Raw genomic sequence first — 57,671 nt, 5'->3', positions numbered from 1 at the left:
TGAAGTACGCCGCCCGCTTCGGCGTCGGCACCAGCACCTCCATCGCCAGGAAATACGGGTTCTCCCTGACGAACCTCATGAGCACGGCGGGCCCCGACCGGTTCCTGCACACACTCGCCGCCGGCTACGACGCCGTGCGCCACGGCGAACTGAAGGTGCACTTCTACACGTTCGGCGGGCTCAAGGCGACCTCGGAGTGGGTCGCCCGGTTCAGGAAGGAAGGCTGACGTGACACTCACCCAGGAGGCCCCGGCACACCCCAAGCAGGGCAAGCCCGCGCACCACCAGGCCTCGCTGATCGTGCAGGGCGAGGACAGGACGGGCATCGTCGCGGCCGTCGCCTCGGTGCTCGGCGGTCACGGCGCCAACATCGTCTCCCTCGACCAGTACTCGGACAACCCGCAGGGCGGCGCGTTCTTCCAGCGCACCGTCTTCGGCCTCGACAACCTCCAGGCGGCCCTGCCCGAGATCGAGCACGACCTCGACACCCGACTCGTACGGGACTACGGGCTCACGTACACCCTGCGCGACCTCTCGGTCCCCAAACGGGTCGCGATCTTCGCCTCCAAGTCCGACCACTGCCTGCTCGACCTGCTGTGGCGCCACCGGCGCGGTCAACTCCCCGTCACCGTCGCCATGGTGATCTCGAACCACCCGGACACGGCGGAGGAGGTGCGCTCCTTCGGCATCCCCTTCTTCCACGTCCCGTCCATGGGCCCGGACAAGTCCGCCGCCGAGGCCGAACACCTGCGGCTGCTCAAGGACAACGTCGACTTCGTCGTGCTCGCCCGCTACATGCAGATCCTCTCCGGCGACTTCGTCGAGAACGTCGGCGTGCCGATCATCAACATCCACCACTCCTTCCTGCCCGCCTTCATCGGCGCCGGACCGTACGCCAAGGCGAAGGAGCGGGGCGTGAAGCTGGTGGGAGCCACGGCCCACTACGTCACCGAGAACCTCGACGAGGGCCCGATCATCGAGCAGGACGTCGTCCGCGTCACCCACGCCGACACGGCCGCCGATCTGATGCGGCGAGGCGCCGACGTGGAGCGGTCGGTGCTCTCCCGCGCGGTCCTCTGGCACGCCGAGGACCGCGTCATCCGCGACGGCAACCACACCATCGTCTTCGCCTGACGCGGACGGCATCGACCGCACATCCACCGACAGGAAACCGCCCGGTGTCATGACAACGAGAATCGGCGGAAGGAAGATCGCCCTGCAGATCCGGGCGAAGGTCGCCGAGGACATCGCCACAACCGCCGGCGCCTCCATTGGGCACTGGCGGGGCACGCGGCACAGCGGGAAGTCCCCGATGTGCTCTGCGAGTTGGCGGCCGACCCCGAGGTCACGGGAATCCTCCTGCAACTGCCCCTGCCCGCACATCTCGACGCCCACCTGCTCATCGACCGCTATCCCGGTGACCAAGGACGTCGACGGCCCGGGTGACGGCCGCCAGGTCAGAACGGACGCCTCATCGGGGTGTCCACGCTGTGCGGTTACTCGGCCAACGTCAGCGGCTGGATCTCCGTCCGCGTGATCGACGAGGGCGAACTGGCGTACGGCCAGCAGGTCGAGCCGGCCTGGGGCGAGCCCGACGGCGGCTCCGCCAACCCGACGGTGGAGAGGCACTCGCAGACCACCATCCGCGCCACCGTCATCCGCAGGCGCTTCGCTTCCCGCAATGGCCTTGTACCGGCGGTGCGTGAAGCTACACAACGCCGCCCTGGACAACTGCGGACAGCTCACCGATATGTCTTCGGCGGACTCGCCGTCCATGCTCGGTCGAGGGAATCGTCCCAAGTACCGTCCCGGTCGAAACTCGCGGCGCGGCAGCCACGGGACATGGGTGCCGCAGCGCTATGGCGCCAGGGAGCGTCCCCAATCCGGGCTATGGCGTGGCCGCAGTACCTGCAAGCCGTGTGTCCCATCAACTCGTCAGTCAGCCGCTCGAGTTGCGCGGTACGGTCCGCCACCTCCTCTTCGATGCCCCGCAGCACCTCCTCGGCACTGGAAACTCCCGCCGAACCGATGATGTCGCGCACGAGTGCCGCCGCCCCGATCGCGATGTCGGCCCGCCGTGCGGCGTCGACCAGGCTCTGCGCACCATCGCTGTCGGGCGACTTGCGCACCGTCCGTTCCGCCAGTTCAACCGACGGACGGCTCAACACCGCCGGCCGGTCATCGCCGGCCTCGTGCTCCGCAAGTCCGTCTCTCAGGCGTCTGCGGGCCACTTCGAAGGCCCATGCCTCGGTGGATGCCTTCTTGGCAACGTTGAAGTGAGTGCCGGTCGCCGAGTCCATCACTGTGTGAAACTCTTCCATCAGCGCTCCCCAGTGATAGCCACCGGCGAAGTCCTCCGGGCACCAGCCGTAGTGACGCACGAGTTCGTCACGGACTCGGTCGAAGTGGCGCAGGCTCTTCCGCACCGGTCCGCGCGCCTCGATATGGAGGCCGACGCGTTCCGCGTTCGCCAGCAGCTCCGGCTCCACACCCTCCCACTTCATATGGCCGTCGCGTTCACAGGCGTAGTCGACCCAGGACCAGAACGCCTCGGCGTCCGCGACATCGGGCGCCTCACGGTGGTGGCGCGGGCAGAGGAGGGCGAAGTTGCGCACATCGTTGGAACCGCCGAGCGACTCCGGGACGACATGGGCCCTCTCCACCGGCGCCTGCCAGCAGATCAGGCAGATCGGCTCATCGAGACCGAGGTAGTCGGCGATGGCCCGGACCGGGGGTCTGGACCGGCGCCGGTCGGGATGGCTGTCCCGGTTGCGTACGCGCAGCTCACGGTGGTCGTAGGCGTGTTCACGTTCGGGGTCTCGTATGTTCAGGACGTCAGGGATGTCCTCACGTTGCGGCTCGGGGTTCCTCACCTGGCTCAGCGGTGTGCTGATCTCCGTGAGATACGGGCTGAGGAATCCCAGCAGGAATTCGTGCATGATCTCCAGGGCATCGGCGTCGTAGCCGCCGTCGGCGTCGCGGTGCCCCTGGATATCGAAATAAACGTAGCGCGGGGCACCAGGGCTCGTCGCTGCGGCCTTTTTGAGGATCGAGAAAAGGCGGGTGGCGCACTTGGTGAAGTCCTCTTCGACCCGCATGTCGTGATACAGCGCGATGCCCTTCGGCTTCGCATCGGCTCCGGGCCGCCCAGGAGGGGTTGCGTGCTGCGTAGCCTCGGAGCGGGAGGACTGAGCCGTCATCGGCTTTTGTTGGTCATCGTTCATGGGCGCACGCTAGCCGTCGCCTCTGACAGTCGGCTCGGCCCGCACCGGAGGCGGAAATGCAGGAAACCCCTGATGAACAGGGGTCTCAGCTGGTGTCCGAGGGGGGACTTGAACCCCCACGCCCGATAAAGGGCACTAGCACCTCAAGCTAGCGCGTCTGCCATTCCGCCACCCGGACAAGGTGTCTGTCGCCTGGACGGAGGTGTACACCGCGGCGACACGCACAACGATACCAAGCTTTCGGAGTGCCCTTCACCTGCATATCCGTCGCGCGAGCGACGCTCCCGGAGCCTCGGTAGCGGCGACTTCCCGCTCTCACCAGGGGCGACTGGAGGGTTACGCCTGAGGAACCCCGTCACTCCGAGTTGCGGTCGCCGGCCACGAGTGCCTGTAGGGCCCGCACCAGATCGGCCGTGGCCTTCTCGTCCAGCGGGGCGAGGAAACGGCGTTCGGCAGCCCGGCGCGCCCGCTCTGCCTGGCGCAGGCGCTCCGTGCCCGTGGGCGTGAGTTCGACGATGTTCCTGCGACGGTCCTGCGGGCTGCGCCGCCGCTCCACCAGGCCTTGGCCCTCCAGGCCGTCGATGAGCGACACCATCGTGGTGCGGTCGACCCCGAGGCGGGCTGCCGCCTCGACCTGCGACAGCGGCTCGCCGGCGGAGAGGACGACCAGAACGGCCAGCTCGTGGCCGTCCACGCCGTAGGGCGCGAGAGCCTCGGCGGAGGTCCTGGCCAGTCCGGCCTGGGCGTGTTTGAGGAGGTAGCCGAGCCGGTCTTCGAGAGGTGTGGGCGCCTGGTCGGTAGCCATGGCTTCGACTGTATCGGGAACTGATCGTCAGTAGCGCTGATGATTTAGTATGCTGACGGTTATGACGACTGTGCGCTTCGGCATCAAGACCACACCCATGCACGTGTCCTACGAGGACATCCGCCGCGTCTGGCTGGAGGCCGACGACGTGCCGGAGATCGAGGACGCGTGGCTGTGGGATCACCTGCTGCCCGTGGCCGGGCCGAAGGACGGGCGCATATACGAGGGCTGGACCCTGCTCGCCGCGCTCGCGGCGCAGACCCGGCGGCTGCGTCTTGGGCTGCTGGTGACCAGCAACCGCATCCGTCCGCCCGCTGTTCTCGGCAAGATGGCGTCCACGGTGGACGTGGTCTCGGGTGGACGCCTTGTCCTGGGTCTCGGCGTCGGCGGCACGCATCAGCCGCCGGGCGCCGGCGGGATCGCCGGTGAGAATCCCGCGCTCGCCGAGTACGAGGCGTACGGCCTCACACTCGTCCCGCCGTCCGAGGGCATCGCGCGGCTGGCGGAGACCATCGAGATCCTGAAGCTGATGTGGACCCGGGACGTCTTCGACTTCGAGGGCCGCCACTACCGGCTGAAGGGCACCCGGAACGAGCCGGGGCCCGTGCAGCGGCCGGGTCCCCCGCTGCTGATCGGCGGCTGGGGCACCCGGCTGCTGCGGCTGGTCGCCGAGCACGCGGACGTGTGGAACGTCCCCGGACCGCCGCACAACGACGTCGGGTTCGTCGCCGAGCGCGCCCGCGTGCTCGACGCGCACTGCGCAGACCTCGGCCGCGACCCCGGGGACATCACGCGGTCGGTGCAGGTCCTGGTGTCGTACGACGATCCGGCCGCGACGCGCGCGACGGTCGGTGCGCTGGTCGACGCCGGGATGAACCACATCGTGCTCAGTCTGCCGCGCCCCTATCCGCGGGGCGTGGCGCGGTGGCTGGCCGACGAGGTGATCGCCGGGTGGCACTCCCAGGACGGGGGCTCCACCCTGGCGCCGGTCACGGCATGAGCCCCGGTCCTCGCTCGGGCGTCGCGCGCGTGCACCTCACGGCATGAGGTGGTAGTCCGGGAAGTTCCCGGGCAGCCGCTCCCCCACCGGGCCGTGCGTCACGGCGCGCACGAGGAGCTCGCCGCCGACGAACGCGCCGCGCCAGGACGCGCCGAATCCGCCGAACAGCTCCTCGCGGTCGCCCCGGGAGCGCGGCTTGCCGTGGCCCACCTTGAAGGCACGGATCTGCGGTGCCAGTCGGTCGAAGGTCGCCCGGTCGTCCGTGGACAGCGTGGCCACCAGCGCGCCGTTGGACGCGTTCATCGCGGCCAGCAGCTCCGCCTCCGTGTCGACCAGGACGATGGTGTCGACCGGGCCGAACGGCTCCGCGTGGTGCAGCGGGGAGGACGACGGCGGGTTGAGGAGGGTGACCGGGTGGACGTACGCCGCTGTGTCCTGGCCGGGCAGGAAGCGGGCGTCCGACAGCTTGCCGCGGTGCAGCGGGACGGCACCGCGGTCGACGGCCTCGGCGACCTGGTCGCGCAGCTCCTTGGCCTTGGCGGCGTTGATCACCGGACCGAAGTCCAGCTCCGGGTAGGGGTCGTCGCTCTTCTCGACGGCGAGCGGGTGGCCGACGCGCAGGGTGCGGACCGCCGGGAGGTAGGCGGCCAGGAACTCGTCGAACAGCTCACGCTGGACGACGAAGCGCGGATACGCCGTGCAGCGCTGCTTGCCGTAGTCGAAGAGCTTGGGGACGACCGCCGTGAGCGCGTCCCAGTCCGTGTAGTTCCAGATGCCCCAGGTGTTGAGTCCCTCCTGTTCCAGTACGTGTCGCTTGCCGAGGTCGGCGACGGCCGTGGCCACCGCTGCGCCGGTGTCGCGACCGCCGACGAAGGAGACACAGCCGATCTCGGGCGCGCGCACGAGCGCCTGGGACAGCTCGCCTCCGCTGCCGCTGACGAGGGTGACGGGAATCCCCTCGCGGGCGGCGAGCGCACAGGCCAGGGTCAGACAGGCGACACCGCCGTCGGTCGGGGTCTTGGCGATGACCGCGTTGCCTGCCAGTGCCTGTACCAGCAATGCGTGAACGAGCACGCTCATCGGGTAGTTCCAGCTCGCGATGTTGGACACCGGGCCGTCCAGGGAGGTCCGCCCGGCCAGCATGGGTTCGATGCCGTCGACGTACCAGCGCACACCGTCGATGGCCCGGTCGACGTCCGCCTGAGCGAGCCGCCAGGGCTTGCCGATCTCCCAGACGAGCAGGAGGGCGAGCAGTTCCCGGTGCTCGGTCAGGGCGTCGAGGGTGGCCGCGACGCGGGCGCGGCGCTCGTCCAGGGGGATGTGCCGCCAGGCGCGGTGCTGGTCGAGCGAGGCGCGTACCGCCTGGTGGGCGGTGGCCTGGTCCAGACGCGGCGGGCCGGCGATCGGACTGCCGTCGACGGGGCTGGTGGCGGGCAGTGCCCGGCCGTCCGCCCGCCAGGCGCAGTCCCAGAGGTTGAGGACGCGGTCGTCCTGGAAGGCCTCGGGGGCGGCGAAGAGGCAACGCTGCCAGGCGTCGGACCACGAGGTGCCCGATTTGAGGGTCAGGGGCTGGGTGTGGGTGTGGGTGGTCGAGGTGAGGGTGGGTGCCATTGGTTTTCTCCGCTCACGGTGCACAATCGGGGCGGGAGGGTTGCATGGCTCGTCGTGCGCGCGGCTCGCACGCCTCGCACGGTCGTGCGCCGACGTCGTACGGGGAAGGTAGTGACGCCCCCTGGTACGGGACAGTCACCCCACGTCAACTATGAGTGACGTCACGCTCCGCTTCCAGTCGGGCCAGCACCAGTCGGGCCGTCTCGGTCGGGGTGCTGCCGACCGTGACGCCGGCCCCTTCCAGCGCCTCCTTCTTGGCCTGCGCGGTGCCGGACGAGCCGGACACGATCGCGCCCGCGTGCCCCATCGTCTTGCCCTCGGGGGCGGTGAAACCGGCGATGTAGCCGACGACGGGTTTGGTGACGTGATCGCGGATGTACGCTGCCGCGCGTTCCTCCGCGTCGCCCCCGATCTCCCCGATGAGGACGACGAGGTCGGTGTCGGGGTCGTCCTGGAAGGCGGCGAGGCAGTCGATGTGGGTGGTGCCGACGACCGGGTCGCCGCCGATGCCGACACAGGTCGAGAAGCCGATGTCGCGGAGTTCGTACATGAGCTGGTAGGTGAGTGTCCCGGACTTGGACACGAGACCGATGCGGCCCGGTTTGGTGATGTCGGCCGGGATGATGCCCGCGTTGGACTGTCCGGGCGTGATCAGGCCGGGGCAGTTGGGGCCGATCACCCGGGTGCCCTTCCGCTTCGCGTACGTGGTGAAGGCGACGGAGTCGTGGACGGGGATGCCCTCGGTGATGACGACGGCGAGCCCGATGCCGGCGTCGGCGGCCTCGGTGACGGCGGCCTTGGCGAAGGCGGGCGGCACGAAGACGACGGTGACATCGGCGCCGGTCGCCTGCATACCGTCGACGACCGACCCGAAGACGGGGACCGCACGGTCGTCGAAGTCCACGGTGCGGCCCGCCTTGCGCGGGTTGACGCCGCCGACCACGTTCGTGCCGGCCGCGAGCATGCGCCGGGTGTGTTTCATGCCCTCGGCCCCGGTCATGCCCTGGACGAGGACCTTGCTTTCCTTGGTGAGGTAGATCGCCATGTCCCGTCTCCTCAGGCTGTGGTGGCGAGTTGGGCGGCACGGCGCGCGGCGCCGTCCATGGTGGTGGCCTGCTGGACCAGGGGGTGGGCGCGCTCGTCGAGGATGGCACGACCGCGGGCCGCGCTGTTGCCGTCGAGGCGTACGACGAGCGGCTTGGTCAACTGGACGGTGCCCAGGGCCTGGACGATGCCGTCGGCGACCGCGTCGCAGGCGGTGATCCCGCCGAAGACATTGACGAAGACGGACTTCACGGCCGGGTCGGAGAGGATGACCGCAAGACCGTCGGCCATGATCTGGGCCGACGCCCCGCCGCCGATGTCGAGGAAGTTGGCGGGCCGGGCGCCGCAGCCGGCGACCACGTCGAGGGTCGACATGACCAGACCGGCACCATTGCCGATGATGCCGACCTCGCCGTCGAGCTTGACGTAGTTGAGGCCCTTCGCGGCGGCTGCCGCTTCCAGCGGGTCGTCGTGCGCCACGGCCTGCGCGCCCCAACGCGTCTGCCGGAAGCGGGCGTTGTCGTCGAGGGTGATCTTGCCGTCGAGGGCGAGGATACGGCCCTGTGTCGTCCGGACGAGGGGGTTGACCTCGACGAGGACGGCGTCCTCGCGGACCAGCACCTCCCAGAGCCGTACGAGGACGTCGACGGTCTGCGGCGGCAGTCCGGCCGCCTCGGCGATCCGGCCCGCCTTCGCCGAGGTGACGCCCTCGTCCGGATCGATGTGTATACGGGCGACAGCATCCGGTCGGCCGGCGGCGACCTCCTCGATCTCCGTACCGCCCTCCGCGGAGGCGATGGCGAGGAAGCGGCCGGCCGCGCGGTCGAGTACGTAGGAGACGTAGAACTCCGTCTCGATGTCCACGGGTTGGGCCACCATCACCGTGCCGACCCTGTGCCCCTTGATGTCCATGCCGAGGATCTGGCGTGCCGTCAGCTCGGCGGCGGCCGGGTCGGCGGCGAGCTTGACTCCGCCCGCCTTGCCCCGGCCGCCGGTCTTGACCTGCGCCTTGACGACCACGCGCCCACCGAGCCTGCGGGCGATCTCACGGGCCTCCTTGGGTGAGTCCGTCACCTCGGCTCGCGGCACCAAGATGCCGTGTTCCTCGAAGAGTTCCCTTGCCTGGTGCTCGTACAGGTCCATTTCGGCTCCTGACTGGAAAGTGCCGCACGCCCCCTGGACACCACCCACTGGATGCGGGATAACAAGCTTCATACAGTATTCGTCGACTGTATGCAATGTACCGCGAGAGCGTTCCAACCCCCTACGAAGGGACAGGACTTCGCCATGCCCGACGACACCCAGGACCTGATTTCCGGTGGTCATCTCGTTGCCAAGGCGCTGAAGGCCGAGGGGGTCGACCGCATCTACACCCTGTGCGGCGGCCACATCATCGACATCTACGACGGCTGCGTAGACGAGGGCATCGAAGTCGTCGACGTACGCCATGAACAGGTCGCCGCCCACGCCGCCGACGGTTACGCGCGCATCACCGGCAAGCCCGGCTGCGCGGTGGTCACCGCGGGTCCCGGTACGACCGACGCCGTCACCGGTGTCGCCAACGCCTTCCGCGCGGAGTCCCCGATGCTGCTGATCGGCGGCCAAGGGGCCCTGACCCAGCACAAGATGGGGTCCCTTCAGGACCTGCCGCACGTCGACATGATGACGCCGATCACCAAGTTCGCGGCGGCCGTGCCGGACACGGCGCGGGCGGCGGACATGGTGTCGATGGCGTTCCGCGAGTGCTACCACGGCGCCCCCGGTCCCTCCTTCCTGGAGATCCCCCGCGATGTCCTCGACGCAAAGGTGCCGGCTGCGAAGGCGCGGGTGCCGAAGCCCGGCGCCTACCGCGCCTCGACCCGCTCGGCCGGCGACCCCGAGGCGATCGAGAAGCTCGCCGACCTGCTCGTCCACGCGGAGAAGCCGGCCATCCTGCTCGGCAGCCAGGTGTGGACGACCCGGGGCACCGAGGCCGCCATCGAGCTGGTACGCACGCTGAACATCCCCGCCTACATGAACGGCGCGGGGCGCGGCACGCTGCCGCCCGGCGACCCGCACCACTTCCAGCTGTCGCGCCGGTACGCCTTCTCCAACGCCGACGTCATCGTCATCGTCGGCACGCCCTTCGACTTCCGCATGGGCTACGGCAAGCGGCTCTCGCCGGACGCGACGGTCGTCCAGATCGACCTCGACTACCGCACCGTCGGCAAGAACCGCGACATCGACCTCGGGATCGTGGGAGACGCCGGGCTGGTGCTGACGTCGGTGACCGAGGCGGCCTCCGGTCGCCTCAACGGGGGCGCGTCGAAGCGCAAGGAGTGGCTCGACGAGCTGCGCGCGGCCGAGCAGACCGCCATCGAGAAGCGGCTGCCCAGCCTGAAGTCCGACGCCTCACCGATCCACCCCTACCGGCTGGTCAGCGAGATCAACGACTTCCTCACCGAGGACTCGATCTACATCGGCGACGGCGGCGACATCGTCACCTTCTCCGGACAGGTCGTGCAGCCCAAGTCGCCCGGGCACTGGATGGACCCGGGACCGCTCGGCACCCTCGGCGTCGGCGTCCCCTTCGTGCTCGCGGCAAAGCAGGCGCGGCCCGACAAGGAAGTGGTGGCCCTCTTCGGCGACGGCGCGTTCTCCCTCACCGGCTGGGACTTCGAGACCCTCGTCCGCTACGACCTCCCCTTCGTCGGCATCGTCGGCAACAACTCCTCCATGAACCAGATCCGTTACGGCCAGGCCGCCAAGTACGGCCTGGAGCGCGAACGGGTCGGCAACACCCTCGGCGACGTCCACTACGACAAGTTCGCCCAGATGCTGGGCGGTTACGGCGAGGAGGTCCGCGACCCCGCCGACATCGGCCCCGCGCTCAGGCGCGCCCGCGAGTCGGGCAAGCCGTCGCTGATCAACGTCTGGGTCGACCCGGACGCGTACGCCCCCGGAACCATGAACCAGACCATGTACAAGTGAGGTGACCTGGTGACGACCAAGGCTCTCGAAGGCATCCGCGTCCTGGACATGACGCACGTCCAGTCCGGGCCCTCCGCGACCCAGCTGCTCGCCTGGCTCGGCGCGGACGTCGTGAAACTGGAGGCACCGACCGGGGACATCACGCGCAAGCAGTTGCGCGATCTTCCGGACGTCGACTCCCTCTACTTCACGATGCTCAACTGCAACAAGCGGAGCATCACCCTCAACACCAAGACCGAGCGCGGCAAGGAGATCCTCACCGAGCTGATCCGGCGCTCGGACGTCATGGTCGAGAACTTCGGACCGGGCGCGGTCGACCGGATGGGCTTCACCTGGGACCGCATCCAGGAGATCAATCCGCGAATCGTCTATGCCTCCATCAAGGGGTTCGGGGACGGCCCGTACACCAACTTCAAGGCGTACGAGGTCGTCGCGCAGGCCATGGGCGGGTCGATGTCGACCACCGGTTTCGAGGACGGGCCGCCGCTGGCGACGGGGGCCCAGATCGGGGACTCGGGCACGGGCATCCACGCCGTGGCGGGGATTCTCGCGGCGCTGTACCAGCGGGAGAACACCGGGCGCGGTCAGCGGGTCAATGTGGCCATGCAGCACGCTGTGCTCAACCTCTGCCGGGTGAAGCTGCGCGACCAGCAGCGCCTGGCACACGGCCCGCTCGCTGAATATCCCAACGACGACTTCGGCGAAGAGGTTCCCCGCTCCGGAAACGCGTCCGGCGGCGGCCAGCCGGGCTGGGCGGTCAAGTGCGCGCCGGGCGGCCCGAACGACTACGTGTACGTCATCGTGCAGCCCGTCGGCTGGCAGCCGCTCAGCGAGCTCATCGGCCGGCCCGAACTGGCCGACGACCCGGAGTGGGCGACGCCCCAGGCCCGGCTGCCCAAGCTCAACAAGATGTTCCAGCTGATCGAGGAGTGGTCCTCGACGCTCCCCAAGTGGGAGGTGCTGGAGAAGCTCAACGCGCACAACATCCCGTGCGGGCCGATCCTGTCCACCAAGGAGATCATCGAGGACTCCTCGCTGGTGGCCAACGAGATGGTCGTCACGGTGCCGCATCCCGAGCGGGGCGACTTCGTGACCGTGGGCAGTCCGCTCAAGCTCTCCGACTCGCCCGTGGACGTGAGCAGTTCACCGTTGCTGGGCGAGCACAACGAAGAGGTCTACATCGGCGAGCTCGGCCTCGGCGACGGGGAACTGCGCCTGCTCAAGTCGAACGGAGTGATCTGACGTGATGGCCGAAGACCGGGTGCTGAGGGTGCGGTCGCTCCTCGACACCGTGCGGGCCGAGGGGCGCGCCGCGCTCACCGCGCCCGAGGGCAAGGTGATCGCCGACGCGTACGGGATCGCCGTACCCGGTGAGGAGCTGGCGACCGATGTCGACGAGGCGGTGGCGTACGCGGCGCGCTTCGGCGGGCCCGTCGTGATGAAGATCGTCTCCCCCGACATCCTGCACAAGACCGACGCCGGCGGTGTGATCGTCGGCGTGGAGGGCGCCGCCGACGTACGGGCCGCGTTCCACCAGATCATCGACAACGCGCGCGCGTACGACGCGAAGGCTCGAATCACGGGCGTCCAGGTGCAGGAACTGCTGCCCCAGGGGCAGGAGGTCATCGTCGGCGCGGTGACCGACCCGACGTTCGGCAAGATCGTGGCCTTCGGGCTCGGCGGGGTGCTGGTCGAGGTCCTCAAGGACGTCACCTTCCGGCTCGCGCCCGTGAGCGCCGACGAGGCGCTGTCCATGCTGGACTCGATCCGGTCGGCGGAGATCCTGCGGGGGGTGCGGGGCGCTGCGGCCGTGGACCGGTGGGCGATCGCCGAGCAGATCCGCCGGGTGTCCCAACTGGTCGCGGACTTCCCGGAGATCGCCGAGGTGGACCTCAACCCGGTGATCGCCACGCCGGAGGGCGCTGTCGCCGCCGACATACGGGTGATCCTCGCCGAGTCGCAGCCGCCACCCCGTCGACGGTATTCACGTGACGAGATCCTTACCTCCATGCGCCGTCTGATGGAGCCGAGCTCGGTCGCCGTGATCGGTGCCTCCAACGAGCAGGGCAAGATCGGCAATTCGGTGATGCGCAACCTCATCGACGGTGGCTTCGCCGGGGAGATCCATCCGGTGAACCCCAAGGCCGATGACATTCTGGGCCGCAAGGCGTACAAGAGTGTCACCGACGTTCCCGGCGAGGTGGATGTGGCGGTCTTCGCGATCCCCGCCAAGTTCGTGGCCTCGGCTCTGGAGGAGGTGGGACGCAGGAAGATCCCGAACGCCGTACTGATCCCCTCAGGCTTCGCGGAGACCGGCGAACACGCCCTCCAGGCGGAGATCGTGGAGATCGCCGAGCGGCACGGCGTCCGGCTGCTGGGGCCGAACATCTACGGCTACTACTCGACGTGGCAGGACCTGTGCGCCACGTTCTGCACGCCGTACGACGTCAAGGGCGGGGTCGCGCTGACCTCGCAGTCCGGTGGCATCGGGATGGCCATCCTGGGCTTCGCGCGGACCACGAAGACGGGCGTGTCGGCGATCGTCGGCCTCGGCAACAAGTCGGACCTGGACGAGGACGATCTGCTGACATGGTTCGGCGAGGACCCGCACACCGAGTGCATCGCGATGCACCTGGAGGACCTCAAGGACGGGCGCGCGTTCGTGGAGGCGGCCCGCAACACCGTCCCCAAGAAGCCCGTTGTCGTCCTCAAGGCGGGCCGTACGGCGGCGGGCGCGAAGGCCGCCGGCTCGCACACCGGAGCGCTGGCGGGCGACGACGCCGTGTACGACGACATCCTGCGGCAGGCCGGTGTCATCCGGGCGCCCGGGCTGAACGAAATGCTGGAGTACGCGCGCGCGTTGCCGGTGCTTCCTCCTCCACAGGGCGACAACGTCGTGATCATCACCGGGGCCGGCGGCAGCGGAGTCCTGCTGTCCGACGCGGTGACCGACAACGGCCTCACCCTGATGGAGATCCCGCCGGATCTCGACGAGGCCTTCCGGAAGTTCATCCCGCCCTTCGGGGCCGCGGGCAACCCGGTGGACATCACCGGGGGCGAGCCGCCCTCGACGTACGAGGCGACGATCCGGCTGGGGCTCGAAGACCCGCGTATCCACGCGCTCGTCCTCGGCTACTGGCACACCATCGTCACTCCCCCGATGGTCTTCGCCGAGCTCACCGCGCGCGTGGTGGCCGAATTCCGGGAGCGCGGGATACAGAAGCCGGTGGTGGCGTCGCTCGCGGGTGACGTGGAGGTCGAGGAGGCCTGCCAGTACCTCTACGAGCGAGGGGTCGTGGCCTACCCGTACACGACCGAGAAGCCGGTGGCCGTGCTCGGCGCGAAGTACCGCTGGGCGCGGGCGGCAGGACTGTTGGGGGGCGGTTCATGAGGTGAGTGAACGCGGGTCGGCCGACGGTGCGCGTCGGCCGGCCCGGGACCCGTGCGCACACGAAAGGCATTTGGACAGGGGGCGCTGGCCAGATCTTTCGACGCACAAGGGGTGCGACACACATGACAACCACCGACTTCTCGACATCCGTCCCCTACAGAGAGGTGACGGACCGCAACGGCCGCGTGTACCGGATCGGCGAGACCGACCGGGACATCATGGGCCGGCCACGATGGACCATGGTGCTCTTCCCGTGGATCGGCATGATGGGCATCAGCTCCTCGGAGTACGCGTTCACCTCCGCCGAGGACACCCTGCACCAGGCCCACCTGTGGGACAGCGGGCACATCTTCTGGCTGATGGGCGTCTGGGTGTTCTTCCAGGCCGCCGTCGCCTTCCCCGCCGGGCAACTGCGGGAGAGCGGGAAGCTCCCCGCGCGGTACGCGATGATGCTCGGCGCGTTCGGCACGATCTGCGGCTATGTCGCGCTGGCCTTCGCGCCGCACGTGATCGTCGCGTACATCGGATTCGGCATGTTCAGCGGCATCGGCGCCGGGCTGGTCTACGCGACCTGCGTGAACATGGTCGGCAAGTGGTATCCGGAGCGCAAGGGCGGCAAGACCGGCATGGTCAACGGCGGTTTCGCCTACGGCTCGGTGCCCTTCGTCTTCCTGTTCACGTCGTACATGGACCTGAGCAACTACGAGGTCGTCCTGGTGATGGTGGGGCTCGTCTGTTGCGCGGTCGTCGCGTTCGCGGGGTGGTTCTTCAAGGACCCGCCGAAGAACTGGTGGCCCGCGCACGTCGACCCGCTCCGGCAGACGGACGACCCGAAGATCCGCCGGGCGCTGGAGAAGAACCCGCCGGCGGTCAAGCAGTACACCCCCAAGGAGGCTGCCCGCACACCCGTCCTGTGGATGATGTGGTTCTGTCTGTTGTGCACGGCCGGCATCAACATCTTCGGCATCGCCTTCCAGGTGCCGTTCGGCAAGGACATGGGCTTCGCGGGCGGGATCGTGGCCACGGCGATGTCCCTGAAGGCCATCGTCAACGGCACCGGACGCGGCGTGATCGGCTGGATCTCCGACCGCTACGGCCGACGCAACACGCTGATCATCGTCTGCCTCGTGCTCGGCGCCGCACAGTTCGGTGTGCTGGTGTCCGGCCAGATGGGCAGCATGCCGTTCTTCCTGTTCTGCTCCATGGTCTCCGGCTTCGGCGGCGGCGCGATCTTCCCGCTGTTCGCGGCCATGACGGCGGACTACTTCGGCGAGAACAACAACGCCACCAACTACGGAATGGTCTACAGCTCGAAGCTGATCTCGGGGCTCGTCGGCTCCGGGATGGGCGCGGTCGTGGTCGGCGCGTGGGACTACGAAGGCGCGTTCGTCATAGCGGGCAGCGTAGGACTGGCCTCCGCGGTACTGGCGCTCTTCCTCAAGGCACCGGGCAGGCCGACGAAGGCCCGGCGCATCGTCCCCAACCCGCAACCGCTCGGTGAGGAGATGGCGTGACATGACGGCTGACCCCGTCGCGACGAACAACTCGAACAGCTCATCGACACACCCCGACGCCGCGAACCGTCCCTACCGTGAAGTGACCGACTCCCACGGCCGCGTCTACCGCGTGGGCGAGACCGACCGGGACATCCTCGGTCACTCCCGCAGGCTCATGGTGTATCTGCCGTGGATCGCCATGATGGCCATCAGCGTCTTCGAATACGCGTACGGCTCGGCGGAGGACACCCTGTCCCACGCCCACGGCTGGACGCAGAGCAACACCTTCTGGATCCTCAGCGTCTGGGTCTTCTTCCAGGCCGGCATCGCCTTCCCGGCGGGCTGGCTGCGGGAGAAGGGGCTCCTGACCGCCCGGGCGGCCATGTACGTCGGCTCCGGCATGTGCGTCGTCGGGTTCCTCGCGCTGTCGCACATGAGCAACGTATGGCTCGCGATCCTCGGGTTCGGCGTCGTCGGCGGTATCGGCGCCGGTCTGGTCTACGCGACCTGCATCAACATGGTCGGCAAGTGGTTCCCCGAGCGGCGGGGCGCGAAGACCGGCTTCGTCAACGGCGGATTCGCGTACGGATCGCTGCCGTTCATCTTCATCTTCAACTACGGCTTCGACACCGCGAACTACCACCGTGTGCTGGACCTCATCGGCTGCTACATCGTGATCGTGGTGTTCGGGTGCGCGTTCTTCTTCAAGGACCCGCCGAAGAACTGGTGGCCCTCCGACGTCGACCCGCTGACGTTCTCCGGCAGCCCGAAGAACGCCGCCGGACTCGCCAAGAACCCTCCGGCGGTACGGCAGTACACGCCCAAGGAGGCGATCAGGACGGGCATGCTGCCCCTGATGTGGCTGTCCATCGTGCTGACCGCGGGTGTGTCGATCTTCGGGATCTCCTTCCAGGTCGACTACGCCAAGGAGGTCGGCTTCGGCCCGCTGGTGGCCGCGTCGTCAATGGGTGTCATGGCGGTCATCAACGGCATCGGCCGCGGCGTGGTGGGCTGGCTGTCCGACAAGTGGGGCCGCAAATCCACCCTGGTGTTCGTCATCGTCGTCCTGGGCCTGGCCCAGTTCGGCGTGATCTGGGCCGGGGACATCAAGAGCGAGGGGCTCTTCCTGTTCTTCGCGTTCCTGTCCGGATTCGGCGGCGGCGCCTTCTACCCGCTGTTCGCGGCGCTCACGCCGGACTACTTCGGGGAGAACTACAACGCCACCAACTACGGGCTGGTCTACAGCGGCAAGCTGATCAGCGGCCTGTTCGGCGGCGGCCTCGGCTCCATGGTGGTCGCGGCCTGGGGCTACGACGGCGCGTATGCGCTGGCCGGCGGCGTGTCGATGGTGGCGGCGGCGATCGCGTTGCTGCTGCGGCAGCCGGGGCGCGGCCGAGGCGGCACGGAGGGCGTACGGGCCGCGCAGCCGCAGTCGGCCGGCTGACGTCCGCACGGCCGGTCCGTCCGGCACATGAGGCGGCCCTCCCGGGCGCGGGCTCGGGAGGGCCGCCTCATTGCGTACGCCTTCTTCAGCACTTCTCGCGCAGGGAGTGCAGATGCTCACTCGAACGGCGTGCGAACGTGAAGGACTCGGCCGGGTTGTCGTGTTCGGCCTGCCAGTGGTGGTCCAGACGTTCACCGCGCAGCCGCGTCACGGCGGAGATGAACCGCTGGTAGTCGATGTCGCCGTCGCCGACGTCGACCATGCGGTAGCCGAACTGGTTCGACGGGTCGCTCTCCCCGTCCTTGACGTGGAAGAGCGGGTAACGGTGGGGCTGCCTGAGGACATAGTCGAGGGGTTCGAAGGGCGCGGCCGTGCCGTCGGGCCGCTTCGAGAAGCGGAACTGGCCCGCGTACGCCCAGAAGATGTCCATCTCCAGGAACACGAGGTCGGGGTCGGTCTCGGCGAGCAGCACGTCGTAGAGACGGACCTTGGGGTTGTCACTGGCGAAGCCGAACTCGTCGGAGTGGTTGTGCTGGTAGAACTTCATGCCGCGCGCCTTCGCCGCCGCGCCGTAGGTGTTGAACTCCTCGGCCGCCCGCTTCCAGGCGTCGACGGTGGAGCCGTAGCGGAACGGGCCGGAGGCGGTGCCGATGTGCTTGAGGCCGAGGGCCTGGGCGTCGTCGAGGACCTTGGTGAGGTTCTGGGCGAAGGTGTAGGCGCTCGGGTCGCTGGAGTAGTAGCCGACGTGGCTGCCGATCGGGTTCAGGCCGTGGTTCCTCGCCAGCCGCTTGAGCTGGGCGAGCGTGATGGGGCCCGCCGAGCCCTGCGTGTATCCGGCGAACTCGACCTCGTCGTAGCCGTACTTCTTCAGCTCGGCGAAGACGGGGGCGAAGCCCAGTGTGGAGACCTTGTCGCGCAGGCTGTAGAGCTGGATGCCGAGCCGTCCGGGCGGCAGGACGGGACGGCTGCGGCCCGCGGCGGAGGTGGCGGTGTCGGTGGCTGCCGTGGCGGGGGCCGCGGCGGCGCCGAGCAGCGCGGCGGCGGTGGCACCGGCGGCCACGCCGAGCATTCCTCGTCTGGTGAGGCGGTGGGTGAGTTCGGGATCTGTCTGGGACATGCGGCTCATGCCTGGAACTCCTCGTTGTCGGAGGGCGTTGTCAGTGGTGAGTGCTTCACTTGTGACCAGTCAGGACAGACCGGACAGCTGAAGCAGCAGTGCTTTCACATCGGTGGCCGCGACACGGTCGCCGAGAGCGCGGGGGGTGGAGCAGATGAGGAGCGGACCGTCGTCGTCGCTCGCGGGAAGGCGGCCGTGGCTGCCGCGAATAGGTGAGGGATCCAGGGGCACGACCGCCATGCGGTAGCGCAGTCCGAGTTTCTTGCGCGCCAGGGCCGTGGCCGCCTTGACCTTCACATAGGGGTCGAGCGGGTCCATGAAGAGTTCGACCGGGTCGTAGCCGGGTTTGCGGTGGATCTCGACCAGTCGCGCGAAGTCGGGCGCGTGGGTGTCGTCGAGCCAGTAGTAGTACGTGAACCAGGCGTCCGGCTCCGCCACGGCGACGAGTTCGCCCGAGCGCGGATGGTCGAGGTGATGGGCCTTCTTGCCCTCGTCGTCGAGGAGTTGCTCGATACCGGGCAGGCCGTCGAGGGCGGCCCGGGTCGCGTCGAGGTCCTCCGGCCGGCGGACGTAGACGTGGGCGATCTGGTGATCGGCGACGGCGAAGGCGCGGGAGGCCATCGGGTCGAGGTACTCCATGCCGTCCTGCGTGTGCACTTCCAGCAGGCCGGCGCGGCGCAGCGCGCGGTTGATGTCGACGGGCCGCTCCACGCGGGTGATGCCGTACTCGGACAGCGCGACGACGGTACGGCCCTCGGCGCGGGCGTCGTCCAGGAGCGGGGCCAGGGCCGCGTCAAGGTCTGCGGCCGCTTTCAGGGAGCGCGGGTCGTCGGGGCCGTAGCGCTGCAAGTCATAGTCGAGATGGGGGAGGTAACAGAGCGTCAAGTCGGGTTGTCGGGTGCGCATGATGTGCCGGGTCGCGTCGATGATCCAGCGGCTGGAGACCAGGTCAGCGCCCGGGCCCCAGAAGTGGAACAGCGGGAAGGTGCCGAATTTCTCGGTGAGTTCGTCGTGCAGGGCCGCGGGCCGCGTGTAACAGTCGGGTTCCTTGCGACCGTCGGCGTAGTAGATGGGACGGGGGGTGATGGTGATGTCGGTGTCGGCGCCCATGGCGTACCACCAGCAGACGTTGGCGACGGTGTAGCCGGGGTGCGCGCGACGGGCGGCGTCCCAGAGTCTGTCCCCGGCGACCAGTCCGTTGTGCTGACGCCACAGGAGTACGTCGCCGAGTTCGCGGAAGTACCAGCCGTTGCCGACGATGCCGTGCTCGCCGGGATGGGTGCCGGTCAGGAAGGTGGACTGCGCGGCGCAGGTGACAGCGGGCAGGACGGTGCCGAGCGGGGCGCGGGAGCCGGACCGGCCGAGCGCCTTGAGGTGGGGCATGTGGTGGAGAAGACGGGGGGTGAGGCCGACGACGTCGAGGACGAGGAGGGGGGTTGGACCCGGGGCGGTCCGGTGGGTGCTCATGGGAGCTCCTTCAGCCCGAGGTCCGTCAACAGGTCGCGGGCAAGAGTGAGTTCGGCGGCGATGCCGTCGACGAGCTGGGCCCGGCCGCGGGGCCGCAGCTCGGGCGGAAGGGCCTGCCAGGTGTAGGTCTCGACCTCCAGGTGGCGGGTGAGCGGGTGCGGGCCGCCGACGAGCCGGGTCAGAGCGGTCTTCAGTACGGGGAGCGTGGAGGTGAGGGGTGCGGCGGGGGCCGCGTGCAGCGGGACGTGGAAGTGGGCACGCCAGCAGGACGCGTCGGGAAGCGCGTCGCCGTGGAGGGCCTCGCCGAGATCGTCGGTGCCGCGCAGGCCGGAGGCGGTGTCGGTGCGGGTCTGGTGCAGGAAGCGGGGTTCGTCGAAGGCGGCGAGGGCTTCGCGGACTGCGGGGAGGTGCGGGTGTTCGGCGTGCAGGGCGGCTGAGAGCTGCGACTTGACGACGGTGATGCCCGCCCGGGTGAGCGAGTCCAGGGCGGTGTGCGGGTCTTCGAAGGAGGTGGCGAGGTGGCAGGTGTCGACGCAGATGCCGATGCGGTCGTGCGCGATCGCGGTGAGCGGGGCGATGGCGTCGCCGGTGGTCTCGACGATGCAGCCGGGCTCGGGTTCGAGGCCGACGCGGAGGGAGCGGCCGGTGAGTTCCTCCAGGGCGTCGAGGCGTTCGGCGAGGGTGAGGAGCGCGTGGCGGGCGGTCTCGGCGCGCTCGGCGTCGTGGCCGGTGCGCCAGGCGAGCGGCAGGGTGGAGATGCTGCCCTCGGTGACGTCGTCGGGGAGGAGTCCGGCCAGGACGCGGGCCAGGGCCGTGGTGTGGTCGAGGCGTGCGGGGTCGGCCCAGTCCGGCTTGTAGACGCGGTACTTGACCTTTTCGGCACCGAAGCCCTGATACGGGAAGCCGTTGAGGGTGACGACTTCGAGGCCGCGCCGGTCGAGTTCGGTGCGCAGGCCGCGCAGGGCGGACGGGTCCGTGACGAGGGCGTGCGCGGCGTCCTTGGCGAGCCACAGACCGATGCCGAGACGATCGCGGCCGAGGCGGCGGCGGACGGGTTCGCAGTGGTCACGGAGTTGCGCGAGGACGCCGTCGAAGGTTTCGGCGGGGTGGACGTTGGTGCAGTAGGCGAGGTGGACGGTGCTCCCGTCGGGGTGGCGGAAACGCATCGCTCACTCCCCGCCGCGCTGCACGGAATTGCCCTCGTGCGTGGCGTCGGGCGGACTGACCTCCAGGATCAGTCGGCCGCTGAGCCCGTAGAAGGCGACCGGGTTGCGCCACAGCACGCGGTCGACCTCGTCCTCGGTGAATCCTTCGGCGAGCATCAGGTCGCCGACCCTGCGGGTCTTGAGCGGATCGCTGCGGCCCCAGTCGGCGGCGGAGTTCACCAGCACCTGCTCGGGGCCGTACGCACGGAGGATCGCGACCATCCGCTCCTCGTCCATCTTGGTGTCCGGATAGACGGAGAAGCCCAGCCAGCAGCCGCTGTCCTTGGCCTCCTTGACGGTGGTCTCGTTGAGGTGGTCGACCAGGACCCGTTGCGGTGGGAGAGCGGATTCCCGGACGACGTCGAGGGTGCGGCGCAGGCCGGCGAGTTTGTCGCGGTGCGGGGTGTGGACGAGCGCGGGCAGCTCGTGATCTGCGGCCAGTTGGAGTTGCGCGGCGAGGGCGGTGTCCTCGGCGGGGGTCATCGAGTCGTAGCCGATCTCGCCGACGGCCACGACCTGGTCCTTGACGAGATACCGGGGCAGCTCGTCGAGGACGGGGACGCAGCGCGGGTCGTTCGCCTCCTTGGGGTTGAGGGCGAGCGTGCAGTGGTGGGCGATGCCGTACTGGGCGGCGCGGAAGGGCTCCCAGCCCAGGAGGGAGTCGAAGTAGTCGAGGAAGGAGGCGGGCGAGGTGCGGGGCTGGCCGAGCCAGAAGGACGGCTCGACGACGGCACGGACGCCGGCGGCGCGCATGGCCTCGTAGTCGTCGGTGGTGCGCGACGTCATGTGGATGTGGGGGTCGAAGATGCGCATCAGGACTCCTTGCCGTCGAAGCCGCGGGTGCCGTGTTCGGCGGGCGGCGGGTCGGTGGGGCCGGTCAGGGTCAGGACGCGGTGCAGGTCGGCGGGGACGGGACGGCCCGCGGCGGTGCGTTCGGCGGCGTAGTCGCCGAGCATGCGGGCGAGTTCCGTGTCCCCGTGGGCGCGGCGGTCCAGGTCGGCCACCTCGTCCACGGGCACGCCGGTGAACAGGCATTTCAGGACCGCGTGGCGCCAGTTGTGGACGTCGAGGTGCCGGGCGGCGTACGGGCCGACGGCGGCGGCGAGGAGCCGGGTGTCGTTGGTGCGCAGGGCGTCCTCGACGAGCGGGAGGGCCTCGGGGCCGGGCACCAGGTGGGGCAGGGTGTGGAGGACGGCACGGCGTTCGGCGGCGGTGCCCTGGGCGTACACGCGGGTGAGGGCGTCCGTGTCGGCGCGGGCCGCCTGCAGGATGAGCACGCGGACGGCGTCGGCGTGCTCCGGGCCACAGCGGCGCCCGGCCTCGGCGAGCCGCAGCTCCCACACGGAGATCGGCCCGTGCGTGCCGGGGTGGGCGGAGGCCTCGTCGAGGGCCTGGTCGAGCCAGGCGCGGGCGGCTGAGCCGAGGCAGGCGGTGACGTGGCTCCGCAGGTCGGCCGGCGGGGTGCGGGCGGGGGTGGTGGCGTCGGTGCCTTTTGCGGCGGGGGGCGGGACTGCGGGGTTTGAGGTGGCGGGGCCGAGGGTGGTGGCGTCGGGGCCGGACCTGTCGGAGGGGGCCGTTTCCGCGGTGGCGGTGTCCGGGGGCGCCGTGTCCCGGGTGGGGGCGTCCCGGGTGGGGGCGTCCCGGGTGGGGGCGTCCCGGGTGGGGGCGTCCCGGGTGGGGGTATGCGAGGTGGGGGTATCCCGGGTGGCGTAGGGCCGCGTCATGAGGTGCTCCCTTCTGGGGTGGCGGAGGGCTCGCCTGGGGGTGGGGCGACGGGCGCGGGGTACTGCGAGACGGAGATGGCGGGAGGGTCGGAAGGGGCGACGAGTGGGACGGATGCGGAGGGGGATGTTGGCGCGGCGAGAGGGAGAGGGAGAGGCAGAGGGGAGGTCGTCACAGAGGTCCCTGCCGACGCCGTCGTTGGGGACGACACGGGCGTCGCCGCCTGGTGGAGGAAGGGGAGGGACCGTTCGGCGAAGTGGGGTCCGGCGTGCGAGTGGCGTGGCAGTTCGACGACGGTCAGGCCCTGGTAACCGGTGGCGGACAGGGCGGCGAGTACGGGCGGGAAGTCGATGTCCCCGTCTCCGAGAGGGAGGTGTTCATGGATGCCGCGGCGCATGTCCTCGATCTGGACGTGACGCAGCCAGGGAGCGGCAGCGCGTACGCAGTCGGCGGGTGGCAGAGGTTCGAGGCACTGGCAGTGGCCGATGTCGAGGGTCAGGCCGAGGTGCCGCGGATCGCCGAGTGTGCGGCGGAGCCGGTGGAAGTCCGCGAGGGTGGCGAGGAGGTGGCCGGGTTCGGGTTCGACGGCCAGGGGGACACCGTTGGCGGTGGCGGCCTCAAGGACGGGGGCGAGCGCCTCGGTCAGACGCTTCCACGCCGTGTCCGCGTCCGTCCCGGCCGGGGTGATCCCGCTGAAGCAGTGGACGGCGTGGGCGCCGAGGTCGGCGGCGACCCGCACCGCGCGGATCAGCAGGTCGACGCGGCGGGCGCGGTCGTCCGGGTCGGGGTCCAGGAGGGAGGGCCCGTGTTTGCGGCGCGGGTCGAGCACATAGCGGGCGCCCGTCTCCACGGTGACGGTCAGACCGAGTGCGTCCAGCCGGCGCGCGAGGCGGCGCGTGCGGGCGGGGAGGTCCGGGGCGAGCGGGTCGAGGTGCATGTGGTCGAGGGTCAGCCCGACGCCGTCGTAGCCGAGGTCGGCGAGCAGGATGAGGGCGTCGTCGAGGCGGAGGTCGGCGAGGCCGTTGGTGCCGTAGCCGAAGCGGAGGGAGTTGCTCATGTGACGCTCACCTTCCGCGCGAACCTCGCCGCGAGCGGGGCCAGGGCCGCGGTGAGCAGTGCGGTGACGGTCGCGCCGGAGCGGGCGGAGAGTGCGGACTGGAGGGGGATCGTGGCGCGGATGCCGCCGCTGACGGCTCGTTGGGTGAGCGGGGGTGACGGGTTGAGGGTGGCGTGAAAGTAGGGGCGGCCCGCGGTCGCGGCGTAGGCGGCGGTGAAAGCCGCGCTCAGGAGGCCGTCGGCTGTGGACGCCGAGGTGCTCGGGCCGGCGGGCGGGCGTGTCAGGAGCCGGGTCAGTACGGCGGTCGTGGCCAGTGCCGCCAGGGGGGCGAGGGGCGAGCCGCCCTGGGTCTCCCGGCGGGAGACGGTCGTGACCGCGAGGGTGTGGGCACCGAGCCGCGCGGCGGACGGCAGGGCTCGGCGAACACCGCTTGCGGCATCCGTCACGCCGCTCGCGGCACCCGTCGTGCCCCGCGTACTCGTCGCACCCCGCGTTCGCCCGTCGCGCCCCGTGCTGGCACTCCTCGCACCCCCCGTTCGCCCTTCACGCCCAGTGCCCGTCCCCGTCGTCCCCCGCGCTCGCCCTTCACGCCCCGCGCCGGTACTCATCGCACCCCCCGTTCGCCCGTCGCGCCCCGCGCCGGTACTCATCGCACCTCCCGTTCGCCCTTCGCGCCCCGTGCTGGGACTCCTCGCACTCGTCGTGGCCGCGGCGCCGAGGAGCAGGTCCAGGCCGCGGGCCGTCGCCATGGCGAGCGGGCCCGCCGGAGTGCGCTTGAGGGCGAGGTCGTACGCCCACACAGTCGCTGCCAGCGGCACCGCGACAGCGAGGGCGGGGCGGCCGGCGCAAGCGGCAAGGGACAGGCCGGCACCGGTGAAGGCGCAGGCCGCCGCGAGTGCCGCGCTGGGACGGATGCGGCCGGAGGGGAGGGGGCGGTGCGGGCGTTCCGCGGCGTCCTCGGCCCGGTCGGCCCAGTCGTTGAGGGCCATGCCTGCCTCGTACAGGCACAGGGAGGAGCCAATGGCGAGCAGCGTGCGGTGATTGGGCTGCGTGGCGGTGGCGGCCGCGCCGGCGAGGACGTCGCCGGGGACGGTGAACAGGGCGGGGAGGCGCAGCAGTTCGGCCCAGGCGTTCACCCCGACGGCACCGCCCCCAACCCTGGCCCGCACCCCGCCCGATTCGCGCCCATCCCCAAACCGCACCTCGCCCGCACCACGCCCACCCCCAGACCACTCCTCGCGCGCACCGCCCCCAACCCCAACCCCAACCTCAGACTCCGCCCCGCCCGATTCGCGCCCATCCCCAAACCGCACCTCGCCCGCACCGCCCCCAACCCCAGACCCCGCCCCACCCGAGTCACGCCCAACCCCAGACCACACCCCGCCCGCACCGCCACCAACCCCAGACCACACCCCACCCCCGCCGCTCACCGGTCCTCCCCCCAGCGCTCGTCCGCCCTCAGGCCCGAGTCGCTCTCCCCGCTCTCCCCGCTCTCCCCGCTCTCCCCGCTCTCCCCCGCCCGCTCCCGCGAGTCATCCGGCACGGCGTCATCCGCCGAGCGCCGCGTCACCCCGTCCTCCCTGAGCCGCGCAGCGAACCCCACGAGTGACGCGTACTGCTCGCCCAGTGCCGACGGGCCCTCGCCCACCGGATCCTTGAAGTAGAAGCCCAGCTCGGTCAGCGGGCCGGACAGGTTCCGTTCGTGGGCGCGGGTGACCAGGCGGGCCAGGTCGAGGACGAGGGGTGCGGCGAGGGCCGAGTCGCAGCCCTGCCAGGTGGTCTGGAGGATCATGCGGGCGCCGAGGAAGCCGTCGAAGGCGATGTGGTCCCAGGCGGTCTTCCAGTCGCCGAGCGCGGGGACGTCGTCGATGTGGACCTCCCCCTCGGGGACGGTACCTAGGGTGTCGGCGAGGACCCGTTCCTTGCCCGCGTTCTTGGCCGCCGCGGCGGCCGGGTCGGCCAGGGCCGCGCCGTCCCCGCCGCCCAGCAGGTTGGTGCCGGACCAGGCCCGGACGGCGAGGGCCCGCTGCACGAACATCGGGCCCAGCACCGAGCGCAGCAGCGTCTGGCCCGTCTTGCCGTCGCGCCCCGCGTACGGCAGGCCACTCGCCGCCGCCGGGGCCGCCAGCGCCGGGTGGTGCAACCCGGTGGACGGGGTGAAGTTGACGTAGGGGCAGCCCGCGCGCAACGCCGCCGCCGCGTACAGCGAACTCGGCGGAAGCACCACTCCGGCGGGCGGGGAGTCCATGGACGCAGGCTCGGTGGAGGCGACGTTCACCACGACCGCCCGCGCCAGTCCACACCGTCGTACGAAGTCCCGGATGTCGGCGGCGAACGCGGCGATGAGCTCCTCTTCGCCGCGCTGGTCTCCCGGGGCCGGGCCGCCCGGTTTGATCTCTTGGTCCGCGGCGGCCAGTTCGGCCGCGACCGCCGCCGGGAGGCCGTACGGCAGGACACCTCCGGCGGCCAGTTCTTCCGCGCGTTTGGGCAGGGGGCAGTCGAGCGTGTCGTGGCCGCCGAAGACGAGGGATGCGAGGGCCGGCAGGCCGCTGTCGGCGAACGGGGGTGTCTCGGTGACCAGGCCGGTCGGCGGGTGCAGGCCGGCGGTCACGGCGGCACAGCCCGCGACGACGGTGGTGGCGACGGAACCGCGGGCACCGATGAGCCAGACGCCGACGCGCGGTGGGGAAACGGACGCGGACACGGGCAGCCTCCTTGTCGAGCACGTCGTAAAACGGGCTAGGAACAGACGGCGGGCGGGAGTCCGGCGTCCCCCGCCCGCCGCCGCTCAGTCGCCCTGCGAAGCCGTGCGTGCCGGGGACTTCGCGGGCAGTTCCTTGATCCGGATGTCGCGGAAGGACACCCGGTCGTCGGCTCCGTGGTTCTGGATGCCGACGTGTCCGTCGCCGAGGCTCCGGGCCGGATCGGTGTTGGTGAAATCGTTGATCTTCACGCCGTTGAGCCAGACACGGAGGCGCTCGCCCTCCACGCGGATCTCGTACGTGTTCCACTCCCCCGGCGGATTCAGCGCGCGGTCGCGCCCCTCCAGGTCGGCGGATTGGAAGCCGTAGACGGAACCGGTCGTCTTCTCCGGTACGTCGGTGGCGTCGATCTGGATCTCAAAGCCGTTGTTCACGGCCGACCACGGGTCGTCGGAGGGCGGGAAGCCCACGAACACACCGGAGTTGTCGTCGCCCGAGGCGCCGGCCATCTTCCAGTCGAGCTTCAGGGAGTATGAACCGAAGCCCTGGTCGGCGTACCAGAGCATCCCCATACCGCCCTGCGACGTGAGCGTGCCGTCGTCGTCCAGGGTGAAGGAGCCCGGGCCGGCCTGCTGCCAGCCGGTCGGCGCACTGCCGTCGAAGAGCGGACGGTATCCGGTCTCCGGTCGACAGTCCGCCTGGACATCGCCTGTCGCATACCGGATCCCGCCCAGCAGGTGCCGGCGGAACGCGGGCTCGGCGTAGGACTCCTTCGTGTGACCGAGACCCGTGTAGAAGGCGCGGCCGCCCTGGTACGTCTGGCACCAGGCGATCGGGTGGTCGCCCTCCATCGTGCCGCCGGTGTACGACGACTCGTCGAGCGAGGCGAGGACATGGGCCCGGTCCCGGGGATTGGAGCGGTAGTTGTACCACTCGTCGGTGCGCTCCCAGCTTCTCGGCAGGTGCGAGGTCGCCGGGTGCGCGCGGTCCTCGACGTGCACCGTGGCGGGTTGGATCGCCGGGTGCGACTGGAAGTAGGCGCCGGCGAGGCCGCCGTAGAACTCCCAGTCGTACTCGGTGTCGGCGGCCGCGTGGATGCCGACGTAGCCTCCGCCGCGCTGGATGTAGCTTTCGAAGGCCCGCTGCTGGGCCGGGCCGAGGACGTCCCCGGTGGTCGAGAGGAACACGACCGCGTCGTAGCGCCGCAGGTTGCGGGCGGTGAACGCGCCCGCGTCCTCGGTCGCGTCGACCGTGAAGCCGCCGCTCTCGCCGAGCTGCCTCACCGCCTCGACGCCGTCCGGGATCGAGTCGTGCCGGAAGCCGGCCGTCTTGGAGAAGACCAGCACCCGTGTGCCGTCCGCCGGGTGCGAGGCGGCGGGTTCCGAGACGCAGCCGAGGAGCAGGGCGGCTCCGGCGACTGCCGTGGTGATACGGCTGATGGTGCGCATGTCCGCCTCCTCTCAGCTCGTGGTGAAGGTGAAGTCGTCCACGTCGTACAGGGCCCCGGAGCCGCTCCCCTTGAAGACCAGGAACAGCGTGGTCGTGCCCCTGGGAGCGCGGGACAGGCCGACGCTGACGTCCTGGAAGGTGTCCCAGCCGCCGGTTACCGGTACGGTCGCCTTCCCGAGCAGGGTGCCCGTCGAGGATCCGGCGCGGATCTCCAGCGTGCCGCCGGCGCCGCCCGAGGAGACGCGAGCCGTGATCTTCTGGGCGTTGCTCAGGACGTACGGCGTGAAGGAGATCCAGTCGCCGTTGTGCACGTCCCCGACCGTCTCGCCGCCGTGCGCGCCGGCCTTGGTGATCACCGAGACGCCGGAGCCCTTGCCGAAGTGCTCGGCCTGGCGGTGCCGCGGCTGGACGACGTTCTGGTCGTGGGTGGTGAGCGGGGCCTGGCCGCCGCCCCCGCCGTCGGTGTACTCGGCGTCGAGCACGCCGAAGATGTTGGCGTCCTCGTCGTGGCCACCGTCGGCGCTGGTCTGGATGGTGCCGGTGCAGCCGTTGGCCGAGGTCAGCGGGTGGCCGTGGGTGTCGTGGCCGAGGATGAAGGTGACCTTGACCTTGGCGCAGTCGACGGCCCTGCCGTCCTCGGGGTCGGTCACCCGCACCTTGAACGGGATCGCGTCGCCGAAGCTGAACAGCTGCCCGTCCTTGGGGAGTTCGAGCGTCACGTTGGGGGCGGTGTTGCCCACCACGACCTGCGCGCTCGCGCTGCCGGTGCGGCCGCTCGGGTCCTTCACGGTCAGCGTCGCGGTGTACGTGCCGTTCTTCCGGTACGTGTACGTCGGGTCCGGCCGCGTCGACGTGCCGCCGTCGCCGAAGTCCCAGCTGTAGGTGAGGGCGTCGCCGTCCTGGTCGGTGGTGCCCTCGGCGGAGAAGCGCACCCTCAGCGGCGCCTGCCCCGAGGTCCGGCTCGCCGCGGCCTGCGCGACCGGGGAGTGGCCGTCGGTGGCGTTCTCGATGCGGTACAGGGCGGAGTTCTCGTCGCCGCCGAACCAGGACAGGCCGTAGTCGAGGACGTACAGCGCGCCGTCGGGACCGAAGGCCATGTCCATGATCTGGGTGCCGGTCCAGGGCACGTCGTTGATCGACTGCACGGTGCCGTCGGCGTCGCTCGTGATCCGCTTGATCCAGCTGCGGCCGAACTCCCCGGCGAAGAAGTCGCCGTCGTAGGCCTCGGGGAACTTCACGGGCGAGTCGAGCGCGGCGTCGTAGTGGTAGACCGGGCCGCCCATCGGGGACTCGGAGCCGTCGCCGAACTCGGGCACGGACCCTCCGTCGTACGGGATCCAGGCGGGCTGGGCCGGCGGCAGGTCGGTCAGGCCGGTGTTGTGCGGGGAGTTGTTCTTCGGGGCGGCGCAGTCGAAGGACGCGCCCGAGGTACCGGTCGCGAAGTCGTAGTCGACGTAGGCGTCGTTGTCGCCCGTGCAGTACGGCCAGCCGAAGTTGCCGGGACCGGTCATGCGCGCGAACTCGACCTGGCCGGCGGGTCCGCGGGCCGGGTCGGCGGCGCCCGCGTCGGGGCCGTAGTCGCCGACGTAGAGAATGCCGGTCTTCTTGTCGACGCTGAAGCGGAACGGGTTGCGGAAGCCCATCGCGTAGATCTCGGGCCGTGTCCTGTCCGTGCCGGGCGCGAAGAGGTTGCCGTCGGGGACCGTGTACGAGCCGTCGGCGTTCACCTTGATGCGCAGGATCTTGCCGCGCAGGTCGTTGGTGTTGCCGGCCGAACGCTGCGCGTCGAAGGCGGGGTTGCGGTCCGCCCGCTCGTCGATGGGGGTGAAGCCGTCCGACTGGAAGGGGTTGGAGTCGTCGCCCGTCGACAGGTAGAGGTTGCCCGCCGCGTCGAAGTCGATGTCGCCGCCGACGTGGCAGCAGATGCCGCGGGAGGCAGGCACGTCGAGGATCTTCTTCTCGCTGGCCTTGTCGAGGGTGCCGTCGGTGTTCAGGACGAACCGGGAGAGCCGGTTGACGCCGTCGAAGGGGGCGAAGTCGGCGGCGGTGCCGGTTTCGGGGGCGTCGCCCGCCGGGGTGTTCAACGGGGGCGCGTAGTAGAGGTAGATGAAGCGGTTGGTGGTGAAGCCGGGGTCGACGCCGATGCCTTGGAGGCCTTCCTCGTCGTGGGAGTAGACGTCGAGCTTGCCCGCGAGCCGGGTGGTGCCGGCGGCGTCGGTGAGGCGGAGTTCGCCGTCGCGCGAGGTGTGCAGGACCGAGTGGTCCGGGAGGACGGCGAGCGACATGGGCTCGCCCACCTCCGGCTCGCCCTTGGCGAGGGTCACCTGCTGGAAGTCCTCGGCCGCGGCGGCCGGTGCAGCAGGTGCGGCCGGTGCCGCCGGTGCGGCCGGTGCGGCTTCCGGGTCGGCGACGGCTGCGCCGGCCTGTGGTGCGGTGAGGCTGAGGGACGCGCCCGCCAGCAGCGCGCCGGTGAGCAGGGCGGCTGCCTTACGGAACGGCAGGCGTCGTCGTCTGTGGATCTCGTTTCTGCCGGTGCTGGTGGTGCGGTCGTTCCCGTGCACGAGTGCCTCCAGAATGGGGCCGGTTGTACATGCGGGTGCGTTTCGCCGGGATGCGCCGTCATCCCGGAACTCACAGGAGCAGGAACTCACAGGAACAGAAGGGCAGTTGGAGCTAGTCGCCGCCGAACGCCGCGTCGAAGGAGGCCGACGGCGGCTCGAAGTCGTATGCCTTCAGGCGGGTCAGGGCCTCGGGAGCGCCCTGGAGCCGGTCCATGCCGGCGTCCTCCCACTCCACGGAGACGGGGCCCTGGTAGTCGATGGAGCGCAGCATCCGGAAGACGTCCTCCCAGGGGACGTCTCCGTGGCCCGCGGAGACGAAGTCCCAGCCGCGGCGCGGGTCGCCCCATGGCAGGTGGGAGCCGAGGCGGCCGTTGCGGCCGTCGAGCCGCTTGCGGGCTTCCTTGCAGTCGACGTGGTAGATCCGGTCGCGGAAGTCCCAGAGGAAGCCGACCGGGTCGAGGTCCTGCCACACGAAGTGGGAGGGGTCGAAATTGAGGCCGAAAGCCGGTCGACGGTCGACCGCGTCCAAGGTGCGTACGGTCGTCCAGTAGTCGTAGGCGATCTCGCTCGGGTGGACCTCGTGCGCGAACCGCACACCCTGGGCGTCGAACACGTCGAGGATCGGGTTCCACCGCTCGGCGAAGTCCTCGTAGCCGCGCTCGATCATCGACTCGGGGGCGGGCGGGAACATGGCGACCAGGTGCCAGATGGCCGAGCCGGTGAAGCCGATGACGGTGTCGACGCCGAAGGCCGCCGCGGCCCGGGCGGTGTCGGCGATCTCGGCTGCGGCCCGCTGTCGTACGCCTTCCGCGTCGCCGTCGCCCCAGATGCGGGACGGCAGGATCGCCTGGTGGCGTTCGTCGATGATGGCGTCGCAGACCGCCTGGCCCACCAGGTGGTTGGAGATCGCCCAGCACTTGAGGCCGTACTTGTCGAGGAGTTGGTGGCGCGAGGCCACGTAGCCGGGATCGGCGAGGGCCTTGTCGACTTCGAAGTGGTCGCCCCAGCAGGCGAGTTCGAGTCCGTGGTAGCCGAAGTCGCGGGCGAGGCGGCAGACCTCTTCGAGCGGCAGGTCGGCCCACTGGCCGGTGAAGAGCGTGAAGGTGCGCGGCATGTCGCTGGGGCCTCCTCAGACCGCGATGGGTGTGTAGACGGAGTTCTTCTCGGCGCTCTCCTCCACCGCCGCCAGCACACGCTGCACTTGCAGCCCGTCGGCGAAGGACGGTTCCGGCCGGCGGCCCTCGGCGATCGCGTGGACCAGGTCGCGGGCCTGGTGGACGAAGGTGTGCTCGTAGCCGAGGCCGTGGCCCGGGGGCCACCAGGCCTCCAGGTAGGGGTGGTCGGGTTCGGTGACGAGGATGCGGCGGAAGCCGGCGTGCGCCCCGGGCTCCGTACCGTCGTGGTAGGCGAGTTCGTTGAGCCGCTCCAGGTCGAAGGCCAACGAGCCGCGCTCGCCGTTGAGTTCGATGCCGAGGGCGTTCTTGCGGCCGGTGGCGTACCGGGTGGCCTCGAAGGAGGCGAGGGCGCCGGAGGTGAAGCGGCCGGTGAACAGGGCGGCGTCGTCCACGGTGACCTGGCCGGTGCCGGTGGACGAGACGGCGGACAGGCCACTGCTTGCACCTACGGGCAGGGGGCGTTCCCGTACGAAGGTTTCCGTCAGAGCGGACACCCCCGCCAGCCGCTCCCCCGCCAGGTACTGCGCGAGGTCGACGATGTGCGCGCCCAGGTCGCCGAGCGAGCCCGAACCGGCCTGCTCCTTGCGCAGCCGCCAGGTGAGCGGGAACCGCGGGTCCACGAGCCAGTCCTGAAGGTACGTCACCCGGACGTGGCGCAACCTTCCGAGCCTGCCCTCGGCGACCATGTTCCGGGCGAGCGTGGTGGCGGGCACCCGGCGGTAGTTGAAGCCGACCATCGCCAACTGTCCGCGCCCATAGGCCGCTTCGGCCGCCGAAGTCATCGTCTCGGCCTCTTCGACGGTGTTCGCGAGGGGCTTCTCGCACAGCACGTGCTTGCCGGCGGCCAGCGCGGCGAGGGCGATCTCGGCGTGGCTGTCGCCTGGGGTGCAGATGTCGACGAGGTCGATGTCGTCCCGCTCGACCAGGGCCCGCCAGTCGGTCTCGGCCGTCGCCCAGCCGTGCCGGTCGGCCGCCGCGCGCACGGCGGTCTCGTTCCGCCCGCAGATCGCGGCCAGCACCGGGGTGCGGGGCAGGTCGAAGACGCGGCCCGCGGTGCGCCAGCCCTGGGAATGGGCGGCGCCCATGAAGGCGTAGCCGACCATGCCGACGCGCAGCGGTGGCTTCGCTTGCCCTGCCCCTGCTGACTGCTGCGGGTTGCCCATGCGGATGTCCTCCTCGTCGTCGTGGCGCGGTGGGGGGTGGGGGCCGAGCCGCCGCTTGGGCCGGCCCGGTGGAGCGGACGCCTCACTTGAAGCCGGTGGACATGTACTGGTCGACGTTGTCCTTGTCGACGACGGCCGAGTAGAGCGTGAGCGAGGCCGGGATCTCGTACTCGGCGAGGCCGCTGACGCCCTTGGCCTGGCCGAGGGCGCGAGCGAGGTCGATCGCGGAGGCGGCCATGGTCGGCGGGTAGAGGACGGTCGCCTTCAGGACGCCGTTGTCCTGCTTGATGGCCTGGAAGGCGGACAGCGCGCCCGCGCCCCCGACCATCAGGAAGTCGTCGCGTCCGGCCTGCTCGATGGCGCGCAGCGCGCCCACGCCCTGGTCGTCGTCGTGGTTCCACAGCGCGTCGAACTTGGGCTGTGCCTGGAGGAGTTGGGCCATCTTGGCCTGTCCGGACTCGACCGTGAAGTCGGCGGCCTGGCGGGCCACCTTGCGGACGTTGGGGTAGTTCTTCAACGCGTCGTCGAAGCCCTGGCTGCGCTGCTTGGTGAGCTCCAGGTTGTCGAGGCCCGCGAGCTCGATGACCAGGGCCCCCGACTTCCCCTTGAGCTGCTCGCCGATGTAGTGGCCGGCGCTGAGGCCCATGCCGTAGTTGTCGCCGCCGATCCAACAGCGGTACGCCTGCGGGGTGTTGAAGATCCGGTCCAGGTTGACGACCGGGATGCCCGCGCGCATCGCCTTGAGACCGACCTGGGTGAGCGCCTTGCCGTCGGCGGGCAGTACGACCAGGACGTCGACCTTCTTGTTGATGAGGGTCTCGATCTGCCCGATCTGCGCGGCGGTGTCGTTCGATCCCTCGGTGATCTCCAGAGTGACGTCGGAGTACTTCTTGGCGCGGCTCTTGGCGTTGTCGTTGATGGCGTTGAGCCAGCCGTGGTCGGCCTGCGGGCCGGCGAAGCCGATGGTGACCTGCTTGCCGGGCTTGTCCTCGGCGGCCGGCTGGTCATTCGCGGCGGGCTCGTCGTCGCTCGACTCGTTGCTGGTGCAACCTGTCAGCAGGGCACCGGCCGAGACTGCGGCGGTCCCGAAGAGCAGTCCTCTGCGACTGGTGAAGCGGCTCGGAAAAGACGTCGGCTCTGGCATGGCGGTGAACCCTTTCTTCAGGTCGTGCTCGCGGTACGGCGCTGCACCAGCACGGCGGCGACGATGATCGCGCCCTTGGCGATCTGCTGGACGTCGCTCTGCAGGTTGTTCAGGGCGAAGATGTTGGTGATCGTGGTGAAGATCAGGACGCCGAGCACGGAACCGGTGATGGTGCCGCGGCCCCCGCTGAGCAGCGTGCCGCCGATGATCGCGGCCGCGATGGCGTCGAGTTCGTAGAGGTTGCCGTTGGTGTTCTGGCCCGAGCCGGACAGGATGATCAGCAGGAAGGCGGCGACGCCGCAGCACAGTCCGGACAGCAGGTAGAGGTACAGCCGCTGACGGCGGACGTCGATGCCGGCGAGCCGGGCCGCCTCCGCGTTGCCGCCGACGGCGACGGTGCGACGCCCGAAGGTCGTCCGGTTCAGCACGAGCCAGCCGATGATCGTCACGACCGCGAACACCATCACCAGCGGCGGCACACCGAGCACGTAGGAGTCGCGTTCGCCGAGGTCGAGGATCCCGTCGACGGTGACGATCTGTGTGCGGCCGTCGGTGATCTGGAGGGCCAGGCCGCGCGCCGAGGCCAGCATGGCGAGCGTGGCGATGAACGGGACCATCCCGCCGTACGCGATGAGCAGTCCGTTGACCAGGCCGCAGCCGAGGCCGACGAGCACCGAGGTGAGGAGGATGCCGCCGAAACCGTACTCCTGGGTGGCGACGGTGGTCGCCCACACCGAGGCGAGCGCGACGATCGCGCCGACGGACAGGTCGATGCCGCCGGACGTGATGACGAAGGTCATCCCGACGGTGACGACGCCGATCACCGAGGCCTGGGTGAGGACGAGTTGGAGGTTGCGGGTGTCGAGGAACTCGTCGGGCTTGGTGATGCCGCCGATGAGGATCAGGGCGGCGAGCACCCCGAGGAGGGAGAGGGTGCGGAGGTCGGCGCGGAACACGAGGGCGCGCCAGGCGGGGGGTTGACTCATCGACGGCACCTTGTCGGCACTGTCCCGGGGCGGGGAGACGGGCTGCGTCATGACGCCGGGCTTCCTTCCATGACCAAGTCGAGTACGCGGTGTTCGTCCAGTTCACGGGCGGGTGCCGTGTGGACGACGCGGCCCTCGCGCAGTACCAGGACGCGGTCGGCGAGGCCGAGCACCTCGGGGACCTCGCTGGAGACGAGCAGCACGGCGAGGCCTTCATCAGCAAGTCGACGGATGACTGCATACAGTTCGGCGCGGGCGCCGACGTCGACCCCTCGGGTCGGTTCGTCGAGCAGCAGCACCCGGCAGCCGCGCAGCAGCCAGCGGGCCAGGACGGCCTTCTGCTGGTTGCCGCCGGAGAGGGTGCGGATCGGAACGTTCGGATTGTCGGGCCGCAGCGACAGCTCGCGGGTCGCGGCCCGCGCCGCGCTCTGTTCCGCGCCCCGGTCGAGCCAACCGCCGCGTGAGAAGCGGGACATGGAGGAGACGGAGACATTGCGGGTGACCGACTCCAGCATCAGCAGCGCCTGCGCCTTGCGTTCCTCGGGAGCGAGCCCGAGTCCGGCCCGGACGGCGGCGCGTACGCTGCCGGGCCGCAGCGGGCGACCGTCGACCAGGACGCGGCCGGCGGTGGGCCTGCGGGCGCCGTAGATCGTCTCCAGGATCTCGGAGCGGCCCGAGCCGACGAGTCCGGCGAGGCCGACGATCTCCCCGGGGCGGATGCTCAGGTCGAGGGGGGCGAACTCGCTGTCCCGGGCCAGCCCTTGGACCTCCAGGACCGCCGCGCCGTCGGGCGCCGACACCGGGCGCTCGGGAAACACGTACTCGACGTTGCGTCCCGTCATCAACGCGACGACCTCGCGGGTCGGCGTCGCCTTGGCGGGCAGTCCGCCCGCGACGGCCCGTCCGTCCTTGAGCACGGTGACGCGGTCGCCGATGCGGCGGATCTCCTCCAGCCGGTGGGAGATGTAGACGACCGCGACTCCGTCGGCGGTGAGGTCGCCGACGATCCGGAAGAGGTTGTCGACCTCGTCCGGGTCGAGGGCGGCGGACGGTTCGTCCATCACGATCAGTCGTACGTCGTGCGAGAGGGCCCGCGCCATGGACACGATCTGCTGCTGCGCGGCCGACAACTCCCCTACCAGGCACCCGGGTTCGATCTCCGGATGCCCAAGTCGCTTGAGCAGAGCGGTCGTCGAGGTCCGGGCGGCCTTGCCTCGTACGACGAAGCCGGCGGCCGTGGGTTCATGGCCGAGGTGGACGTTCTCGGCGACCGACAGGTGCTCCACCAGGTCGAGTTCCTGGTAGATGGTGGCGATGCCGAGGCGCATCGCGGCGATCGGCGAGCGCAGCGTGACGTCGTCGCCGCGCCAGCGGATGGTGCCGGTGTCGGGCTGGTGGGCGCCGGCCAGGACCTTGATGAGCGTGGACTTCCCGGCCCCGTTCTGGCCAAGGAGGCAGTGCACCTCACCGGCCTGGACGTCGAGGTCGACGCCGTCGAGGGCCCGGACTCCGGGGAACGACTTGGTGATGCCGAACATGCTGAGCAGCGGTGCTTCGGGTGCCATGGTTGGTCCCCCTGGCTGGCGTGCGGGCCGGATTCAGGGCAGGGCAGAGCAGCGGTATGCGCTGGTGTGCCGTACGAAAGCCGTGCTGGCGGAGCGGTGCTTACGGAGCGGTGCTTACGGAGCGGTGCTTACGCGGGTGAGAAGAGGTGGTCGCTGATGAGGCGGGCCGCGCCGATGACTCCGGCGGTGGGGCCCAACTCCCCCAGGACGATGGGCAGGTTGCCGGTCGCGAGCGGCAGCGACTGGCGGTAGACCTGGGTGCGGATGGCGGCGAGCAGGGTGTGGCCGAGGCCGGTCACCCCGCCGCCGATCACCACCAGGCCGGGGTTGAAGAAGCTGACCAGGCCGGCGATGACCTGGCCGACGCGGTTGCCGCCCTCGCGGATCAGATCGAGCGAGGTGGCGTCGCCCGCGGCGGCTGCGGCGGCGACGTCGACGGCGGTGAGGCCGCCGTTCGCCTCCAGCCGCGTCGCGAGTTCCGCCGACCGGCCCTGCTGGGCCGCGTCCGTGGCGTCCCGGGCGAGGGCCGCCCCGCTGAAGTGGGCCTCCAGGCAGCCCCGGTTGCCGCAGGCGCACGGACGTCCGTCGGGCACGGCCTGGATGTGCCCGATGTCGCCGGCACTGCCCGTCGTACCGCGGTGGACGTCACCGCCGGCGACGATGCCGCAGCCGATGCCGGTGCCGATCTTGACGCAGAGGAAGTCGCCCACGGAGCGTGCGACGCCCGCGTGCATCTCCCCCATCGCCATCAGGTTCACGTCGTTGTCGACCATGACGGGGCAGCCGAGTTCCTGGCTGAGCGCCTCCCGCACGGGGAAGCCGTCCCAGCCCGGCATGATCGGCGGTGCCACCGGCACGCCTTCAGGGAAGCGGACGGGTCCCGGGACGCCGATGCCGGCGCCGTCGAACCCTTCCGCGAGCCCCGACGCCCTCAACTTCGCCGCCATGGACAGGACTTGCTCGAAGACCGCGACCGGGCCCTCGCGTACGTCCATGGGCTGGTTGAGGTGACCGAGAATCTCCAGTTCGGCGTTGGTGACGGCGACGTCGACCGAGGTCGCGCCGATGTCGACGCCGAGGAAACGCAGGTTGGGGGCGAGCCGGATGTTGTGGGAGCGCCGGCCGCCGCGCGAGGCGGCAAGTCCGTCGGCCACGACCAGGCCCGTCTCCAGCAGCCGGTCGACCTCCACGGCCAGCTTGGACCGCGACAGGTCGACCTGATCGCCCAGCTGCGCACGGGAGTTGGGGCCGCCGTCCCTGAGCAGCGTGAGCAGCCGGGCCTGGTGGGCGTTCGCGGGTCGTGCCGTCATGCGTCTCACGAGCCCCTCCCCGCCTCAATCGGCCGCCTGCTGTCGGGCTTTCGAGGGGAACGTAGCAGCGGCTGCCGAAGCTGGGAAGAAGCTGTGCAGAGATTGCTGCCAACTTTCTCCACTCACAGGACAAAGAGAGGGATGTCCTGGTGCCACCCGGGCCCACCACGCTCGCCTACGGCGCCAGGGGCCCGGAACCTGCTGACGAGGGGCCGCGCTTAAGGCCGTTGGCGGGCGTGGTAGGAGCGGCGCGTGTGCTCGGTGTGCTCGCGCATGAGCCGGGTGGCGCGCTGCCCGTCCCCGTCGGAGATCGCGATGATCAGGCTCTGGTGTTCGACCCAGGACTGCTGCCCGCGCTGGCGGGCGATCGGCGTGTAGTACCAGCGCACCCGCCGGTCGACCTGCTCGGCGAGCTCGGCGAGGACGGCGTTGCCCGCGAGTTCCATGATCTTCCCGTGGAAGCGGGCGTTCAGCGCGACGGCGGCGTCCACGTCGTCGGAGGCGACGGCCACCCTGCCCTGCTCCATGAGCACTTGCAGTGCGTCGATGCCGGCCTTGTCCGCGTTCGCGGCGGCGAGCCCGGCGGCCTCGGCCTCCAACAAGGTGCGCACGGTGAAGAGTTGGTCGGCCTCCTCCTCGGTCGGCTCGTGCACGAACGCGCCCTGGGCGGGCCGTAGATCGACCCAGCCCTCGGTGTTCAGCCGCTGGAGGGCCTCGCGCACCGGCTGCCGGGAGACCCCGAGGTGCCCGGCGAGTTCGCTCTCGACGAGGTGCTGGCCGGGCTGGAGCGCGCGCGTGGTGATCAGTTCGAGCAGCGCCTCGTAGACGCGCTCGCGCAACGGCCCCGGCCGTTCGAGCTTGGGCACAGCCCCCTGCGGCAGTCCTGTCGACAACATCGCGGTCCCCCTCCTCGGCAGGGCAGTGCACAGCGGCCGCGGAGCCGGCGTCACCGTAGAGCCCAGTATCGATTGTCTTTCGTCTACAGTCTACGGTGCACAGTCGCCAGAGGAACGGGGAGTTGGCCTCGTCACAGCCCTCGTCACACCCCGTTGTACAAGCACTTCAGGGCGCTCAGCGGCGCGTCAGGGGCAGCGGACGACCTGTCCGGCGTACGACAGGTTGCCGCCGAAGCCGAACAGCAGCACCGGATCCCCCGTGGAGATCTCGCCGCGCTCCACCAGCTTGGAGAACGCGAGCGGAATGCTCGCCGCCGACGTGTTACCCGATTCGGTGACATCGCGCGCGACCACGGCGTTGACGGCGCCGATCTTCTCGGCGAGCGGCTCGATGATGCGCAGGTTCGCCTGGTGCAGGACGACCGCGGCGAGGTCCGCGGGGGTGAGTCCCGCGCGCTCGCACGCCCGGCGGGCGAGGGGCGGCAGCTGCGTGGTCGCCCAGCGGTAGACGCTCTGCCCCTCCTGCGCGAACCGCGCGGGCTGCCCCTCGATCCGCACCGCGTTGCCCATCTCGGGCGCCGACCCCCACAGCACGGGCCCGATCCCGGGCGCGTCACCCGAGGACGCCGCCTCCACCACGGCGGCCCCCGCCCCGTCGCCGACGAGCACGCAGGTCGTGCGGTCGCTCCAGTCGGCCACCTCGGACATCTTGTCGGCGCCGATGACAAGGGCCCGGCTCGCCGCGCCCGCGCGGAGGGTGTGGTCGGCGGTGGCCAGGGCGTGGGTGAAACCCGCACACACGACGTTGAGGTCCATCGCGGCGGGCGACGGGATGCCGAGCCGGGCGGCGACGCGGGCGGCCATGTTCGGCGAGCGGTTGACGGCCGTGGACGTGGCGACGAGGACCAGGTCGATGTCGCCGGGCGTGAGACCGGCCGTCGCGAGCGCCTTGGCGGCGGCGTGGGCGGCCAGCTCGTCGACCGGCTCGTCGGGACCCGCGATACGCCGGGTGCGGATGCCCACCCGGCTCCTGATCCACTCGTCACTGGTGTCGACCAGGCCCGCCAGGTCCTCGTTGGTGAGCACCCTGGCGGGCTGGTAGTGACCGACGGCGGCGATGCGTGAGCCGTTCATGGTGGATCCCCCTCATTGCTTCAGGTAGCGGGATTCTCCAGTCTGATCAGTGACTCGCCGGTACGACGGCACGTGAAGCCACAGGAAACGGGCGCCCGGGTTGTCATCTTCCGTCAGACCCTCGGACGCCCGAACACTTGTGGACCGTTACCTGGTGAACAGCTGTGTCGCCTTCTGTACGAGCTCATACAGACCATAGGCGAGCGGTGCCCCCACCCACACCCAGGCGAGGGCGATCAGCCCCCGCCGGTCAGGCGGACTCTGACTGCTGTCGTTCGACATCGGCGGCCTCCCTCGGGGCGGGGATGAGATGGCGGGCGTGGACGGGCCGGACCAGTTCGTTGGCGACGAAGCCGACGACGAGCAGCCCGATCATGATGACGAAGGACAGACCGTACAGGGACGCGCCGTCTTTGCCGGCCTCCTCCTGCCGGTCGGCGATCCAGTTCACGATCAGCGGCCCGAGGACCCCGGCCGTGGACCAGGCGGTGAGCAGCCGGCCGTGGATCGCGCCGACCTGATAGGTCCCGAAGAGGTCCTTCAGATAGGCGGGGATGGTCGCGAATCCGCCGCCGTAGAAGGACAGAATCACCAGCGCGCACAGGATGAACAGCGGCTTGGACGAATCGCCGAACAGCGCGATCAGCGCGTACATCACCGCGCCCACGCCCAGGTAGACGCGGTAGATGTTCTTGCGGCCGATCAGGTCGGAGGTCGACGACCAGCCGATCCGGCCCGCCATGTTGGCCGCCGACAGCAGGGCGACGAAGCCGGCGGCGGCCGACACCGACACCGGTGTCGAGGTGCCCGCGAAGAAGTCCGTGATCATCGGGGCGGCCTTCTCCAGGATGCCGATCCCGGCGGTGACGTTCATGCAGAGCACGACCCACAGGCACCAGAACTGCGGGGTGCGCACGGCGCCGCGGGCGGAGACCTGAGGCCCTTCGAGAACACTCGGGGCGCCGTCGACCGGCTTCTCGGAGCGCGGCACCCGTACCAGCAGCACACCCAGCGTCATGAAGACCGCATACGAAAGCCCGTGTACCAAAAACGCGAGCGCGATCCCGGAGCTGTCACTGCCGAACGACTCCAGCATCTGCGCCGACCAGGGCGAGGCGATCAGCGCGCCGCCGCCGAAGCCCATGATCGCGATGCCGGTGGCCATGCCGGGCCGGTCCGGGAACCACTTGATCAAGGTCGAGACGGGCGAGATGTAGCCGATGCCGAGGCCGATCCCGCCGACGAATCCGTAGCCGAAGACGATCAGCCAGTACTGCTCGGTGGCCGCGCCGAGCGCGGAGAGCAGGAAGCCGGAGGAGAAACAGACCAGGGCCACGGTCATCGCCCAGCGCGGCCCGTTGCGCTCCACGAGCGTGCCGCCGAAGGCGGCGGACAGGCCGAGCATGACGATGCCGAGCTGGAAGGGCAACGCGCTCTGCGTGCCGCTGAGGCCGAGCGCGGACTCGAGGGGCGGCTTGAACACGCTCCAGGCGTACGCCTGGCCGATGGAGAGGTGGACCGAGAGCGCGGCGGGCGGAACCAGCCAGCGGCTCCACCCTGGGGGTGCGACTGGGGGACTCATGATCCCGAACGGTAGGAAGGAAGACGGTAGTTGAAAAGGCGGCGCGTCGACTGTATTCGATGAGCGGTATGCAGCACGCGCCGAACGGTCGTACCGACCGGTTTTCCCCCACTACCGCTCCCCCCCTTGCTCACCGGTTCTGGCCGCTCCCCTCCGGCAGGGTGCCGGTGCGGGCCACGTCGGCGTACCACCGTGCGCTGGCCTTGGGGATGCGCTTGCCGGTCGGGTAGTCGACGTAGACGGCGCCGAAGCGCTTGCTGTAGCCGTAGCCCCATTCGAAGTTGTCCAGCAGGGACCACAGGAAGTAGCCCCGGACATCGGCGCCGGCGCCGATCGCGCGGTGCACGGCCGACAGATGGCCGTGGAGGTAGGCGATGCGGTCGGGGTCGGCCACCTCGCCCTCCGGGTTGACATAGTCGTCGAACGCGGCCCCGTTCTCGGTGATCATCACGGGCATGGCGGGGAAGTCCGCCTTGAGTCGCATCAGCAGGTCGTACAGGCCGCTGGGGTCGACCGCCCAGCCCATCGCGGTGGTGCTGCCCGGCGGCCGGTGGAAGGCGACGTCGTCGGCGCCCGGCCAGGGACTGTGCTCGCTCGCCCCGTGGCCGTCGGAGTCGTGGCCGGCCTCGCCGGTCGCGGCGGAAACGAGCGTGGGTGTGTAGTAGTTGACGCCCAGGAAGTCCAGCGGCTGGTGGATCGTGGCGGTGTCGCCGTCCCGTACGAAGGACCAGTCGGTCAGGCTCGCCGTGTCCTGGAGGAGATCCCGCGGGTACTGGCCCTCCAGCATGGGACCGGTGAAGACGCGGTTGGCCAGGGCGTCGATCCGGCGGGCCGCGTCGAGGTCCGCGGCGGTCTCGGTCAGCGCACGGACGTGGTGGATGTTCAGCGTGATGGACGTCCGCGCGCGGGAGGGCAGTTCCGCGCGCAGCGCCTGGACGGCCTTGCCGTGGGCGAGGTTGAGGTGGTGCGCCGCGCGCAGGGCCGCGACCGGGTCGGTGCGCCCGGGCGCGTGGACACCCGAGCCGTAGCCGAGGAAGGCGCTGCACCAGGGCTCGTTGAGGGTGGTCCAGGTCTTCACCCGGTCCCCCAGCGCGCGGGCCGCCAGGGTCGCGTAGTCGGCGAACCGGTCGGCGGTGACGCGCTCCGGCCAGCCGCCCGCGTCCTCCAACTCCTGGGGCAGGTCCCAGTGGTAGAGCGTGACGACCGGCTCGATGCCCTTCTCCAGCAGTGCGTCGGTCAGGGCGCGATAGAAGTCGAGCCCCTTCTCGACGGCCGGGCCGCGGCCGGTCGGCTGCACGCGCGGCCACGACAGGGAGAACCGGTAGGCGCTCACCCCGAGGTCGGCCATGATCGCGACGTCCTCGCGCCAGCGGTGGTAGTGGTCGGTGGCGACGTCACCGGTGTCGCCGTTGCGCACTCGGCCGGGCGTGTGCGAGTAGGTGTCCCAGATCGACGGGGTACGTCCGTCCGCGGCGGCGGCGCCCTCGATCTGGTACGCGGCGGTCGCCGTGCCCCAGGTGAATCCCTGCGGGAACCTGATGGCGGCGGTGTTCTCCGGGGCGGGCGCGACACGTCGGGTTGCGGTGGTCACGTGGGTCCTTCCAGACGGGGACGTTGACGAGTGGGGCTAGTGCCGCGGCGACGGCGGGGAGTACTGCGGAGCGCTCATCCCTTGACCGCTCCCTGCATGATTCCGCCGACGATCTGACGGCCGAAGATGATGAACATGGCGAGCAGGGGCAGCGTGCCGAGCAGCGCGCCCGCCATGATCAGCGACTGGTCGCGCACGTATCCCGCGCTGAGCTGGGTCAGCGCGACGGGGACCGTCGGATTGGTCATGTCGAGCACGATGAAGGGCCAGAAGAAGTCGTTCCAGGCGTGCACGAACGTGATCATGAACAGCACGGCCATCGGAGGCCGGGCGATCGGCAGCACGATGCTCCAGAAGATGCGCAGGGAGTGCGCACCGTCCACCCGCCCGGCCTCGACGAGTTCGTCGGGCAGGGCCTCGGACAGGTACTGCCGCATGAAGAACACGCCGACGGCGCTGACGAGCGTGGGGAAGATGACGGCGGGCAGCTTCTGGCCCCAGCCGAGCTCCGTCATCATCATGAACAGCGGTACGACGCCGAGCTGCGGCGGCACCATCATGGTGCCGATCACGAGCATCAGCAGGATGTTGCGGCCCTTGAAGCGGAGTTTGGCGAACGCGAAGCCGGCGAGGGTGGCGAACAGCACCGTGGACAGGGCGATCACACCGGCCACGATCAGGCTGTTGAGCATGGCCTTGCCCAGCGCGGCGTCCTGCCAGGCCTTGCCGAGGTTCTCCAGGAGGTGGGGTCCCGGCAGGAACGGCGGAGGCGTCTGGGTGACGCGGGTGTTGTCGGTCGACGCCGCCACCATCGTCCAGTAGAGCGGGAAGAGCGAGAACAGGGCCGCGAGCCCCAGCAGGATGTAGGCGACCGGACCCGCGTGGTGCTGGCGTCCGGCACCCGGGTGCCGGAACAGTTGCCGGCGCCGTCCGCCGGGGGTGGCCTTGGGGACCTTGCGCTCGGTCCCGGGGCGCGCGTCCGCCGCCTGGACCGGGATGCTGTCTGTGGTCATGGAAACCTCCCGGTCAGGCCTTGCGCGCCAGGACGCGCTTGACGACTCGCTGGACGACGAACACGGCGATGAGCAGCAGGAACATCGCCCAGGCGACCGTGGCGGCCCGGCCCATCTGGTAGTTCTTCCAGCCCTCCTCGTACAGCAGCAGGCCCAGGGTCTGGTACTGGTTGTCCGCTCCCCCGGTGATGCCGTTCGGGCCCTGGCCGAAGATCAGGGGCTCACCGAAGAGCTGGGTGGCGCCGATCGTCGACAGGACGATGGTGAACACGATGGTGGAGCGGATGCCGGGGACGGTGACCTTCAGGAACTGCTGCCATCGCGAGGCGCCGTCGATGGCCGCGGCTTCGTAGCGGTCGCGCGGGATCGCCTGCATCGCCGCGAGGTAGAGCAGGGCGTTGTAGCCGGTCCAGCGCCAGATGACGATCGAGGAAATCGCCGTCTGCGCGGCCCACTTGTTGTTCTCCCAGTCGATGTTGTCGACACCGACCAGGCTCAGCATCCAGTTGATCATGCCGAAGTCGCGTTCGAAGAGCATCGTGAACACGAGGGCGGCGGCACCGACCGACGTGGCGTACGGCGTCAGGGCGGCGACGCGGAAGAACGTCGAGCCGCGCAGCCGGTAGTTGAGCAGGTGCGCAAGGCCGAGTGCCATCAGCAACTGCGGCACGGTCGACAGGACGCCGATGGTGATGGTGTTGAGCAGCGCGTTCCAGAAGCGGTCGTCGTCCCACAGCGCCGTGTAGTTGTCGAAGCCGACCCACTCCATGAGGTTCATGGTCGACAGTTCGACGCGGTGCAGCGAGATCCACGAGGTGTAGATGAGCGGGTAGAAGCTGAAGGCGGCGAAGACGACGAAGAACGGGGCGACGAAGGCGTACGGCGCGCCCCGGACGTCGAGACGGTGCAGCAGCGTACGGCGCCGCTGACGGTCCGCGCCGATGCTCGGCGCACCGTCTGGGGGTGTCGAGGTGGAGATGGCCACCGGAAGGCGTCCTTCCTGGAGGGTGAGGGAGGCGAGCCGGAGCCCGGCGGCCCACACGGGCCTTGCGTGGGGCGCCGGGCGGCGGAGGCGCCCCAAAGGGGCGCGGGGCTGTATTGATATGCGGCTACCGCCGCGTGGGCGCGACCAGCCACGACGGGCCCGCGGCCGACGCACCGGACTTCCAGCGAAGCGCTTGTCAGCCGGCGGCCTTCTCGATGCGCTCGTCAGTGGTCTTCCATGCCTCGTTCGGGCTCTTGTTCTGCGCCTCGATCAAGGTCAGGCCCTGCGAGAAGATGTCCTTGATGGTGCCGTCCTTGCGGCCGAGCACCTGCTCGTCGGGGATCTCCTGGGCCGCGGCGCCGAAGATCTTGCCAATGGGCGCGCCGCTGAAGTAGTCCGACTTGGCATCGACCACTTCGGGCATCTCCAGCGCGGTCTGCGACGAGGGGAAGTTGCCGAGCTCCTTGAAGAGGTAGGCCTGCTGCTCGGGGGCGGTGAGCCAGGCGACGAGCTCCTGCGCCTCCTTCTTGACCGGGCTCTTCTCCATCACGCCGAGGAACGATCCGCCCCAGTTGGCGCCCTTGGGCGCCTTGGCGACGTCCCACTTGCCCTTGTTCTTCGGGCCCGCCTTCTCGGTGATGTGCCCGAGCATCCACGCCGGGCAGACGGTGCTGGCGAAGGTGCTGTTGGCCAGGCCGGGGTCCCAGCCGGGCTGGAACTGGCGGAGCTTCGCGGTCAGATCGGACGTGGCCGCCTCGGAGGCCAGCTTCCACGCGTCCTTCACGACAGGGTTGGTGGCGTAGATCAGCTCGCCCTGCTTGTCGTAGAACTGCTGGGAGTCGCCGTAGATCATGGCGTTGAACAGTCCGCTGGAGCTGTCCATGAAGGCGACCTTGTCGTCCTTCGACTCCGCCTTGAACCGCTTGCCCGCAGCGACGTACTTCGACCAGTCGCCCTCCCACAGCTTGGCGACCTCGTCGCGGTCGGTGGGCAGGCCGGCCTGCTCGAAGAGGTCCTTGCGATAGCAGACCGCCATCGGGCCGATGTCGGTGCCGAGGCCGATGACCTTCTTGTCCTCGGTGGTGACCTGGCTCTGCTTCCACGGAAGGAAGTGGTCCGTCCCGGCCACGCCCGCCAGGTCGACGAACTTGTCCTTCTGGGTGTCGGAGAGTTCCTTGGCCCGACCGATCTCTATGCCCTGGATGTCCTTCAGCCCGCTGCCGGCGGCCAGGTGGGTCTGCAGGGCGGTGTAGTAGGTCTGCTCGTCGCCCGCGACGTCCGCCTTGATGACGACGTTCGGGTTCTCCTTCATGTACTTGTCGAGCAGCCCGGTCTCCTTGAAGCCCATGACGCCGAACAGGCCCATGGTGATGGTGACCTTGTCGCCGTCCCTGCCCCCACCGGTTCCCCCGTCGCTGCTGCCCCCGCAGCCCACGACCAGACCGAGAGCCGACACAGCCGACACGGCGGCCAGGACTCTCGTACGCGATTTCCTTCGGAGCTTGTCCATTTCGTCCTCCTAGCGGCGGCGCTGACGCACCGGAGTTCGATCCCCACGGACTGCTCCGTAGGTACGATTTGTCTGGTGGGAACGTTCCCAAACTGAGGTGGGAACGTGCCCAGCCGAGAGCTCGAAGCCTGGCGGCCGTCAAAGGCGTCTGTCAAGAAGTCGAAAGCACTTCGTTGCGGGAAGATGTCCTGCCCCGCGTTCGGACCCCGCGGACGCCGCGCGCCGGTCTGGCACAATGCGCGCAGGTGAGAGCCGTCCGGGCGGCGCGGAAACGAGGGAGGCGTCATGGGGGGCAGGCAACGCCCGACCATCAAGACCGTGGCAGCGCGCGCCGGCGTGGGACGCACCACGGTTTCACGAGTCATCAACGGCTCGGAGCTCGTCAGCGACAAGGCCAGGGCCGCCGTGCTCTCCGCCATCGCGGAGCTGAACTACGTCCCGAACTCGGTTGCCCGGGGGCTGGTGACGAGCAGGACGAACTCCGTGGCCCTGGTGATCCCCGAGTCGGAGAGCAGACTGGGCTCGGAGCCCTACTTCTCCGCGGTCATCCGCGGGGTCAGCACCGCCCTCGCTCAGACCCGGACGCAGCTCCAGCTGGTGCTCGTACGCGACCAGGCCGAGCGGGACCAGCTCACCGCGTCGGTGGCGGAGCGGCGGGTGGACGGGGTGCTCCTGGTCTCGGTGCACGAACACGACCCGCTGCCGGGGCTGTTGGAGGACATGGGGCTGCCCACGGTGCTCGCCGGGCGCCGCTCCCTGGACGAGTCGCTCAGCCATGTGCACTCCGACAACGCGGGCGGGGCCGCGTCGGCCGTCAGCCACCTGCTCGCGCGGGGGCGGCGGACCGTCGCCACCATCAGCGGACCGCTCGACATGGACGTGGCGCGCAGCAGGCTCCAGGGCTGGCGCGAGGCCCTCGAGAAGGCGGGCCACGAGTCCACGGACCGACTCGTGGCCTCGGCCGACTTCACCGAGGAGGGCGGCGAGGCCGCGATGCGTTCACTCGTTGAACGAGTGCCCGGACTCGACGCCGTGTTCGTCGCCTCGGACGTCATGGCGGCGGGGGCGCTGGCGGAGCTGCGCCGACTGGGCAAGAGCGTCCCCGACGACGTGGCCGTGGTCGGATTCGACGACTCCATCATCGCCCGGCACAGCAATCCGCCCCTCACCACCGTGCGTCAGCCGGTCGAGGAGATCGGCAGCATGATCGCCCACATCCTTCTGGAGGAGATCGGCGATCCGGAGGAACCGCGTCGGCACGTCACGCTTCCCACCGAGCTTGTCGTACGCGAATCGTCCTGAGCCCGTGCGGGTGCGCGCCTGAGGGTGCGCCGCACCTGAGGCACGTTCGTCGTGCTGCGCGAACCCTTGCTGCCCCAACTTCCATACTGTAGACAATATTCCGTCGACAGTGTTCGGCAATGCGCCATCTCCGCGGTATCCCTCGACCGAACGGAGCTCCCTCGTATGAAAGTCGCAGTACTCGGCGCCGGAGCCATCGGTGCCTACGTCGGCGCCGCGCTGCACCGTGCGGGCGCCGACGTCCACCTCGTCGCCCGTGGACCGCATCTCGCGGCCATGAGGCAGCACGGAGTGCGGGTGCTCAGCCCGCGCGGTGACTTCACCGCGCACGCACACGCCACCGACGATCCGGCCGAGATCGGCCCGGCCGACTACGTCTTCCTCGGCCTGAAGGCCAACTCGTACGCGGCGTGCGGGCCGCTGATCGAGCCTCTGCTGCACGACTCCACGGCGGTGATCGCCGCCCAGAACGGCATCCCCTGGTGGTACTTCCACCGGCACGGCGGCCCCCACGACGGCCACCGCCTCGAGAGCGTGGACCCCCACGGCGCGGTCAGTGCGGTGCTCGCGCCCCAACGGGCCGTCGGCTGCGTGGTCTACGCGGCGACCGAGCTCGAAGGACCTGGTCTCGTACGGCACTTGGAGGGCACCCGGTTCTCCGTCGGCGAGCCCGACCGCAGCATCTCGGCGCGCTGTCTGGCGTTCAGCGAGGCGATGCGGGCGGGCGGACTGAAGTGCCCGGTCGAACCCGAGCTGCGGGCCGACATCTGGATCAAGCTGCTCGGCAACATCTCCTTCAACCCGATCAGCGCGCTGGCCCGCGCGACCATGCGGCAGATGTGCCTGCACGGCGGCACCCGCAAGGTCATCGAGATCATGATGACCGAGACGCTCGCGGTCGCCGAGGCCCTCGGCTGCGAGGTCGGCGTCTCCGTCGAACGCCGCCTGGCGGGTGCCGAACGGGTCGGCGACCACCGCACGTCCACGCTCCAGGACCTGGAGCGCGGCAAACCGCTGGAGCTCGACGTCCTGCTGGCGGCCGTCGTCGAGCTGGCGGAGATCACCGGCGTCCAGGTGCCCACCCTGCGCACCGCGCACGCCATCTCGGACCTGCTCGCACTGAGGAGCGCCGCATGAGGAGCGCCGAGAGGAGCGCCGTATGAGGAACCGCGACCGAACTCCGAAGACCTACACCCGGCTCACCCATCCGCTGGTCCGGGACGCCCGGGACGAGCCATTCCGGCAGGCCACCTGGGAGGAGGCGCTGGATCGCGCGGCCCGGGGCCTGGCGACGGCGCGCGGCGCGTTCGGGATGTTCTCCTGCGCCCGCGCCACCAACGAAATGAACTACGTGGCGCAGAAGTTCGCCCGCGTCGTCATGGGCACCAACAACGTCGACTCCTGCAACCGGACGTGTCACGCCCCCAGCGTCGCCGGTCTCTCCGCCGCCTTCGGCTCGGGCGGCGGGACCTCGTCGTACGAGGAGATCGAGCAGGCCGACGTCATCGTGATGTGGGGCTCCAACGCCCGCTTCGCGCATCCGATCTTCTTCCAGCACGTGCTGAAGGGCATACACAACGGCGGTCGGCTGTATGCGGTCGACCCGCGACGGACCTCCACCGCCGAGTGGGCCGAGAGCTGGCTCGGCCTGAACGTCGGCACGGACATCCCCATGGCGCACGCGATCGGCCGCGAGATCATCCACGCGGGGCTCGCGAACCGGGCGTTCATCGAGCGGGCGACCAGCGACTTCGAGGAGTACCGCGAACTCGTCGAGCCGTGGACGCTGTCCCTCGCCGAGAAGGTGACGGGCGTACCGGCCGCCGCCATACGGGAGTTGGCGCACGCCTACGCCCGCGCCGAGCGCGCCCAGCTGTGCTGGACGCTCGGCATCACCGAGCACCACAACGGCACGGACAACGTCCGCGCGTTGATCAATCTGTCGTTGCTGACCGGGCATGTGGGGCGGTACGGCTCGGGGTTGCAGCCCCTGCGCGGGCAGAACAACGTGCAGGGCGGCGGGGACATGGGCGCCATCCCCAACCGGCTGCCGGGATTCCAGGACATCCTCGATCCCGAGGCGCGGCTGAAGTTCGAGTCGGCCTGGGACACCGTCATCCAGCCGCACTACGGAATGAACCTGACGGAGATGTTCGAGGCGATGGAGGAGGGCACACTCAAGGCCGTCTACTGCATCGGCGAGAACCCGGCGCAGTCGGAGGCGGACAGCGAACAGGCCGTACGGCGTATGAAAGCGCTCGACTTCCTTGTCGTGCAGGACATCTTCCTCACGAAGACGGCCGAGTTGGCGGACGTCGTGCTGCCCGCCACCGCCGGCTGGGCCGAGACGGACGGCACAACGACCAACAGCGAGCGCCGAGTTCAGCGTGTCCGGCGAGCGGTGACTCCGCCCGGTCAGGCGCGCGAGGACATCGACATCATCTGCAAGCTGGCGGCACGGCTCGGCCACGAGTGGAAGTACGCCGACGCGGAGGCCGTCTGGAACGAGCTGCGCTCGGTCTCGCCGGACCACTACGGGATGACGTACGAACGCCTGGCACAGCACCAGGGCATCCAGTGGCCGTGCCCGGACCCGGACGCGCTCGAACCCACGTATCTGCACGGCCGGTTGTGGTCGTCCGAGCCCGCCGAACGCGGTCGCCCGGCGCCGTTCGGGCTCGTCCAGCACGATCCGCCGGTCGACCTCACGGACGAGGAGTTCCCGATCCGGCTGACGACCGGCCGACGGCTGGACTCCTACAACACCGGTGTGCAGAGCGGCAGTTTCGCCTCTCCGCTCAGGCGCGGCGAGTACGTCGAGCTGTGCCCGGAGGACGCCGAGCGGTACGGGGTCGTGGTCGGCGAGGAGGTGCGGATCAGCTCGCGGCGCGGGGCGGTCGTCGCGCCCGTGTGGATCGACACCGCGCTGCGGCCCGGGCTGGCCTTCATGACCATGCATTTTCCCGACGAGGTGGACACCAACCAGCTGACCATCGAGGCGAATTGCCCGATCGCGGGGACGGCGGAGTTCAAGGCGTCGGCGATCCGGATCGAGAAGCTTCCGGTCGTGACCTACGTGAGGTGACGCAAGTGGACCTGCACTTCGGTGACAGCAAGCCGACGGACGAGGAGCGGGCGGCGGTCGACGCGCTGCTCGGCCCTCCGGAGTCCTCGTGGGAGGGGGCCGACCGCGATGAGATGAGGGCCGCCGACCTGAGGTGGGCCCGCGGCGGGCGCGCGGCCCGGGACCGCCGCGACCTGCTGTTGCCGGGGCTGCACGCGATCAACGACCGGGTCGGCTGGATCAGCGAGGGCGCCCTCGACTACCTGTGCCGACGGCTGACGGTGCCGCCGGCGGAGGCCTACGGGGTCGCGACCTTCTACGCGATGTTCTCGGTCAAACCCCGGCCCGCGACCGTGCTGCACGTGTGCACGGACCTCGCGTGCGCGGCGGCCGGGGCGTCCGAGCTGTGCGCCGGGATCGAGGCCCGGCTGGGCGTCGGCAGTGGTGTCTCGGTCGAGCGCGGCCCCTGCCTCGGCCTGTGCGAACGGGCCCCGGCCGCGCTCGCGATCAAGGCCGGGGATCCGGTGCGTACGGCGGTGTCGGCGCCGGCGACCGTGCGTGGGGCCGTGCTCGCCGCGAGCGCGCCCGATTCGGCGCCCCAGGAGCCACCGGCGGCGATGGCGGTGCCTCAGGCGGGGGATCCGTCCCTGATCCTGCTGCGCCGGGTCGGTGTCGTGGACCCGGCGAGTCTGGACGACTACCGCGCCCACGGCGGCTACACCGCCCTGCGCCGGGCCTTCGCGCTCGGTCCCGCCGCGGTCATCCGCGAGGTCACCGACTCCGGCCTGGTCGGGCGCGGGGGCGCCGCCTTCCCCACCGGCCGCAAATGGCAGGCCACGGCGTCCCAGCCCGACCACCCGCACTACCTGGTGTGCAACGCGGACGAGTCCGAGCCGGGCACCTTCAAGGACCGCGTGATCATGGAGGGCGACCCGTACGCACTGGTCGAGGCCATGACGATCGCGGCGTATGCGACGGGCGCGCACCAGGGTTACCTGTATCTGCGCGGCGAGTATCCGCGGGCAATACACCGTATGCAGTCCGCGGTCGACCAGGCGCGTGCACGCGGACTGCTCGGCGACGACGTCCTCGGTCAGGGCTACGCCTTCGACATCGAGATCCGGCGGGGCGCGGGGGCGTACATCTGCGGCGAGGAGACGGCCCTGTTCAACTCCATCGAGGGCTACCGCGGCGAGCCGCGCTCGAAGCCGCCCTTCCCCGTGGAGAAGGGCCTCTTCGGGAAGCCCACGGTCGAGAACAATGTCGAGACGCTGGTCAACGTGCTGCCGATCCTGACGATGGGCGCCCCGGCGTACGCGGCGATCGGCACGGACCGCTCCACCGGGCCGAAGCTGTTCTGCGTGTCGGGCAGTGTGGAGCGGCCCGGCATCTACGAGCTGCCGTTCGGCGCGACGCTGGGCGAGCTGCTGGAACTCGCCGGTGTACGGGACCGGCTGCGGGCGGTGCTGCTCGGCGGGGCGGCCGGCGGCTTCGTACGGCCCGACGAAACCGGCATCCCGCTCACCTTCGAAGGCACCCGGGAGGCGGGCACGACGCTCGGTTCCGGGGTTGTCATGGCCTTCGACGACACGGTGCCGCTGCCCCGCCTGCTGCTGCGGATCGCCGAGTTCTTCCGGGACGAGTCGTGCGGGCAGTGTGTGCCGTGCCGGGTCGGGACCGTGCGGCAGGAAGAGGCGCTGCACCGGATCGCGGAGCGCACGGGCGCGGCGACGGCCGACGACATCGCCCTGCTCAAAGAGGTCGGCCGCGCGATGCGGGACGCCTCGATCTGCGGTCTGGGACAGACCGCGTGGAACGCCGTGGAATCCGCCATCGATCGCCTGGGGGCGTACGAATGACCGTGACACCGCTGGGCATCCCCCGCCGCCTGCTGGAGTTCACCCTCGACGGGGAGCCGGTGCGCGCTCCCGAGGGTTCGACGATCCTGGACGCCTGCCGGGCCGCCGGAAAGGACGTCCCGACGCTCTGCCAGGGCGACACCCTCACCCCGAAGAACGCCTGCCGGGTCTGCGTCGTCGAGGTCGAGGGTTCCCGCACCCTGGTCCCGGCCTGCTCCCGCAAGGCGGAGCCCGGCATGGAGGTGCGCACCGACACCGAACGGGCCCGTCACAGCCGCAAGATCGTCCTCGAACTGCTCGCCTCCTCGGTCGACTTGTCGACGACACCGCAGGTCGCCGAGTGGATCAAGGAGTACGAGGCGAAGCCGGACCGCTTCGGCCCGGACGCGGCCCGGATCAACGAAGGACCGAAGGTCGACAACGACCTGTATGTGCGCGACTACGACAAGTGCATCCTCTGCTACAAGTGCGTGGACGCCTGCGGCGACCAGTGGCAGAACACCTTCGCGATCTCCGTCGCCGGGCGCGGCTTCGACGCCCGGATCGCGGTCGAGCACGACGCGCCGCTCACCGACTCGGCATGCGTGTACTGCGGGAACTGCATCGAGGTGTGTCCGACGGGGGCGCTGTCGTTCAAGTCGGAGTTCGACATGCGGGCGGCGGGTACGTGGGACGAGTCGGCGCAGACGGAGACGACCACGGTGTGCGCGTACTGCGGAGTGGGCTGCAACCTCACTCTGCACGTGCAGGACAATGAGATCGTGAAGGTCACCTCGCCGCACGACAACCCGGTGACCCACGGCAATCTCTGCATCAAGGGCCGTTTCGGCTACCAGCACGTACAGAACCGGGGCTGATCAGGACATGGGACGAGTCACGGAACGACGCAAGGTGATCCGCATCCGGGACGGAGTGGTCTCCAGCCGCCCGGACACGCTCGTCGCCGAGGAACCACTGGAGATCCGGCTGAACGGCAAGCCGCTCGCCATCACCATGCGCACCCCGGGTGACGACTTCGCGCTCGCCGCCGGTTTTCTGGTGAGCGAGGGTGTACTGGCTGCCGCATCCGATCTGCTGAATATCGTCTACTGTGCGGGCGCGACCGCAGACGGCTCGAACACGTACAACGTGGTGGACGTGCGGACGGCCCCGGATGTGGTGATCCCCGACATCACCCTGGAGCGGAACGTCTACACCACCTCGTCGTGCGGTCTGTGCGGCAAGGCCAGCCTCGACGCGGTCCGTACGACGGCCCGCTGGCCCATCGCCGACACTCCCCCGGTCCGCGTCGAGCCCGAGCTGCTCGCGAGCCTCCCCGACCGGCTGCGCGCGGCCCAGCGGGTCTTCGACCGGACCGGGGGCCTGCACGCGGCGGCCCTGTTCACGGAAGACGGCGAGCTGCTCGACATCCGGGAGGACGTGGGCCGGCACAACGCGGTCGACAAGCTGGTCGGCCGCGCCCTGCAGAACGGGGACCTGCCGCTGTCCCGCACGCTCCTGCTGGTGTCGGGCCGGGCCTCCTTCGAGCTGGCGCAGAAGGCCGTGATGGCGGGCATCCCGGTGCTGGCCGCCGTCTCGGCGCCCTCCTCCCTGGCCGTGGACCTGGCCGCGGAGACGGGTCTGACGCTGGTGGGCTTCCTGCGGGGCAGCTCCATGAACGTGTACGCGGGCGAGGACCGCATCGCCTTGCGGGCCGCGGCCGCCCAGGGCTGACCGGCTCCCCGCGACACGGCGGCGGGGCCCCGACCGGCGGGGAGCGCCCCCTGCGCCGCAGGGGCCCCGTCTCACACCCTCTGGCCGCCCGTCACCTCCTGCGCGGCCTCGGCGAAGGCGGCGATCAGAGGTGAGCGGCGACTCGCCTCCCAGACCAGGAACACCTGGTCGGGTTCGGCGTCGAGGACGGGCACGTACGTGATGTCGGGGCGGGAGTACTGCTCGGCGACGGACCGCGGTACGAGGGTGATGCCGAGCCCGCACGCCACGCGCTCGAACTTCTCCTCGATGGTCCGGATCGGGAGGTCGTCCGGCCGGGGATCGATGTAGCGCAGCCAGGTCTCGCCGGCCAGGTCGGCCATGGCGAGTTCCCGCTTGCCGGCGAGCCGGTGATCGGCCGGGAGCATCGCCACGCGGGTCTCGGTGTGCAGCGGCAGCAGCTTCAGTCCGCGCTCGTCGATCGGCCGCCGCAGATAGGCGAGGTCGACGCTCCCGTCGAGGATCAGCCGTTCCTGGTCGTCCCATTCCACTCGCCGGGCCTGCACGTCGACATCGGGGTGGAGGGCACCGAAGGCACGCACCGCGTGGGTGACGACCACGCCCGCCCGGAAGCCGACGACGAGGCGGCGCGGTCCGCGGGCCGCGCCCCGCACCCTGCGCCTGGTGGCGTCGGCGGAGGCGAGCAGGTGCCGGGCATCGTCGAGGAGTTGCCGACCCGCCACCGTCAAGGTCACCCCGTGGCTGTCGCGTTCGAAGAGCGTGACGGCCAAGTCCTTTTCCAGCGCGCGGATCTGACGGCTCAGCACCGGCTGCGCGATGTGCAGTCGCTCGGCGGCGCGGCCGAAGTGCAATTGCTCGGCGACCGCCACGAAGTAGCGGACCTTCCGCAGGTCGAGGTCCAAGGCATCCCCTTCCGTCGATCCGCCGACGATGCCTTCAGGGTATCGCCGACGCCGAAAGAGGTCTTGGACGGCGGGTTGGGAACGGCCGCAGGCTGAACCACGTCAACCAGGGCCTTGGAAGGGGAATGGCATGAATCTGCGAGGACAGCGGATCGTCGTCATCGGCGGTACGGGAGGGATCGGGTTCGCGGTCGCCGAGGCGGCCGCGCGTGAGGGTGCCGAGGTGGTGGTCGCCTCGCGCCGGAAGGAGAGCGTGGAGGCGGCGCTGGAGCGGCTGCCGCAGGGCGCGGAGGGCCAGGTGCTGGATGTGAAGGACGAGGATGCGGTGCGCGGCTTCTTCGGGCGGATCGGCGACTTCGACCATCTGGTGTTCACGGCCGGCGAGTCGCTGCTGATGGAGAGCGTCGCGGAGTCGGACCTGGGTCGCGCCCGGAGTTTCCTGGACACCCGTCTGTGGGGCGCGTACACGGCGGTGAAGTACGGCGCACCGTCGATACGGGAGGGCGGGTCGGTGGTGCTGACCACCGGGACGGTGGCGCGCCGGCCGATGCCGGGGACGAGCGTCGCGGCGAGCCTGTGCGGGGCGATGGAGTCGCTCACCCGGGCGCTGGCCCTGGAGTTGGCCCCGGTCCGGGTCAACGTGGTGGAGCCCGGGATGGTCCGCACCGAGCTGTGGCGGGACCTGCCCGAGGAGGCCCGGGAGGGGCTGTTCGCCGCCACCGCCCAGTCGCTTCCGGTCGGGCGGGTGGGCGAGCCGGAGGATGTGGCCGAGGCGTATCTGTATCTGATGCGCGGCGGCTTCAGCACCGGCTCGGTGGTGGTCGTGGACGGCGGAACGGTACTGGTCTGAGGGCTCAGTCCGTCGGGAAGCGCACCCTCTTCGGACATGGCCTCCCCGTGCCGGACGGCGCCTCGGCCGTCGCCGCGGTCGCCCTGGTCCGCGGCGGCCTGGTCGCGCTCGGCGCCCTGGCGACAGCGCGGCCCACGCCCGGCGAGACGGCCCTGGTCACGGCGGCGAGCGGCATGGGGCAGCTGGCCGTACAGCTCGCGCGGGCGCGCGGCGCGGCCAGGGTCGTGGGGGCGGTCTCCGACCCGGCGAAGGCCGCCTTCGTCCGCTCCCGGGGCGCCGACGCGGTCGTGGTCTGCGGCGACGACGTCTGGGGCGATCCCGCCGACCATGTCCTCGACGCGGTCGGCGGCGAACTGCTCACCCCGGCGCTCGCCGCGCTGGCCCCGGGCGGGCGGCTCGTGGCGTACAGCTCGGGCGGCGGGACGATCCAGGCGTACGACCTTCTCGTGGGCGCCAAGTCCGTGATCGGGTTCCAGATGGCGCGGATCGCCCGCGATGCGGCCGGAACGGTACGAACGGTGGCGGCTGGAGCTGTGGCGGATGTTCGCGGAGCAACCTCGGGAAGGTACTGCTGCGCCCCTGACCGCCCGCCGCCGACACCCATGCGTGCCCTGACAGTTCGTCACCACCCATCTGGAGCAGCGGCCCGCCCGCTCCGGCTGACGTATATGACGCACCGTCAGACATAGGCTGACCAGATGTTCAGACAGGAAAGGTCAGGTCGTCCCCTGCCGGCGCGGCTTCGTGCCCGTCCGGGATCCATCACCCTGACAGCGGTCATCGCCTCGGCGGCGCTGGCCGCGTCACCCATGTCCGTCCACGCCCAATCACCCGCTTCCGTGCGCGCGCCGTCACCCACTGCCGCGGCGGAGTTCGAGCAGCAGGTCGTTTTCAAGGCCTCCGAGGACCCCGGCTACGCCTGCTTCCGCATCCCGACGATCGTGCAAACGGTCGACGGCACACTGCTGGCCTTCGCCGAGGGCCGGGTCCTCAACTGCGGTGACGCCGCCGACATCGACATCGTCCTCAAGCGCTCCACGGACGGCGGCCGCACCTGGGGCCCGCTCCAGGTCGTCAGCGACGGCGGCGGCGACACACACGGCAACCCGACCCCGATCGTGGACCGGGAAACCGGCCGCATTCTGCTCGCCCAGACACACAACACGGGTCGCAGGGACAGCGCCGGCTGCTCCGTGCCCTGCGACCGGACCCCCCATCTCCAGTACAGCGACGACGACGGCCGCACCTGGTCGGCGCCGCGCGACCTGAGCCCCGAGGCCCTGCCCGCACACTGGAACTCCTGGTACGCCACCGGCCCTGTGCACGGCATCCAGCTCACCCGCGGCGCGTACGCCGGCCGGCTGGTCTTCGGCGTCAACACCGAGACGTGGAACGGCAGTCGGATCACCACCAACCACGCGGCGCTCATCGTCAGCGACGACGGCGGCGACCACTGGAAGGTCGGTGCCAGCGACTCCTGGCCGATCGGCGCGGACGGCGTCTTCGGGCAGAAGCCGTCCGAGCTGACGCTCACCGAGCGCACCGACGGCACGGTCCTGGTCAGCGGCCGCGAACAGGAGGGCACCGATATCGGCCACCGCGCGCAGGCCGTCAGCCGCGACGGCGGCACCAGCTTCACCGCCCCCTTCCAGGGCCTCCCGG

Annotated in this window: 47 protein-coding genes, 1 tRNA gene and 1 pseudogene (2 of these 49 cut by a window edge); 18 read left to right on the top strand and 31 right to left on the bottom strand. The window is 70.2% G+C overall.

Features of this window, described 5'->3' with window-relative positions; genetic code table 11:
- The 3 genes from AB0I77_RS17725 to AB0I77_RS17715 form a co-directional block, all read left to right on the top strand.
- On the top strand, positions 1-227 hold the 3' portion of the coding sequence (locus AB0I77_RS17725; RefSeq protein ID WP_363283476.1) for a methylenetetrahydrofolate reductase. It extends 640 nt beyond the left edge of the window; only the last 227 of its 867 coding nucleotides appear in the window; the start codon falls outside the window, past its left edge; it ends in the stop codon at positions 225-227.
- A gap of 1 nt (position 228) precedes the next feature.
- The gene (purU, locus tag AB0I77_RS17720) at positions 229-1,134 is read left to right on the top strand and encodes a formyltetrahydrofolate deformylase (protein WP_363283475.1); all 906 of its coding nucleotides are present in this window, start codon (positions 229-231) and stop codon (positions 1,132-1,134) included.
- Positions 1,135-1,314: 180 nt separating this feature from the next.
- A complete protein-coding gene (locus AB0I77_RS17715; protein ID WP_363283474.1) occupies positions 1,315-1,446 on the top strand; it encodes a hypothetical protein in 132 nt (43 codons plus the stop codon).
- 50 nt (positions 1,447-1,496) lie between these two features.
- Here AB0I77_RS17715 and AB0I77_RS17710 read toward each other — a convergent pair whose 3' ends face one another.
- The 4 genes from AB0I77_RS17710 to AB0I77_RS17695 form a co-directional block, all read right to left on the bottom strand.
- Complete coding sequence (locus tag AB0I77_RS17710) at positions 1,497-1,682, bottom strand: hypothetical protein (RefSeq protein ID WP_363283473.1); 186 nt, start codon at positions 1,680-1,682, stop codon at positions 1,497-1,499.
- A gap of 60 nt (positions 1,683-1,742) precedes the next feature.
- A complete protein-coding gene (locus tag AB0I77_RS17705; protein ID WP_363283472.1) occupies positions 1,743-3,224 on the bottom strand; it encodes an HNH endonuclease in 1,482 nt (493 codons plus the stop codon).
- 90 nt (positions 3,225-3,314) lie between these two features.
- A tRNA-Leu gene (locus tag AB0I77_RS17700) sits at positions 3,315-3,402 on the bottom strand.
- Positions 3,403-3,579: 177 nt separating this feature from the next.
- The gene (locus AB0I77_RS17695) at positions 3,580-4,029 is read right to left on the bottom strand and encodes a MarR family winged helix-turn-helix transcriptional regulator (RefSeq protein WP_363283471.1); all 450 of its coding nucleotides are present in this window, start codon (positions 4,027-4,029) and stop codon (positions 3,580-3,582) included.
- A gap of 61 nt (positions 4,030-4,090) precedes the next feature.
- Here AB0I77_RS17695 and AB0I77_RS17690 point away from each other — a divergent pair, with 61 nt between their 5' ends.
- The gene (locus tag AB0I77_RS17690) at positions 4,091-5,029 is read left to right on the top strand and encodes an LLM class flavin-dependent oxidoreductase (RefSeq protein WP_363283470.1); all 939 of its coding nucleotides are present in this window, start codon (positions 4,091-4,093) and stop codon (positions 5,027-5,029) included.
- A gap of 36 nt (positions 5,030-5,065) precedes the next feature.
- Here AB0I77_RS17690 and AB0I77_RS17685 read toward each other — a convergent pair whose 3' ends face one another.
- The 3 genes from AB0I77_RS17685 to sucC all read right to left on the bottom strand — a co-directional run bounded on the left by AB0I77_RS17685 (position 5,066) and on the right by sucC (position 8,827).
- Positions 5,066-6,640: an aldehyde dehydrogenase family protein gene (locus AB0I77_RS17685; RefSeq protein ID WP_363283469.1), complete on the bottom strand. Its 1,575-nt coding sequence runs from the start codon at positions 6,638-6,640 to the stop codon at positions 5,066-5,068.
- Between the two features lie 145 nt (positions 6,641-6,785).
- A complete protein-coding gene (sucD, locus tag AB0I77_RS17680; protein WP_363283468.1) occupies positions 6,786-7,685 on the bottom strand; it encodes a succinate--CoA ligase subunit alpha in 900 nt (299 codons plus the stop codon).
- Between the two features lie 11 nt (positions 7,686-7,696).
- Positions 7,697-8,827 (bottom strand): ADP-forming succinate--CoA ligase subunit beta, encoded by a 1,131-nt coding sequence (gene sucC, locus AB0I77_RS17675; protein WP_363283467.1) that lies wholly within the window; start codon positions 8,825-8,827, stop codon positions 7,697-7,699.
- A gap of 144 nt (positions 8,828-8,971) precedes the next feature.
- On the opposite strand from sucC, the gene AB0I77_RS17670 reads away from it, so the two are divergent.
- The 5 genes from AB0I77_RS17670 to AB0I77_RS17650 all read left to right on the top strand — a co-directional run bounded on the left by AB0I77_RS17670 (position 8,972) and on the right by AB0I77_RS17650 (position 16,985).
- Complete coding sequence (locus AB0I77_RS17670) at positions 8,972-10,654, top strand: thiamine pyrophosphate-binding protein (RefSeq protein ID WP_363283466.1); 1,683 nt, start codon at positions 8,972-8,974, stop codon at positions 10,652-10,654.
- Positions 10,655-10,663: 9 nt separating this feature from the next.
- The gene (gene frc, locus AB0I77_RS17665) at positions 10,664-11,896 is read left to right on the top strand and encodes a formyl-CoA transferase (RefSeq protein ID WP_363283465.1); all 1,233 of its coding nucleotides are present in this window, start codon (positions 10,664-10,666) and stop codon (positions 11,894-11,896) included.
- 4 nt (positions 11,897-11,900) lie between these two features.
- Positions 11,901-14,045, top strand: a complete 2,145-nt coding sequence (locus AB0I77_RS17660; protein ID WP_363283526.1) for an acetate--CoA ligase family protein — start codon at positions 11,901-11,903, stop codon at positions 14,043-14,045.
- Between the two features lie 122 nt (positions 14,046-14,167).
- Positions 14,168-15,559, top strand: coding sequence for an OFA family MFS transporter (locus AB0I77_RS17655; RefSeq protein WP_363283464.1), 1,392 nt, complete (start codon positions 14,168-14,170; stop codon positions 15,557-15,559).
- A 1-nt stretch (position 15,560) separates the two neighbouring features.
- On the top strand, positions 15,561-16,985 hold the full coding sequence (locus tag AB0I77_RS17650; RefSeq protein ID WP_363283463.1) for an OFA family MFS transporter: 1,425 nt from the start codon (positions 15,561-15,563) through the stop codon (positions 16,983-16,985).
- 85 nt (positions 16,986-17,070) lie between these two features.
- Here AB0I77_RS17650 and AB0I77_RS17645 read toward each other — a convergent pair whose 3' ends face one another.
- From AB0I77_RS17645 to AB0I77_RS17535, 23 genes are all read right to left on the bottom strand, one after another.
- Positions 17,071-18,111 carry a sugar phosphate isomerase/epimerase gene (locus AB0I77_RS17645; RefSeq protein ID WP_363283462.1) on the bottom strand — a complete coding sequence of 347 codons (1,041 nt, stop codon included), beginning with the start codon at positions 18,109-18,111 and terminating at the stop codon, positions 17,071-17,073.
- A gap of 60 nt (positions 18,112-18,171) precedes the next feature.
- Positions 18,172-19,569 carry a nucleotide pyrophosphatase/phosphodiesterase family protein gene (locus tag AB0I77_RS17640; protein WP_363283461.1) on the bottom strand — a complete coding sequence of 466 codons (1,398 nt, stop codon included), beginning with the start codon at positions 19,567-19,569 and terminating at the stop codon, positions 18,172-18,174.
- A complete protein-coding gene (gene eboE, locus AB0I77_RS17635; protein ID WP_363283460.1) occupies positions 19,566-20,735 on the bottom strand; it encodes a metabolite traffic protein EboE in 1,170 nt (389 codons plus the stop codon). The genes AB0I77_RS17640 and eboE overlap by 4 nt, the downstream gene beginning before the upstream one ends.
- A 3-nt stretch (positions 20,736-20,738) precedes the next feature.
- A complete protein-coding gene (locus AB0I77_RS17630) occupies positions 20,739-21,587 on the bottom strand; it encodes a TatD family hydrolase (RefSeq protein ID WP_363283459.1) in 849 nt (282 codons plus the stop codon).
- Complete coding sequence (locus AB0I77_RS17625) at positions 21,587-22,498, bottom strand: EboA domain-containing protein (RefSeq protein ID WP_363283458.1); 912 nt, start codon at positions 22,496-22,498, stop codon at positions 21,587-21,589. The genes AB0I77_RS17630 and AB0I77_RS17625 overlap by 1 nt, the downstream gene beginning before the upstream one ends.
- Positions 22,495-23,553 carry a sugar phosphate isomerase/epimerase family protein gene (locus AB0I77_RS17620; protein WP_363283457.1) on the bottom strand — a complete coding sequence of 353 codons (1,059 nt, stop codon included), beginning with the start codon at positions 23,551-23,553 and terminating at the stop codon, positions 22,495-22,497. The genes AB0I77_RS17625 and AB0I77_RS17620 overlap by 4 nt, the downstream gene beginning before the upstream one ends.
- Positions 23,550-24,689 (bottom strand): SCO3242 family prenyltransferase, encoded by a 1,140-nt coding sequence (locus AB0I77_RS17615; RefSeq protein ID WP_363283455.1) that lies wholly within the window; start codon positions 24,687-24,689, stop codon positions 23,550-23,552. The genes AB0I77_RS17620 and AB0I77_RS17615 overlap by 4 nt, the downstream gene beginning before the upstream one ends.
- A 290-nt stretch (positions 24,690-24,979) precedes the next feature.
- On the bottom strand, positions 24,980-26,257 hold the full coding sequence (locus AB0I77_RS17610; RefSeq protein ID WP_363283454.1) for an inositol-3-phosphate synthase: 1,278 nt from the start codon (positions 26,255-26,257) through the stop codon (positions 24,980-24,982).
- An 84-nt stretch (positions 26,258-26,341) separates the two neighbouring features.
- Positions 26,342-27,703, bottom strand: a complete 1,362-nt coding sequence (locus AB0I77_RS17605; RefSeq protein ID WP_363283453.1) for a ThuA domain-containing protein — start codon at positions 27,701-27,703, stop codon at positions 26,342-26,344.
- 12 nt (positions 27,704-27,715) lie between these two features.
- Positions 27,716-30,265, bottom strand: coding sequence for a PQQ-dependent sugar dehydrogenase (locus AB0I77_RS17600; protein WP_363283452.1), 2,550 nt, complete (start codon positions 30,263-30,265; stop codon positions 27,716-27,718).
- Positions 30,266-30,377: 112 nt separating this feature from the next.
- On the bottom strand, positions 30,378-31,379 hold the full coding sequence (locus AB0I77_RS17595) for a sugar phosphate isomerase/epimerase family protein (protein WP_363283451.1): 1,002 nt from the start codon (positions 31,377-31,379) through the stop codon (positions 30,378-30,380).
- A 15-nt stretch (positions 31,380-31,394) separates the two neighbouring features.
- Positions 31,395-32,603, bottom strand: a complete 1,209-nt coding sequence (locus AB0I77_RS17590; RefSeq protein ID WP_363283450.1) for a Gfo/Idh/MocA family oxidoreductase — start codon at positions 32,601-32,603, stop codon at positions 31,395-31,397.
- 82 nt (positions 32,604-32,685) lie between these two features.
- Positions 32,686-33,747: a substrate-binding domain-containing protein gene (locus tag AB0I77_RS17585; protein WP_363283449.1), complete on the bottom strand. Its 1,062-nt coding sequence runs from the start codon at positions 33,745-33,747 to the stop codon at positions 32,686-32,688.
- Between the two features lie 17 nt (positions 33,748-33,764).
- Positions 33,765-34,784: an ABC transporter permease gene (locus tag AB0I77_RS17580; protein WP_363283448.1), complete on the bottom strand. Its 1,020-nt coding sequence runs from the start codon at positions 34,782-34,784 to the stop codon at positions 33,765-33,767.
- On the bottom strand, positions 34,781-36,298 hold the full coding sequence (locus tag AB0I77_RS17575; protein WP_363283447.1) for a sugar ABC transporter ATP-binding protein: 1,518 nt from the start codon (positions 36,296-36,298) through the stop codon (positions 34,781-34,783). The genes AB0I77_RS17580 and AB0I77_RS17575 overlap by 4 nt, the downstream gene beginning before the upstream one ends.
- Before the next feature lie 128 nt (positions 36,299-36,426).
- Complete coding sequence (locus AB0I77_RS17570) at positions 36,427-37,608, bottom strand: ROK family transcriptional regulator (RefSeq protein ID WP_363283446.1); 1,182 nt, start codon at positions 37,606-37,608, stop codon at positions 36,427-36,429.
- A gap of 218 nt (positions 37,609-37,826) precedes the next feature.
- Positions 37,827-38,504, bottom strand: a complete 678-nt coding sequence (locus tag AB0I77_RS17565) for a GntR family transcriptional regulator (protein WP_363283445.1) — start codon at positions 38,502-38,504, stop codon at positions 37,827-37,829.
- 186 nt (positions 38,505-38,690) lie between these two features.
- Positions 38,691-39,638 carry a beta-ketoacyl-ACP synthase III gene (locus tag AB0I77_RS17560; protein WP_363283444.1) on the bottom strand — a complete coding sequence of 316 codons (948 nt, stop codon included), beginning with the start codon at positions 39,636-39,638 and terminating at the stop codon, positions 38,691-38,693.
- A gap of 250 nt (positions 39,639-39,888) precedes the next feature.
- On the bottom strand, positions 39,889-41,220 hold the full coding sequence (locus AB0I77_RS17555; RefSeq protein WP_363283443.1) for an OFA family MFS transporter: 1,332 nt from the start codon (positions 41,218-41,220) through the stop codon (positions 39,889-39,891).
- Between the two features lie 130 nt (positions 41,221-41,350).
- Positions 41,351-42,811, bottom strand: a complete 1,461-nt coding sequence (locus tag AB0I77_RS17550) for a GH1 family beta-glucosidase (RefSeq protein ID WP_363283442.1) — start codon at positions 42,809-42,811, stop codon at positions 41,351-41,353.
- Between the two features lie 74 nt (positions 42,812-42,885).
- Complete coding sequence (locus tag AB0I77_RS17545; RefSeq protein WP_363283441.1) at positions 42,886-43,824, bottom strand: carbohydrate ABC transporter permease; 939 nt, start codon at positions 43,822-43,824, stop codon at positions 42,886-42,888.
- A 13-nt stretch (positions 43,825-43,837) separates the two neighbouring features.
- A complete protein-coding gene (locus AB0I77_RS17540) occupies positions 43,838-44,767 on the bottom strand; it encodes a sugar ABC transporter permease (RefSeq protein ID WP_363283525.1) in 930 nt (309 codons plus the stop codon).
- Between the two features lie 238 nt (positions 44,768-45,005).
- Positions 45,006-46,319 (bottom strand): extracellular solute-binding protein, encoded by a 1,314-nt coding sequence (locus tag AB0I77_RS17535; RefSeq protein ID WP_363283440.1) that lies wholly within the window; start codon positions 46,317-46,319, stop codon positions 45,006-45,008.
- A gap of 285 nt (positions 46,320-46,604) precedes the next feature.
- On the opposite strand from AB0I77_RS17535, the gene AB0I77_RS17530 reads away from it, so the two are divergent.
- The 6 genes from AB0I77_RS17530 to fdhD all read left to right on the top strand — a co-directional run bounded on the left by AB0I77_RS17530 (position 46,605) and on the right by fdhD (position 54,257).
- Entirely contained in the window at positions 46,605-47,621 is a 1,017-nt protein-coding gene (locus tag AB0I77_RS17530; protein WP_363283439.1) for a LacI family DNA-binding transcriptional regulator, read from the top strand.
- Between the two features lie 165 nt (positions 47,622-47,786).
- The gene (locus AB0I77_RS17525; RefSeq protein WP_363283438.1) at positions 47,787-48,758 is read left to right on the top strand and encodes a 2-dehydropantoate 2-reductase; all 972 of its coding nucleotides are present in this window, start codon (positions 47,787-47,789) and stop codon (positions 48,756-48,758) included.
- Positions 48,759-48,780: 22 nt separating this feature from the next.
- Positions 48,781-50,706: a molybdopterin-dependent oxidoreductase gene (locus tag AB0I77_RS17520; RefSeq protein ID WP_363283437.1), complete on the top strand. Its 1,926-nt coding sequence runs from the start codon at positions 48,781-48,783 to the stop codon at positions 50,704-50,706.
- A 5-nt stretch (positions 50,707-50,711) separates the two neighbouring features.
- The gene (locus tag AB0I77_RS17515; RefSeq protein ID WP_363283524.1) at positions 50,712-52,544 is read left to right on the top strand and encodes an NAD(P)H-dependent oxidoreductase subunit E; all 1,833 of its coding nucleotides are present in this window, start codon (positions 50,712-50,714) and stop codon (positions 52,542-52,544) included.
- Entirely contained in the window at positions 52,541-53,401 is an 861-nt protein-coding gene (locus tag AB0I77_RS17510) for a 2Fe-2S iron-sulfur cluster-binding protein (RefSeq protein ID WP_363283436.1), read from the top strand. The genes AB0I77_RS17515 and AB0I77_RS17510 overlap by 4 nt, the downstream gene beginning before the upstream one ends.
- A 7-nt stretch (positions 53,402-53,408) precedes the next feature.
- Entirely contained in the window at positions 53,409-54,257 is an 849-nt protein-coding gene (gene fdhD / locus AB0I77_RS17505) for a formate dehydrogenase accessory sulfurtransferase FdhD (protein WP_363283435.1), read from the top strand.
- 71 nt (positions 54,258-54,328) lie between these two features.
- Here the strand turns inward: fdhD and AB0I77_RS17500 are convergent, their stop codons facing one another.
- Complete coding sequence (locus tag AB0I77_RS17500; protein WP_363283434.1) at positions 54,329-55,159, bottom strand: LysR substrate-binding domain-containing protein; 831 nt, start codon at positions 55,157-55,159, stop codon at positions 54,329-54,331.
- 130 nt (positions 55,160-55,289) lie between these two features.
- Between AB0I77_RS17500 and AB0I77_RS17495 the strand changes: the two genes are divergently transcribed.
- From AB0I77_RS17495 to AB0I77_RS17485, 3 genes and pseudogenes are all read left to right on the top strand, one after another.
- On the top strand, positions 55,290-56,009 hold the full coding sequence (locus AB0I77_RS17495) for an SDR family oxidoreductase (RefSeq protein ID WP_363283433.1): 720 nt from the start codon (positions 55,290-55,292) through the stop codon (positions 56,007-56,009).
- Positions 56,010-56,053: 44 nt separating this feature from the next.
- Positions 56,054-56,555: pseudogene (locus AB0I77_RS17490) on the top strand (zinc-binding dehydrogenase); the annotation flags it as partial.
- Positions 56,556-56,737: 182 nt separating this feature from the next.
- Positions 56,738-57,671, top strand: the beginning of a protein-coding gene (locus tag AB0I77_RS17485) for a sialidase family protein (protein ID WP_363283523.1). It continues 959 nt past the right edge of the window; the window shows 934 of its 1,893 coding nt (coding positions 1-934); the start codon lies at positions 56,738-56,740; its stop codon lies off the right edge, out of view.

The sequence above is a fragment of the Streptomyces sp. NPDC050619 genome (assembly GCF_040654815.1).
Lineage (GTDB): Bacteria > Actinomycetota > Actinomycetes > Streptomycetales > Streptomycetaceae > Streptomyces.
This window is presented reverse-complemented; position numbering and strand designations above follow the sequence as displayed.

Bases quoted from the DNA above. Each gene is read 5' to 3' on its own strand.
- AB0I77_RS17705 (WP_363283472.1), bottom strand. From the start codon at position 3,224: ATGAACGATGACCAACAAAAGCCGATGACGGCTCAGTCCTCCCGCTCC.
- AB0I77_RS17695 (WP_363283471.1), bottom strand. From the start codon at position 4,029: ATGGCTACCGACCAGGCGCCCACACCTCTCGAAGACCGGCTCGGCTAC.
- AB0I77_RS17690 (WP_363283470.1), top strand. From the start codon at position 4,091: ATGACGACTGTGCGCTTCGGCATCAAGACCACACCCATGCACGTGTCC.
- AB0I77_RS17685 (WP_363283469.1), bottom strand. From the start codon at position 6,640: ATGGCACCCACCCTCACCTCGACCACCCACACCCACACCCAGCCCCTG.
- sucD (WP_363283468.1), bottom strand. From the start codon at position 7,685: ATGGCGATCTACCTCACCAAGGAAAGCAAGGTCCTCGTCCAGGGCATG.
- sucC (WP_363283467.1), bottom strand. From the start codon at position 8,827: ATGGACCTGTACGAGCACCAGGCAAGGGAACTCTTCGAGGAACACGGC.
- AB0I77_RS17670 (WP_363283466.1), top strand. From the start codon at position 8,972: ATGCCCGACGACACCCAGGACCTGATTTCCGGTGGTCATCTCGTTGCC.
- AB0I77_RS17660 (WP_363283526.1), top strand. From the start codon at position 11,901: ATGGCCGAAGACCGGGTGCTGAGGGTGCGGTCGCTCCTCGACACCGTG.
- AB0I77_RS17655 (WP_363283464.1), top strand. From the start codon at position 14,168: ATGACAACCACCGACTTCTCGACATCCGTCCCCTACAGAGAGGTGACG.
- AB0I77_RS17650 (WP_363283463.1), top strand. From the start codon at position 15,561: ATGACGGCTGACCCCGTCGCGACGAACAACTCGAACAGCTCATCGACA.
- AB0I77_RS17645 (WP_363283462.1), bottom strand. From the start codon at position 18,111: ATGAGCCGCATGTCCCAGACAGATCCCGAACTCACCCACCGCCTCACC.
- AB0I77_RS17640 (WP_363283461.1), bottom strand. From the start codon at position 19,569: ATGAGCACCCACCGGACCGCCCCGGGTCCAACCCCCCTCCTCGTCCTC.
- eboE (WP_363283460.1), bottom strand. From the start codon at position 20,735: ATGCGTTTCCGCCACCCCGACGGGAGCACCGTCCACCTCGCCTACTGC.
- AB0I77_RS17630 (WP_363283459.1), bottom strand. From the start codon at position 21,587: ATGCGCATCTTCGACCCCCACATCCACATGACGTCGCGCACCACCGAC.
- AB0I77_RS17625 (WP_363283458.1), bottom strand. From the start codon at position 22,498: ATGACGCGGCCCTACGCCACCCGGGATACCCCCACCTCGCATACCCCC.
- AB0I77_RS17620 (WP_363283457.1), bottom strand. From the start codon at position 23,553: ATGAGCAACTCCCTCCGCTTCGGCTACGGCACCAACGGCCTCGCCGAC.
- AB0I77_RS17605 (WP_363283453.1), bottom strand. From the start codon at position 27,703: ATGCGCACCATCAGCCGTATCACCACGGCAGTCGCCGGAGCCGCCCTG.
- AB0I77_RS17595 (WP_363283451.1), bottom strand. From the start codon at position 31,379: ATGCCGCGCACCTTCACGCTCTTCACCGGCCAGTGGGCCGACCTGCCG.
- AB0I77_RS17590 (WP_363283450.1), bottom strand. From the start codon at position 32,603: ATGGGCAACCCGCAGCAGTCAGCAGGGGCAGGGCAAGCGAAGCCACCG.
- AB0I77_RS17585 (WP_363283449.1), bottom strand. From the start codon at position 33,747: ATGCCAGAGCCGACGTCTTTTCCGAGCCGCTTCACCAGTCGCAGAGGA.
- AB0I77_RS17580 (WP_363283448.1), bottom strand. From the start codon at position 34,784: ATGACGCAGCCCGTCTCCCCGCCCCGGGACAGTGCCGACAAGGTGCCG.
- AB0I77_RS17575 (WP_363283447.1), bottom strand. From the start codon at position 36,298: ATGGCACCCGAAGCACCGCTGCTCAGCATGTTCGGCATCACCAAGTCG.
- AB0I77_RS17570 (WP_363283446.1), bottom strand. From the start codon at position 37,608: ATGACGGCACGACCCGCGAACGCCCACCAGGCCCGGCTGCTCACGCTG.
- AB0I77_RS17565 (WP_363283445.1), bottom strand. From the start codon at position 38,504: ATGTTGTCGACAGGACTGCCGCAGGGGGCTGTGCCCAAGCTCGAACGG.
- AB0I77_RS17560 (WP_363283444.1), bottom strand. From the start codon at position 39,638: ATGAACGGCTCACGCATCGCCGCCGTCGGTCACTACCAGCCCGCCAGG.
- AB0I77_RS17555 (WP_363283443.1), bottom strand. From the start codon at position 41,220: ATGAGTCCCCCAGTCGCACCCCCAGGGTGGAGCCGCTGGCTGGTTCCG.
- AB0I77_RS17545 (WP_363283441.1), bottom strand. From the start codon at position 43,824: ATGACCACAGACAGCATCCCGGTCCAGGCGGCGGACGCGCGCCCCGGG.
- AB0I77_RS17535 (WP_363283440.1), bottom strand. From the start codon at position 46,319: ATGGACAAGCTCCGAAGGAAATCGCGTACGAGAGTCCTGGCCGCCGTG.
- AB0I77_RS17530 (WP_363283439.1), top strand. From the start codon at position 46,605: ATGGGGGGCAGGCAACGCCCGACCATCAAGACCGTGGCAGCGCGCGCC.
- AB0I77_RS17525 (WP_363283438.1), top strand. From the start codon at position 47,787: ATGAAAGTCGCAGTACTCGGCGCCGGAGCCATCGGTGCCTACGTCGGC.
- AB0I77_RS17520 (WP_363283437.1), top strand. From the start codon at position 48,781: ATGAGGAACCGCGACCGAACTCCGAAGACCTACACCCGGCTCACCCAT.
- AB0I77_RS17510 (WP_363283436.1), top strand. From the start codon at position 52,541: ATGACCGTGACACCGCTGGGCATCCCCCGCCGCCTGCTGGAGTTCACC.
- fdhD (WP_363283435.1), top strand. From the start codon at position 53,409: ATGGGACGAGTCACGGAACGACGCAAGGTGATCCGCATCCGGGACGGA.
- AB0I77_RS17495 (WP_363283433.1), top strand. From the start codon at position 55,290: ATGAATCTGCGAGGACAGCGGATCGTCGTCATCGGCGGTACGGGAGGG.